The organism is Prochlorococcus sp. MIT 1323 (assembly GCF_047304905.1).
GTDB classification, from domain to species: domain Bacteria; phylum Cyanobacteriota; class Cyanobacteriia; order PCC-6307; family Cyanobiaceae; genus Prochlorococcus; species Prochlorococcus marinus_D.
Map to the genome: position 1 here is coordinate 749441 of NZ_CP138973.1, position 56114 is coordinate 805554.

63 protein-coding genes, 1 tRNA gene and 3 pseudogenes are annotated in these 56114 nt (G+C 46.9%); 37 read left to right on the forward strand and 30 right to left on the reverse strand.

The window, feature by feature from the left end; translation table 11 throughout:
* Positions 1-81: 81 nt before the first annotated feature.
* Together SIB68_RS03505 and SIB68_RS03510 are read left to right on the forward strand one after the other, a co-directional pair.
* Positions 82-1128 (forward strand): SDR family NAD(P)-dependent oxidoreductase, encoded by a 1047-nt coding sequence (locus SIB68_RS03505; protein ID WP_063400602.1) that lies wholly within the window; start codon positions 82-84, stop codon positions 1126-1128.
* A 164-nt stretch (positions 1129-1292) separates the two neighbouring features.
* A complete protein-coding gene (locus SIB68_RS03510) occupies positions 1293-2108 on the forward strand; it encodes a CDP-alcohol phosphatidyltransferase family protein (RefSeq protein ID WP_063400603.1) in 816 nt (271 codons plus the stop codon).
* Positions 2109-2414: 306 nt separating this feature from the next.
* On the opposite strand, the gene SIB68_RS03515 is transcribed toward SIB68_RS03510, so the two are convergent.
* Positions 2415-3482: a lytic transglycosylase domain-containing protein gene (locus tag SIB68_RS03515; RefSeq protein ID WP_063400604.1), complete on the reverse strand. Its 1068-nt coding sequence runs from the start codon at positions 3480-3482 to the stop codon at positions 2415-2417.
* Between the two features lie 16 nt (positions 3483-3498).
* Between SIB68_RS03515 and SIB68_RS03520 the strand changes: the two genes are divergently transcribed.
* From SIB68_RS03520 to SIB68_RS03530, 3 genes are read left to right on the forward strand one after another with little or no spacing between them, the layout of a single operon-like run.
* Positions 3499-4194: a hypothetical protein gene (locus SIB68_RS03520; RefSeq protein ID WP_063400605.1), complete on the forward strand. Its 696-nt coding sequence runs from the start codon at positions 3499-3501 to the stop codon at positions 4192-4194.
* Positions 4195-4237: 43 nt separating this feature from the next.
* Positions 4238-5566, forward strand: a complete 1329-nt coding sequence (locus SIB68_RS03525; protein ID WP_063400606.1) for an O-acetylhomoserine aminocarboxypropyltransferase/cysteine synthase family protein — start codon at positions 4238-4240, stop codon at positions 5564-5566.
* A 14-nt stretch (positions 5567-5580) separates the two neighbouring features.
* Positions 5581-6474 (forward strand): homoserine O-succinyltransferase, encoded by an 894-nt coding sequence (locus SIB68_RS03530; protein WP_063400607.1) that lies wholly within the window; start codon positions 5581-5583, stop codon positions 6472-6474.
* Between the two features lie 500 nt (positions 6475-6974).
* On the opposite strand, the gene SIB68_RS03535 is transcribed toward SIB68_RS03530, so the two are convergent.
* Complete coding sequence (locus SIB68_RS03535; protein ID WP_236069009.1) at positions 6975-8645, reverse strand: bifunctional aminoglycoside phosphotransferase/ATP-binding protein; 1671 nt, start codon at positions 8643-8645, stop codon at positions 6975-6977.
* A gap of 103 nt (positions 8646-8748) precedes the next feature.
* Here SIB68_RS03535 and SIB68_RS03540 point away from each other — a divergent pair, with 103 nt between their 5' ends.
* Complete coding sequence (locus tag SIB68_RS03540; RefSeq protein ID WP_063400608.1) at positions 8749-9354, forward strand: alpha-ketoglutarate-dependent dioxygenase AlkB family protein; 606 nt, start codon at positions 8749-8751, stop codon at positions 9352-9354.
* Positions 9355-10667: 1313 nt separating this feature from the next.
* On the opposite strand, the gene SIB68_RS03545 is transcribed toward SIB68_RS03540, so the two are convergent.
* Positions 10668-11003, reverse strand: a complete 336-nt coding sequence (locus tag SIB68_RS03545) for a GRAM domain-containing protein (protein ID WP_236069011.1) — start codon at positions 11001-11003, stop codon at positions 10668-10670.
* Positions 11004-11139: 136 nt separating this feature from the next.
* Here SIB68_RS03545 and SIB68_RS03550 point away from each other — a divergent pair, with 136 nt between their 5' ends.
* Together SIB68_RS03550 and SIB68_RS03555 are read left to right on the forward strand one after the other, a co-directional pair.
* Positions 11140-11445: a hypothetical protein gene (locus SIB68_RS03550; protein WP_236069013.1), complete on the forward strand. Its 306-nt coding sequence runs from the start codon at positions 11140-11142 to the stop codon at positions 11443-11445.
* A 66-nt stretch (positions 11446-11511) separates the two neighbouring features.
* Positions 11512-11844: a DUF3303 domain-containing protein gene (locus tag SIB68_RS03555; protein ID WP_196757132.1), complete on the forward strand. Its 333-nt coding sequence runs from the start codon at positions 11512-11514 to the stop codon at positions 11842-11844.
* A 205-nt stretch (positions 11845-12049) separates the two neighbouring features.
* On the opposite strand, the gene SIB68_RS03560 is transcribed toward SIB68_RS03555, so the two are convergent.
* The 5 genes from SIB68_RS03560 to SIB68_RS03580 all read right to left on the reverse strand — a co-directional run bounded on the left by SIB68_RS03560 (position 12050) and on the right by SIB68_RS03580 (position 13716).
* Complete coding sequence (locus SIB68_RS03560) at positions 12050-12295, reverse strand: tetratricopeptide repeat protein (protein WP_236069047.1); 246 nt, start codon at positions 12293-12295, stop codon at positions 12050-12052.
* Between the two features lie 15 nt (positions 12296-12310).
* Positions 12311-12460 carry a hypothetical protein gene (locus SIB68_RS03565; protein ID WP_236069015.1) on the reverse strand — a complete coding sequence of 50 codons (150 nt, stop codon included), beginning with the start codon at positions 12458-12460 and terminating at the stop codon, positions 12311-12313.
* A 621-nt stretch (positions 12461-13081) separates the two neighbouring features.
* Positions 13082-13366, reverse strand: a complete 285-nt coding sequence (locus SIB68_RS03570; RefSeq protein ID WP_063400727.1) for a DUF3764 family protein — start codon at positions 13364-13366, stop codon at positions 13082-13084.
* Between the two features lie 23 nt (positions 13367-13389).
* Positions 13390-13470, reverse strand: coding sequence for a helix-turn-helix domain-containing protein (locus tag SIB68_RS03575; protein WP_074160295.1), 81 nt, complete (start codon positions 13468-13470; stop codon positions 13390-13392).
* A 69-nt stretch (positions 13471-13539) separates the two neighbouring features.
* Positions 13540-13716 carry a hypothetical protein gene (locus tag SIB68_RS03580; protein ID WP_155724955.1) on the reverse strand — a complete coding sequence of 59 codons (177 nt, stop codon included), beginning with the start codon at positions 13714-13716 and terminating at the stop codon, positions 13540-13542.
* A 529-nt stretch (positions 13717-14245) separates the two neighbouring features.
* Between SIB68_RS03580 and SIB68_RS03585 the strand changes: the two are divergent.
* Positions 14246-14776 (forward strand): annotated as a pseudogene (locus tag SIB68_RS03585) (transposase); the annotation flags it as partial.
* Between the two features lie 374 nt (positions 14777-15150).
* On the opposite strand, the gene SIB68_RS03590 reads toward SIB68_RS03585, so the two are convergent.
* From SIB68_RS03590 to SIB68_RS03600, 3 genes are all read right to left on the reverse strand, one after another.
* Positions 15151-15483, reverse strand: a complete 333-nt coding sequence (locus tag SIB68_RS03590) for a DUF3303 domain-containing protein (RefSeq protein WP_063400611.1) — start codon at positions 15481-15483, stop codon at positions 15151-15153.
* A gap of 835 nt (positions 15484-16318) precedes the next feature.
* Positions 16319-16669 carry a guanylate-binding protein gene (locus tag SIB68_RS03595; RefSeq protein ID WP_236069019.1) on the reverse strand — a complete coding sequence of 117 codons (351 nt, stop codon included), beginning with the start codon at positions 16667-16669 and terminating at the stop codon, positions 16319-16321.
* Between the two features lie 86 nt (positions 16670-16755).
* Entirely contained in the window at positions 16756-17352 is a 597-nt protein-coding gene (locus SIB68_RS03600; RefSeq protein WP_063400613.1) for a hypothetical protein, read from the reverse strand.
* Positions 17353-17816: 464 nt separating this feature from the next.
* On the opposite strand from SIB68_RS03600, the gene SIB68_RS03605 reads away from it, so the two are divergent.
* Together SIB68_RS03605 and SIB68_RS03610 are read left to right on the forward strand one after the other, a co-directional pair.
* Positions 17817-18119 (forward strand): hypothetical protein, encoded by a 303-nt coding sequence (locus tag SIB68_RS03605; protein ID WP_063400614.1) that lies wholly within the window; start codon positions 17817-17819, stop codon positions 18117-18119.
* Between the two features lie 313 nt (positions 18120-18432).
* Positions 18433-18738, forward strand: coding sequence for a hypothetical protein (locus SIB68_RS03610; RefSeq protein WP_063400728.1), 306 nt, complete (start codon positions 18433-18435; stop codon positions 18736-18738).
* Positions 18739-19432: 694 nt separating this feature from the next.
* Here the strand turns inward: SIB68_RS03610 and SIB68_RS03615 are convergent.
* The gene (locus SIB68_RS03615) at positions 19433-19687 is read right to left on the reverse strand and encodes a hypothetical protein (RefSeq protein ID WP_063400615.1); all 255 of its coding nucleotides are present in this window, start codon (positions 19685-19687) and stop codon (positions 19433-19435) included.
* 212 nt (positions 19688-19899) lie between these two features.
* Here SIB68_RS03615 and SIB68_RS03620 point away from each other — a divergent pair, with 212 nt between their 5' ends.
* On the forward strand, positions 19900-20286 hold the full coding sequence (locus SIB68_RS03620) for a hypothetical protein (protein ID WP_063400616.1): 387 nt from the start codon (positions 19900-19902) through the stop codon (positions 20284-20286).
* On the opposite strand, the gene SIB68_RS03625 is transcribed toward SIB68_RS03620, so the two are convergent.
* The gene (locus SIB68_RS03625) at positions 20272-20487 is read right to left on the reverse strand and encodes a DUF1651 domain-containing protein (RefSeq protein ID WP_236069049.1); all 216 of its coding nucleotides are present in this window, start codon (positions 20485-20487) and stop codon (positions 20272-20274) included. The two genes, SIB68_RS03620 and SIB68_RS03625, sit on opposite strands and share 15 nt — an antisense overlap.
* Positions 20488-20517: 30 nt before the next feature.
* Between SIB68_RS03625 and SIB68_RS03630 the strand changes: the two genes are divergently transcribed.
* A complete protein-coding gene (locus SIB68_RS03630) occupies positions 20518-20646 on the forward strand; it encodes a hypothetical protein (RefSeq protein WP_268874311.1) in 129 nt (42 codons plus the stop codon).
* 68 nt (positions 20647-20714) lie between these two features.
* On the forward strand, positions 20715-20924 hold the full coding sequence (locus SIB68_RS03635) for a hypothetical protein (RefSeq protein ID WP_155724956.1): 210 nt from the start codon (positions 20715-20717) through the stop codon (positions 20922-20924).
* 60 nt (positions 20925-20984) lie between these two features.
* On the opposite strand, the gene SIB68_RS03640 is transcribed toward SIB68_RS03635, so the two are convergent.
* The 4 genes from SIB68_RS03640 to SIB68_RS03655 form a co-directional block, all read right to left on the reverse strand.
* Entirely contained in the window at positions 20985-21152 is a 168-nt protein-coding gene (locus SIB68_RS03640; protein ID WP_155724957.1) for a hypothetical protein, read from the reverse strand.
* 576 nt (positions 21153-21728) lie between these two features.
* Entirely contained in the window at positions 21729-21971 is a 243-nt protein-coding gene (locus SIB68_RS03645; RefSeq protein WP_063400730.1) for a hypothetical protein, read from the reverse strand.
* Positions 21972-22363: 392 nt separating this feature from the next.
* On the reverse strand, positions 22364-22609 hold the full coding sequence (locus SIB68_RS03650) for a hypothetical protein (protein ID WP_231905994.1): 246 nt from the start codon (positions 22607-22609) through the stop codon (positions 22364-22366).
* 44 nt (positions 22610-22653) lie between these two features.
* Positions 22654-22818, reverse strand: a complete 165-nt coding sequence (locus SIB68_RS03655; RefSeq protein WP_155724958.1) for a hypothetical protein — start codon at positions 22816-22818, stop codon at positions 22654-22656.
* A gap of 519 nt (positions 22819-23337) precedes the next feature.
* Here SIB68_RS03655 and SIB68_RS03660 point away from each other — a divergent pair.
* Complete coding sequence (locus tag SIB68_RS03660; RefSeq protein WP_155724960.1) at positions 23338-23598, forward strand: hypothetical protein; 261 nt, start codon at positions 23338-23340, stop codon at positions 23596-23598.
* 41 nt (positions 23599-23639) lie between these two features.
* On the opposite strand, the gene SIB68_RS03665 is transcribed toward SIB68_RS03660, so the two are convergent.
* Entirely contained in the window at positions 23640-23990 is a 351-nt protein-coding gene (locus tag SIB68_RS03665; RefSeq protein WP_063400620.1) for a hypothetical protein, read from the reverse strand.
* Positions 23991-24311: 321 nt separating this feature from the next.
* Between SIB68_RS03665 and SIB68_RS03670 the strand changes: the two genes are divergently transcribed.
* Positions 24312-26798 carry a S8 family peptidase gene (locus SIB68_RS03670; protein ID WP_155724961.1) on the forward strand — a complete coding sequence of 829 codons (2487 nt, stop codon included), beginning with the start codon at positions 24312-24314 and terminating at the stop codon, positions 26796-26798.
* 124 nt (positions 26799-26922) lie between these two features.
* Here SIB68_RS03670 and SIB68_RS03675 read toward each other — a convergent pair.
* Positions 26923-27225, reverse strand: a pseudogene (locus tag SIB68_RS03675) (carbamoyl-phosphate synthase); the annotation flags it as partial.
* 961 nt (positions 27226-28186) lie between these two features.
* On the opposite strand from SIB68_RS03675, the gene SIB68_RS03680 reads away from it, so the two are divergent.
* The 3 genes from SIB68_RS03680 to SIB68_RS03690 all read left to right on the forward strand — a co-directional run bounded on the left by SIB68_RS03680 (position 28187) and on the right by SIB68_RS03690 (position 32601).
* Positions 28187-30652: a S8 family serine peptidase gene (locus SIB68_RS03680; RefSeq protein ID WP_063400623.1), complete on the forward strand. Its 2466-nt coding sequence runs from the start codon at positions 28187-28189 to the stop codon at positions 30650-30652.
* A gap of 326 nt (positions 30653-30978) precedes the next feature.
* The gene (locus SIB68_RS03685) at positions 30979-31491 is read left to right on the forward strand and encodes a hypothetical protein (RefSeq protein WP_155724963.1); all 513 of its coding nucleotides are present in this window, start codon (positions 30979-30981) and stop codon (positions 31489-31491) included.
* A gap of 567 nt (positions 31492-32058) precedes the next feature.
* Positions 32059-32601: a hypothetical protein gene (locus SIB68_RS03690; protein ID WP_063400625.1), complete on the forward strand. Its 543-nt coding sequence runs from the start codon at positions 32059-32061 to the stop codon at positions 32599-32601.
* 1128 nt (positions 32602-33729) lie between these two features.
* Here SIB68_RS03690 and SIB68_RS03695 read toward each other — a convergent pair.
* Positions 33730-34605 (reverse strand): annotated as a pseudogene (locus SIB68_RS03695) (carbamoyl-phosphate synthase); the annotation flags it as partial.
* Between the two features lie 127 nt (positions 34606-34732).
* Positions 34733-36337 carry a DUF4114 domain-containing protein gene (locus SIB68_RS03700; RefSeq protein ID WP_236069021.1) on the reverse strand — a complete coding sequence of 535 codons (1605 nt, stop codon included), beginning with the start codon at positions 36335-36337 and terminating at the stop codon, positions 34733-34735.
* Positions 36338-36939: 602 nt separating this feature from the next.
* Between SIB68_RS03700 and SIB68_RS03705 the strand changes: the two genes are divergently transcribed.
* On the forward strand, positions 36940-38037 hold the full coding sequence (locus SIB68_RS03705) for a DUF1254 domain-containing protein (protein ID WP_063400627.1): 1098 nt from the start codon (positions 36940-36942) through the stop codon (positions 38035-38037).
* 243 nt (positions 38038-38280) lie between these two features.
* Here the strand turns inward: SIB68_RS03705 and SIB68_RS03710 are convergent, their stop codons facing one another.
* From SIB68_RS03710 to SIB68_RS03720, 3 genes are all read right to left on the reverse strand, one after another.
* Positions 38281-38679 (reverse strand): hypothetical protein, encoded by a 399-nt coding sequence (locus tag SIB68_RS03710; RefSeq protein ID WP_063400628.1) that lies wholly within the window; start codon positions 38677-38679, stop codon positions 38281-38283.
* Positions 38679-39449: a hypothetical protein gene (locus SIB68_RS03715; protein WP_063400629.1), complete on the reverse strand. Its 771-nt coding sequence runs from the start codon at positions 39447-39449 to the stop codon at positions 38679-38681. Before SIB68_RS03715 ends, SIB68_RS03710 begins: the two co-directional genes overlap by 1 nt.
* Before the next feature lie 170 nt (positions 39450-39619).
* The gene (locus SIB68_RS03720; RefSeq protein WP_063400630.1) at positions 39620-39814 is read right to left on the reverse strand and encodes a hypothetical protein; all 195 of its coding nucleotides are present in this window, start codon (positions 39812-39814) and stop codon (positions 39620-39622) included.
* A 466-nt stretch (positions 39815-40280) separates the two neighbouring features.
* Between SIB68_RS03720 and SIB68_RS03725 the strand changes: the two genes are divergently transcribed.
* The 3 genes from SIB68_RS03725 to SIB68_RS03735 all read left to right on the forward strand — a co-directional run bounded on the left by SIB68_RS03725 (position 40281) and on the right by SIB68_RS03735 (position 43362).
* Positions 40281-41459 carry a tyrosine-type recombinase/integrase gene (locus SIB68_RS03725; protein ID WP_063400631.1) on the forward strand — a complete coding sequence of 393 codons (1179 nt, stop codon included), beginning with the start codon at positions 40281-40283 and terminating at the stop codon, positions 41457-41459.
* A gap of 254 nt (positions 41460-41713) precedes the next feature.
* Positions 41714-42211, forward strand: a complete 498-nt coding sequence (locus tag SIB68_RS03730; protein ID WP_155724965.1) for a hypothetical protein — start codon at positions 41714-41716, stop codon at positions 42209-42211.
* 641 nt (positions 42212-42852) lie between these two features.
* On the forward strand, positions 42853-43362 hold the full coding sequence (locus tag SIB68_RS03735) for a hypothetical protein (protein ID WP_155724966.1): 510 nt from the start codon (positions 42853-42855) through the stop codon (positions 43360-43362).
* A 28-nt stretch (positions 43363-43390) separates the two neighbouring features.
* On the opposite strand, the gene SIB68_RS03740 is transcribed toward SIB68_RS03735, so the two are convergent.
* Complete coding sequence (locus tag SIB68_RS03740) at positions 43391-43606, reverse strand: hypothetical protein (protein ID WP_063400635.1); 216 nt, start codon at positions 43604-43606, stop codon at positions 43391-43393.
* Positions 43603-44169, reverse strand: coding sequence for a thermonuclease family protein (locus SIB68_RS03745; protein WP_236069023.1), 567 nt, complete (start codon positions 44167-44169; stop codon positions 43603-43605). Before SIB68_RS03745 ends, SIB68_RS03740 begins: the two co-directional genes overlap by 4 nt.
* Positions 44170-44431: 262 nt before the next feature.
* On the opposite strand from SIB68_RS03745, the gene SIB68_RS03750 reads away from it, so the two are divergent.
* The 6 genes from SIB68_RS03750 to SIB68_RS03775 all read left to right on the forward strand — a co-directional run bounded on the left by SIB68_RS03750 (position 44432) and on the right by SIB68_RS03775 (position 48200).
* Positions 44432-45484, forward strand: a complete 1053-nt coding sequence (locus tag SIB68_RS03750) for a tyrosine-type recombinase/integrase (RefSeq protein WP_236069025.1) — start codon at positions 44432-44434, stop codon at positions 45482-45484.
* Positions 45485-45736: 252 nt separating this feature from the next.
* Complete coding sequence (locus SIB68_RS03755; RefSeq protein WP_063400637.1) at positions 45737-46726, forward strand: hypothetical protein; 990 nt, start codon at positions 45737-45739, stop codon at positions 46724-46726.
* Between the two features lie 380 nt (positions 46727-47106).
* Positions 47107-47280 carry a hypothetical protein gene (locus SIB68_RS03760; protein WP_155724968.1) on the forward strand — a complete coding sequence of 58 codons (174 nt, stop codon included), beginning with the start codon at positions 47107-47109 and terminating at the stop codon, positions 47278-47280.
* Between the two features lie 156 nt (positions 47281-47436).
* On the forward strand, positions 47437-47637 hold the full coding sequence (locus tag SIB68_RS03765) for a hypothetical protein (protein WP_063400638.1): 201 nt from the start codon (positions 47437-47439) through the stop codon (positions 47635-47637).
* A 25-nt stretch (positions 47638-47662) separates the two neighbouring features.
* Positions 47663-47974 carry a Nif11-like leader peptide family RiPP precursor gene (locus SIB68_RS03770; protein ID WP_063400639.1) on the forward strand — a complete coding sequence of 104 codons (312 nt, stop codon included), beginning with the start codon at positions 47663-47665 and terminating at the stop codon, positions 47972-47974.
* Positions 47975-47993: 19 nt separating this feature from the next.
* Positions 47994-48200, forward strand: a complete 207-nt coding sequence (locus tag SIB68_RS03775; RefSeq protein ID WP_413681930.1) for a hypothetical protein — start codon at positions 47994-47996, stop codon at positions 48198-48200.
* 158 nt (positions 48201-48358) lie between these two features.
* Here SIB68_RS03775 and SIB68_RS03780 read toward each other — a convergent pair.
* Positions 48359-48432, reverse strand: a tRNA-Pro gene (locus SIB68_RS03780).
* A gap of 92 nt (positions 48433-48524) precedes the next feature.
* Here SIB68_RS03780 and SIB68_RS03785 point away from each other — a divergent pair.
* From SIB68_RS03785 to SIB68_RS03795, 3 genes are read left to right on the forward strand one after another with little or no spacing between them, the layout of a single operon-like run.
* On the forward strand, positions 48525-48821 hold the full coding sequence (locus tag SIB68_RS03785) for a hypothetical protein (protein WP_063400640.1): 297 nt from the start codon (positions 48525-48527) through the stop codon (positions 48819-48821).
* The gene (locus tag SIB68_RS03790; RefSeq protein WP_155724970.1) at positions 48821-48991 is read left to right on the forward strand and encodes a hypothetical protein; all 171 of its coding nucleotides are present in this window, start codon (positions 48821-48823) and stop codon (positions 48989-48991) included. The genes SIB68_RS03785 and SIB68_RS03790 overlap by 1 nt, the downstream gene beginning before the upstream one ends.
* Positions 48992-49039: 48 nt before the next feature.
* Positions 49040-49921 (forward strand): DMT family transporter, encoded by an 882-nt coding sequence (locus tag SIB68_RS03795; protein WP_063400641.1) that lies wholly within the window; start codon positions 49040-49042, stop codon positions 49919-49921.
* Between the two features lie 555 nt (positions 49922-50476).
* Here the strand turns inward: SIB68_RS03795 and SIB68_RS03800 are convergent.
* Positions 50477-50668, reverse strand: a complete 192-nt coding sequence (locus SIB68_RS03800; RefSeq protein WP_063400732.1) for a hypothetical protein — start codon at positions 50666-50668, stop codon at positions 50477-50479.
* 785 nt (positions 50669-51453) lie between these two features.
* Here SIB68_RS03800 and SIB68_RS03805 point away from each other — a divergent pair.
* The 3 genes from SIB68_RS03805 to SIB68_RS03815 all read left to right on the forward strand — a co-directional run bounded on the left by SIB68_RS03805 (position 51454) and on the right by SIB68_RS03815 (position 53672).
* Entirely contained in the window at positions 51454-51768 is a 315-nt protein-coding gene (locus tag SIB68_RS03805) for a SemiSWEET family sugar transporter (RefSeq protein ID WP_081215529.1), read from the forward strand.
* Positions 51769-52427: 659 nt separating this feature from the next.
* Positions 52428-53024 carry a hypothetical protein gene (locus tag SIB68_RS03810; protein WP_063400643.1) on the forward strand — a complete coding sequence of 199 codons (597 nt, stop codon included), beginning with the start codon at positions 52428-52430 and terminating at the stop codon, positions 53022-53024.
* A gap of 3 nt (positions 53025-53027) precedes the next feature.
* On the forward strand, positions 53028-53672 hold the full coding sequence (locus tag SIB68_RS03815; protein ID WP_081215530.1) for an OmpA family protein: 645 nt from the start codon (positions 53028-53030) through the stop codon (positions 53670-53672).
* Positions 53673-53845: 173 nt separating this feature from the next.
* Here SIB68_RS03815 and SIB68_RS03820 read toward each other — a convergent pair whose 3' ends face one another.
* The gene (locus SIB68_RS03820; protein ID WP_236069029.1) at positions 53846-54229 is read right to left on the reverse strand and encodes a hypothetical protein; all 384 of its coding nucleotides are present in this window, start codon (positions 54227-54229) and stop codon (positions 53846-53848) included.
* 219 nt (positions 54230-54448) lie between these two features.
* On the opposite strand from SIB68_RS03820, the gene SIB68_RS03825 reads away from it, so the two are divergent.
* Complete coding sequence (locus SIB68_RS03825; protein ID WP_063400645.1) at positions 54449-54790, forward strand: TIGR02450 family Trp-rich protein; 342 nt, start codon at positions 54449-54451, stop codon at positions 54788-54790.
* Positions 54791-55240: 450 nt separating this feature from the next.
* Here the strand turns inward: SIB68_RS03825 and SIB68_RS03830 are convergent, their stop codons facing one another.
* Positions 55241-55426 carry a hypothetical protein gene (locus SIB68_RS03830; protein ID WP_063400647.1) on the reverse strand — a complete coding sequence of 62 codons (186 nt, stop codon included), beginning with the start codon at positions 55424-55426 and terminating at the stop codon, positions 55241-55243.
* 162 nt (positions 55427-55588) lie between these two features.
* Between SIB68_RS03830 and SIB68_RS03835 the strand changes: the two genes are divergently transcribed.
* Complete coding sequence (locus SIB68_RS03835; protein ID WP_011825888.1) at positions 55589-55762, forward strand: hypothetical protein; 174 nt, start codon at positions 55589-55591, stop codon at positions 55760-55762.
* Positions 55763-56114 lie beyond the last annotated feature (352 nt).

The following is a 56114-nucleotide window of genomic DNA, read 5'->3' on the forward strand; positions in this document are numbered from 1 at the left end:
TTCAATTCAGCGCGTAGAAGCGTTGAAGGTCATCCCCTAGAGCGAGGCAACAAGCACCATCTTCTGCATAGGGTGCAAACCATGACCAAAGCCCCCTCGTCAAAAGTCCACAGCCGTCGAATCCTGCTCACAGGAGCAAGTTCTGGAATCGGCTATCAAGCTGCAGTTCGGATGCATCGTGCTGGGCATCAGCTAATTCTGCCTTGTCGAGATCGTTCTACAGCCACGGCAACGCTTAAAAAGCTCTCAGAAGAGACAGTTCAACATCAGCAAGAGAGAAGCCCAGTTTCAGCTCCAGTCATGGACTTAGCTGATTTGGAAAGCATCAAACATTGTGCTGAGGAGCTATTGAGCATCGGCAAGCCAATCGATACCTTGATCCTCAATGCTGGCCTTCAATACACTGGTGCAGCAAAAGCGCAGCTCTCATCTCAGGGCTACGAACTCACCATCGCGGTTAATCATCTTGGTCATCAAGCCTTGAGCATCCGCCTATTACCGCTGTTAGATGCAGGGATGAGCCCACGTGTAGTGGTAACAGCTTCCGAGGTGCATGACTCCAATTCTCCTGGCGGACGCTTTGGCAAGCCTGCTGGCTTAGGTGATTTGACGGGTCTCAAAACCGGAGCCGGCTTTGAGATGATTGATGGCAGTTCAAGCTTTAATGCAGACAAGGCCTACAAAGACAGCAAGCTTTGCAACGTACTGTTCGCTCGGGAATTGGCAAGACGACTGAGTTTGCGTTCCATACAGATACCAGTGCTGGCATGGGCACCAGGGTTAGTGATACCTCGCAGCTCAGGAGGCTTCTTTCGCTACAGTCGGCGCTACAACGAATGGGGTCAGCGGGTCTTTTCACTAGTGGTGCGAGATCTGTTGCGCATTAGCGAATCAGCAGAGAATGCGGGGTCTCTACTCTCGAGACTTGCGACAGATCAATCGTTAAACACATCTCCATTTAGCTATCGAAGCAATCGGCTTGACGGTCCAGGGCAGCACCATTTTGAAGAAGCAAATGTAAGCAAGGAAGCACAGGACAACAATCTGGCCAAGTCGCTGTGGGAAGTGAGCGCCGAGCTGATAGGACTACCTACTGAGCTACCACCTGCCTCAGTATCACAATGCTAAGCTTTGTTCAAGAGGAGCTAATTAAGTGTATATATAGGCCCTGAATTATCAAAAAGCAGAAGCGACAACATGCAGCATGTATCTCAAATCCACAATCAAAGATTGACAAGTCTTGATCGTAAAACCATTGCGATTTCTGCTAAGCCAACAATAATACTACTGTAATGCCAAAACTCCCCCCTGAACATAAGTTTTGGGACCTGTCAGATTATGCACGCCCAGGGGCAATATGGCTGGTAAAACGACTGCTGCCTACATCGATAGGCGCTATCACATTAACATGGCTATTTACCGCAGTAGGCCTAGTTAGTGTACTGCTAATTTTTAATCGTTATGCACTTACACTTGCAGGCTCACTGCTGATATTAAAAAGCTTGCTTGATGCGGCAGATGGTGAAATGGCTCGCGCAAGAAATCGACCATCACACACTGGTAGATACTTGGACTCAATAAATGATTTAATTCTGAACGGGCTTGTGTTGTTTGCGATTGGCATCCCGCTGATGATACCTGTTTGGAAAATTGCGCTGACCTGGATCTCATTTCAACTGCAAGGAACAATATTTAATTATTTTTATGTGATTAAAAGGCATCAGGCATCCGGCGATAAAACAAGCCGTATATCCGAAGTGACTTCTCCAGTTCCTTACCCTCAAGAAAACCCAAGAGTGTTATTTATTCTTCATAAGGTATATCTAATTTTCTACGGGTGGCAGGACTGGATTATCGACACAACGTTCAAGGGCAATCAAATAACCAACTCAAGATCTCGCCCAATCCCAAACTGGATTATGAGCTTAATCTCAATCTTTGGATTGGGATTCCAACTACTGATTATAGCCATACTTCTCTGCACCAATACCCTAGAGCTAACCTTTCCTATCTTTTTGATCGTCTACAACATCATCGCGGCACTGGTTGTCTTTAGTGTTTTAATATTAGGGTCAAAAAAATTACAAAAAAGGGCCGCAAGGCTATAGCTTCTACTTTATAGCCAATCTTTATTGAAGGAGAGATATTAACCACAATCCACTAGTTCCAGATCAACCCAATAACATTTACTGCAAAGAGCAAGTTTCCTAAATTGATTGATCTACAGAGTTCAAGAACTACCTACAAAAGACATCTCATCGTCAACAAGTGGTCAAACCAAATAACTTTAGATCTCTAGAGGTTATAGCGTTACTCCATGTGCGGGGATTAAAAGCTATTGAGTATTCAAGGCCTAATTCATACTATGTTAGCCATTGATCATCCTCCTGACAATTATGAATTGATCAAAGTGGTTATCTTGGGCTACTTGCTGGAAACTTCCTTAAATAAGTAGACACAGGAATTGGCTTGTTTTGATTATAACCAACAGGCAGCCATAAATCCCCAGCATCAATGTCAAAGTGAATTTCCCAATGATAAAGGCCAGTGAATGCGCGCGGATCTTCCTTCAATAATGCTGTGTATTCGAGCACGGCCCTTCCGTAATGGTCGCTATTGTTATATCCCCACAACCCTTTACGGATATCTTGCAGCCCGCCGCGGCGTACTAGATAGCGCGCGGCTGCCTGAATCGCGTCATGGGGGTCACGGATGTCCCCTTCTCCAATACCATTCTCTTGCCAAGTTGTTGGCAAAAACTGCATCGGTCCTTGAGCATTAGCTACAGAGACACCATCGATGCGGCCCATTCCTGTCTCAACAAGGTTCACTGCCGCCAAAACTTCCCAATCGATACCAGTTGAACTTTCTGCTTTGCGGTAATAGCTCAATAACTTCTCTGCAGGCTCGGGCGGAATGATTCTCCAGGCCGGCATTAAGCGAGGTCTAAAGGATCTCCTGTGCATCGCAAGAAACTCACGCCTTGCGACTAAATGCCGTTCAGCCACATGACGCCAACGGCTCGGCAAGTGAGCCAGCACCTGATTAGAAGTGGGTAGATCCTTAGACAACACCCGGTAGATGAGCTGTTGTTGATGGCCAAGGCTTGGGAGATCTTCTTTAGGTGTTGATGGTTGAAGCAGCGCTTCTTCTACCTCTTGAAGAAGATCCGCAAGCTTGATCGGATCATCTGGAACGATGGGGTAATGACGCCCATCAGCCATACGTGGCCGATCGGCATCGCTTGGCAGAATCGGACTTTTTGATGCGGATTGGCGTTCCGCCACAAAAACATTCGTGGTACTTAGTGACTTCAAAGCCAAGCTACCCATGAGGCTTAGAACCCCAGCGCTGAAAAGCATTAGAGCCAGGTGGCGTTTCCCCATGACAACCAACTCAAAGGCAAAGATGACGCTACCGGAACTAACCAACAAAGGCTCGATGGCACTGATCAGCCCGCCGCCGCTTACGCTGCCGTCCATTACATGAAACCCTCGCGTGGCCAAGGAATCCACTCACCGAGCTGATGAGCTCAAAGAACTTGGCTGGTCCAGCGAGGACGTAGCCCGCTATACGGAGCTATGGGACTACCGGCAGCGTTGGGGTGCAATGAACTTGGAGCGAGAGGACCGCCAGTTCCTAAGAAAGGCTGAAGCCGCTCTGCCAGCAATCATCACTGGCAAGGCTGCAGCCAAAAAAGCCACTGAGGACAAGTCTTATTACCGCAGGCTCCGCTTCTATCTCCAGGCCATGAATGAAGCAGAGTTAGCTCTCGCACTTGAAGAGAACGCTCGTGGCGCATGGCCGATCCTGCTGGAAGAAGAATTGCGAGCTCTCGACTATTACGAACCTGTTCTCGGCCTGCCAGACACCCTCAAGGCCAAGAAGTTCGATGCTGTACGTGAATCGATTGCTAACCGTGCATCAAAGCTTGCTGATGAGCAGGGCCTTGTGGTGAGTTTTGATTTCCAGGCCCCCCTCAACACTCTCAAAGCTCAAGAGCCGACAAAATGGCGCCAATTAAGAGAAGAAGACACTGCTGCTGATCAGAGCTATCCAATACTCAATGCCTCTGTGGTCGAAGGATTCCGCCAGGAAGTGAGGGCCGAATTGGTTCCCTTGATTCGCGAGACACTGCCATCCTTAGCAAAGACAGATAAAGCTGATCTACCTGACGACTGGAACCGCGCCTGAGACTAAGTTGCTAGAAAGAAGGGACCTTCCTGTTTACGTGTAGTTGACTTCACATCGCTTCGAAACCCTCCAGCTTCATGCCGGCCAGGTAGCTGATCCTGTCACGAACTCACGGGCTGTACCCATTTATCAAACCAGTTCGTATGTCTTTAATGACGCTGAACATGGTGCCAACCTGTTTGGTCTTAAAGAATTCGGCAACATTTACACCCGTCTAATGAACCCCACGACGGATGTGTTTGAAAAGCGTGTTGCGGCTCTTGAGGGAGGGATTGCTGCTGTAGCGACAGCTTCCGGACAATCTGCACAGTTCCTGGCAATTACAAACTGCATGCAGGCTGGTGACAATCTTGTCTCAACATCCTTCTTGTATGGAGGAACCTACAATCAATTCAAGGTGCAGTTTCCCCGCCTTGGCATTGATGTGAAGTTTGCAGATGGTGATGATGTTGATAGCTTTGCCACACAAATCGATGCCAACACAAAAGCAATTTATGTGGAGTCGATGGGGAACCCTCGCTTCAACATCCCAGACTTTAAAGGCCTTTCAGGCTTAGCAAAAGACATGGGAATCCCCTTAATTGTTGACAACACCCTTGGAGCAGCTGGTGCTTTGCTTCGGCCCATAGAGCATGGCGCTGATGTGGTAGTGGAAAGTGCCACCAAATGGATTGGAGGCCATGGCACCAGCCTTGGTGGAGTGCTTGTGGATGCTGGCACCTTTAACTGGGGCAATGGCAAGTTCCCACTGATGAGTGAGCCAAGCGCGGCATATCACGGTCTGGTGCACTGGGATGCTTTCGGGTTCGGCAGCGACATCTGCTCCATGCTCGGCGTTCCAAGCAATCGCAATGTGGCCTTTGCACTGCGAGCTCGAGTTGAGGGACTGCGCGACTGGGGAGCAGCTCTTAGTCCATTCAATTCATTCCTACTTTTGCAAGGGCTCGAAACACTAAGTTTGCGAGTGGAGCGCCATGCATCCAATGCCATGGATCTTGCTACATGGCTGCAGGATCATCCCAAGGTTGCCAGTGTCAACTATCCCGGCCTGAAAAATGACCCATACCACGCACAAGCCAAAACATACCTAACGAATCGAGGCATGGGATGCATGCTGATGTTCTCCCTTAAAGGAGGCTTTGATGATGCCGTGAGCTTCATCAATGGTCTTGAATTAGCTAGCCATCTCGCCAATGTTGGTGATGCCAAGACCTTGGTGATTCATCCTGCATCCACCACGCATCAACAACTTTCTGCCCAAGAGCAGGAATCTGCAGGAGTCACTCCCACAATGGTTAGGGTATCTGTTGGCCTTGAACACATCGAAGACATCAAGGCTGATTTTGAACAGGCCCTAGCGGCCATCAGCTGAGACGGGAGGCATCGATGGCGCTGATCCTGCCACGCAGTTATCACAAGATCGCCGCGGTGGAGAAGAACCGGATCTCATGGATAGAGCCGGAACTTGCAGAACGTCAGGACATCCGGCCATTAAGAATCGGAATCCTCAACATCATGCCCCTGGGCAAACAGTATGAATTCAATCTGCTGCATCCCCTAGGGCTTTCACCTCTACAGATCGAACCGATCTGGATAAGGCTACGTAGCCATAGCTATAAAACATGGGACCTTGCTCATCTCGATAATCTCTATGTGAGCTGGGAGCAAGCTATGGAGCCTAATCCTCTTGATGGTTTGATCATCACTGGAGCACCAGTTGAACATCTGCCATTTGAGCAGGTGAACTACTGGCCAGAGCTAGTAAAAATCATCGAAGAGGCACGGCAGAACTGTGCAAACACGCTTGGCTTGTGCTGGGCTGGTTTTGCCATGGCCTATCTCGAAGGTGTCGATAAAAAGTCATTTAGCAAAAAGTTATTCGGGGTGTTCCCAATGCGCAGCTTGGTCCCCGGCCATGCCCTGATGGGCACTCAAGACGATCGATTTGTGTGTCCGCAGAGTCGCCATGCTGGGTTGCCTGATAGCGCAATGGAAGCGGCACAACGGCAGGGACGTCTACGTTTACTGGCCCATGGTGAGAAGGTTGGCTACACAATCTTTGAATCCACCGATCAACGCCAACTGGTTCATCTTGGCCATCCGGAGTACAACGCGGGGCGCCTGTTAACAGAGATGGAACGTGATCAAGCGCGAGGTGATGTTCAGCCCCCTGAAAACTTTGATCCAGACAACCCTCTAACTCTATGGCGATCACATCGAAATCTACTGTTTCAGCACTGGCTATGGTTCTGCTATCAAAGAGTAAGCTTGCTTGGCTGAAATGTTGTCAGGGTGACGACATATAGAAAAAACAATAACCAAAAGAGTCAAGAATTCTCTCTCAATGGACCGTCAAAAGCACGAAATCTAGGGGATCTTCCTCATGCCTCGCTCACTTTCTACGACTTGTAAATATAATCAAGGTAAATCCATTTGGCGCAATCAAGAAACTGGCAGACATGAAACAAAATGTCGTTATCATGAACGATATGCGAAACACCTTAAACCATCATTTATACAAAAATAGAACAACAGAGAAGATCTACAGAAAAGAGAAAAGGTTTTGTTGATTATGAAACCTAGAACCTGAGAAGATTGCTGACTCTGAATGGTCAATGAGCTAAAAGATAAGATCAGCAAATCATATTGTAGTTAAATTTCCTGTCTTGGTCCTAGAGTAATACAAAAGCAGAAATCTAAAGCCAAAGATTCTTCACCGTTTGTCCCCACAAGACAACCAAAGTCATACTCTATGGCAAAAGCCAAGTGTATCGGATGCACTAACGATTCAGCAAAACACGCAAACGTTCTAGGCCAATGCTGATCGGAGTTTTTTCCGTAAACCTAACCGTCAAGTCTTGCTCATAGGTTGTTAGAGGTTCAATCCACGCTTTCTGCAGTTCACGCACGCTTAAATCTGCCTCAGAGGGGTCAGTTCCATCCCCCATCCTTGTAGCGATACGCTGCTGAGCTGTTAAATCACTACATTCACAGGCCACGATAGCAATCGGGCATCCTTGTTGACGCGCCAATACAAACATTCTCTGTCGTTCTCGTTCGCGTAAGAAGGTGGCATCGACAATTGTGGTGTAACCACTGCTCAAGCAACTTTGAGTCAATGCCGGTAGGCATTGATCAAACAACCACTGGGTAACCTCAGGTCGATAAGGGTCTCCTTGAAAAAGTGGTGTAATGCCACCACTTGTCATCGATCCTTTCTCAAAGCCAAGCAGCTTTTGAAGTGGTCGGCGACCGAAAGCACGCTGACGTTCGACATCTGAACGCAAGCGTACTGCTGGCAACTGCTGATAGAGCTGCTCACTCAAAAAGGATTTACCACTGCCGCTGAGTCCATGCATCAGCACAATACCGGCTGATTTTGTTTGCTGGACCTCTCTTGCCCGCTGAATGTAGAGGTTGAGATCCTTAAGCAGCCGTTGAAGATGTTGCTGATCAACAGAGTGATACTGACTCTGGGAGCAGAGTTGCTGCCATTGCAGGCCACTCACCTTGGCGCGCACAAGCGCTCGGTAAGCCGAATACCAAGGCCAAAGATCAAGAGCCTTGTAATCGCCGGTGTGCTCAAGCCATTCGTTGAGTATCACCATGGCATCACCCTGATGATCGTGTACCTCAAAATCCATCACTAGAAAGGCCATTTCACTAATCGGATCGATCCAACGAAGACTTGGATTAAAATCAATGGCATCAAAGACTTCTAAACGTTCATCGTTATTTAAGTGTATATTGCCGACATGAAGATCGCCATGGCATTCGCGTATGGCTCCTGCGTTGAGTCGTTCTTTAAAACGAAAAGCCAGTTCTGGCTGAATCCTCTTAATCCAAGCTCGATGCTGCTCAAGCCAAAGCTCTAATGGCTCAGGAAGTGTTAACTGATCCAACACACGCAAATTGGCATGAACAGGATTGATTACCGCATCAAATCCACCAAAATCTCCATCTGCAACGGCCGTTTTGACACTGAGATGAAACTCTGCAAGATCGAAAGAAAGTCTTTTTAGGGATTCAGTCTTCAAAACCCCATCACTCAGATATACACTGAGAAGACGAGAGGCAGGGAACTGACGCATCTTCACAGCAACCTCAACCACACCATTGATGGATGGATCATTCGATTCAAAGTTTTCATCGAGAACTTTGGCGCCATCAACTGATTCGAGAATCCTGGTCACACCTAGATAAAGGTCTGGAGCCAAGCGACGATTTAATCGCAGTTCCTCTTGGCAAAAATGCAGGCGTTGCTTCAACGTGGTGGCGTCTACAAAGTCAAAATGCACAGCTTTTTTGAGCTTGTAGGCATAGGAACCGGTCAGAAGCACCCAGGAAATGTGGGTCTCGACAAGCTCCACAACCTTCACCGGATGTGGATAAGCCCCTGGCTTCATTAATGCCTGAATCAAAGCGGGTTGGTTTTGCTTGGTCGTGGTCACCCGCGGAGTGTTTCAGCTATGACTCAACACTGGCATCTGTGACTACTCTCCGCCATCTATAAAGCCAACATGGTTCTGTTCAATGATGTTGGCTAGGAGCTCAATGGCACAGCCATCACAAAGACACGGTTGGGCAGAAGTTCGCCCTTGGACGTGGATGGCCAATTGGTTGAACTGCGCTGATGCTCGATCCTGGCTGCATCGACTACAAGACGGTGTGGCCTGGGAGCAACCGGTTGTTCGAGTCTACGGACGTGATCATGTTGTCCCACGACTGACGGCCTTCATGGCAGCTGAGGGGGTCAACTATCACTACAGCGGTGTAAGCCATCGCGGCGAAGGATTGCCTGATTGGCTCTATCCCTTGCTCAGACGAGTGAATGCGGCATGCAAGGAAAACTTCAACGGTTGTTTACTGAATCTCTATCGCAATGGCAACGACCGCATGGGTTGGCATGCGGATGATGAAGCTGAGATTGAACCAAACACACAGATCGCTTCCTTGTCACTGGGAGCAACAAGGGATTTCTGTTTAAAGCATCGCCATCAACCGTTGCGGGAAGTGCTTAATTTGCAAGGCGGCGATCTGTTGATTATGCACCCTCAATGTCAAAAAGAATGGCTACATGCGTTGCCGAGACGAAAGAGAGTGCTTCAACCAAGAATCAACCTTACCTTCCGTTGCTTTATCAAAAGCCAAGGCCTATAGCTCATCAGAATACTTATGGGAGATTAATTGCATTTTTCAACCAAATCGGATGCAAATAAATAATATCGATTGCCATGGGATTGAACGCTTAAAAGGGCTCTCATTATCTGGTTGGTTGCCGGTTGCCGGTTGCAGCTATCAGGCCACATCAACTGCAGCAAAAGAAAACTGAGAATGTTTTACGACTGAACATCAAAAAGCCCCGCCATGCTGCGGGGCTTTTGTTTATTTGATTTCTCCTCCTGGGGCGGTGGCGACTTTTTGTTTTCATCCTTCACCGCTATCGATAGGTTCTCTCAACCTCTTGCAAAACGCAGTGTCCTGTCTCAATGCCACTGGTGAGCCTGAACACAGGCTGTGGATGTGATGAGTTCTATCTAATGGCGGCGCCAAAATCTGCCCACGAAGAAGGGCACCCGCGTTGGATGCCCTCAAGTCCAGGACAGGTTTTCAGGGTCTCAACGTCCTCGGACTCCTGATCTAGGTCTAAGCAAGCAACAACAAGGCGTCAGTAGGAAGAATTGCCCCTTTCCGCTTTTCCCACACGGTGGCTAGCAATGTCCTCTTCCAGTGGACATCGGCATCAGTGAACTTTTTGATGCTTTGCGGGCTTCAGTTCCTTAAGAAGCTCTCGCAGCCCGACTAGTGCAAGCAAAAAGCTGATCCCCATGACAACCACAGCAGGTGTGTCCATGCCCTGAAAAGCGAAGCATTTCTCTAATAGCTACCTCTTGGCTTGGTTGGGATGAGAGCTTTTACTCATTATTTATTCTGGGTTGTACTGACCGAGGAGTAGAACAGAACGGCGGCACTCCTCACACAGTTTGTCGTTGGGCGCTACTCGATGAGGGCGCCCTTTTCTTATGCGCCTGTGATCAATGCTTGAAACAAGGGCAAAGAAGTAGCGGGGGCCCTGCTAATTATCTGCGTCGATCCATCAGGCAAGTTGCACTTCCATGACTGGGTTTTGGTATCTGAAGGCTTGGCTCAGCCTGTTACGCTATTGGTTGGAAGTGGAGAGGATTTCAGCGAGAAACTGGTAGGTCCATCGCCGTCCTAGTTGTTAGTGGCGGCGTATTTGGCTATCTCCGCTCCGCACCTCTCAAAGGACTGTTGAACAGGGATATGCCTTGATCCGTGAGGACATCGATAAGGCAAATATCCAAAGAACAGATCTTGTTGCTCAAGCCATTCATCTAATGATGGAGAGCGCAAGGGTTGCTTTAAAGCAGAACAACCCCGGTGCTGTTGTTAGCGCTGTAGCCCAATTCGACAAGTTATGTGGGTTAGGAGTGAGGAAATAGTTAGGGGCCTTAGTTCTGTCCCTCTTTTAATTTATTGATTTCATTGATCCAAGGAGTTCTTCTAAGCAGAATGAATTTATCTTCATGGCCTGAACTAGAAGTCACGGCTAGCGTGTTGGGAAAGATAGGAATAAAGCCTAAGAATTTTGTCCACTCCTTTCTTAGCCTATTGATTTCAGAAATTGAGAAGATGGTTACTCCTGTTTGAATGTTGAGCGCATGTGACTCAAAAATCAATCTTGCTGTGGTCAGGTAAAGCATCCCTCCAACGGTCTCAATACCTCTTTGATGGTTTGCCTGCGATTTCTTGACAAGCTTCTCTCCAGCCTCAAGAACAGTCTTCACGCAAGGAGCCATACTAATTTAAAATCACACTAGCTTCAATTAAAGAAACTTCAAGCCCTCTTTAGTTAAGTCCTAAGAAGTTGTTGCCTTACCGATCCACCCAAAAGATCACCGGCGAATGTTGAATACGCATAGGTTGAATACGCATAGATATATCCATGCCAATCCCAAAGCGGCTGGGGTAAGGAAAGGCTTTGATGACCCCTATCCCAATTATGGCCACTACAGCAGATTGAAGGCAGACGACATAAGTAAATGGAGCGCTGCCTTTTTAAAGCTCTCGCCCACTCTGAATGTTTATGCCAGGGGCTATGAGCGTTTCTGCCAGCGTTATCGCCATCACAGCAAAGCTGCTCCCAAAAGCCATTGGGCCAGTCGCATGCTCAAACGACTGGTGAGCAGTGCCAGCCCCGCTGGTAATCAGATCACTCCTCCTGGCTGAAATCTCCGATTTTCAGGGCATCGGGACTATCCCAAAACACACAAGTGGTCCGTTGCTAAACAGAAGATGCTTTGCCTCAACGCAGTGCAGCATTACCTGATTGTCTGGACTTTCCCCACTGTTGAGGGGGCCTGGGAGTCGTGCCCTGGATTTGCGGACTACATCAACGCAGGAGGACCTGGCGACAAATTCGAGGGCTTTGAGCTGAAATATCGCGTCTGCGAACCCGTGAGTGGAAGTGGGGTTGCCATCGCAGTAGCTAGCGATATCGGAAAGGTTTGGGCCCACCTCGGCCCTTGGATTAAAGGCTATGGCATCCAATTCGAGGTCACGGCTGTGGTTTCAGATGCAGAGTTCGCAGCAATGTGGCCTGGCGTGGAGGCTGCTGCTGTCGAATAAAGACCCACATGCAGCAGACCGGCTGGCTGCTGATGGACGCCAGCAAGAGACAGCTCAACCCGTGTCAGGAGCAATGGTTGAGCTAATGGCAGCAGCGATAGGGAAACAGCAAGTGCCGTTCTTCTGCGTGGCATCTGCTGGGTGCTGCTGCTATAAGTTTGAGTGGTGCCATTGATTCGGTCTGGTGGGGATATTTCTTGTCCCCTCATCGCATATTGCGGCACCAGGCACCATCTTCTCTGTTTAACCATTGTGCTGTTGATTGACTTCCAAGAGATGCTGCTTTCTTGAAGTCATTACAAGCACTTTGATAATCTTTTAATTTCCACGTGGCATAACCACGATTGTTGTAAGCGAAGACATCCTGCGGATCAATCCTTATTGCCTCGCTGTAATCAGTAATTGCCCCTTGATTATCTCCTAAATTGTACTTGGCAAGACCACGGTTGATGTAGGCATCGGCATATTACAGATCAATCTCAATTGCCTTGTTGAAATCAGCAATTGCTCCTTGATAATCTCCTAATATAACCTTTGCATTACCGCTCTTTTTGTAGAGAACAGCACTTTGAGCATTTGCTGCCTGGGTTGAAAGCAGAACCACACCAGTTGCCAAAGCAGCATTAGATCCCAGTAGCAGCGGTTGACCCAGCTGCAGCAATGACAGGGCAGCAGCAAGTGCAGTTCTTTTCCGTGACATCGGGTATGTGCTGCTGACTTGAGGGTAGGTCGGTGGGCTGTCGGGATCAGAAGTGGGCTGTCAAGTCTTAAGCCTTTTTCTCTTCACTTTTTGCTCCTTTGCATTCGAGCCATTCACCGCAACAAAAGCATCAGCCAGATCGCAAGTCATAAACCTGACAAAGGTACACATATGAACTTCCAAGCTACGTCCAATCTCATCTGCCATTTGTTTTGGGTGTAAACCTCTGGCATGTTTCTGGTTTCAGCCACTAGGTCAGATCAACTGCATGAATGGATAAAGAATGAGATGTTTCTCCTTTAAAAGCTCTGCCTAACGCAGCTGGAGTAATAGAACTGTCTGGTTAGTGCCAATAACTTTCAAAGCTGTTAGATCTAGATCTAAAGAAAGCCACTACAAACCCCTTGGGCTCGAGGGGGCATGGCCGGGATTGCCCGGATGAGGTGGCTTAGGGTCCCTACTTTCTCGGGCCCCGCAAACGATTGAGAATCAATAAAGCACTAGCCAACCTCCTAGTGGTGTTGGTTGAGCCGTTGCCTAATTATCGATCCATTGAGTAATTGCTGTTTCGTCATAGATATGACCACTTGATTCAATCATGACTTTTGCCTCAGGGTCATTCCACATGCCCATCGCAACTCCCTCCTCTGCTTGGAATATCACAATCGCTCTTGATGAATCTTCTTTGTGTAAGCCTCTGTACAGAGATGTGATTCCACCTGCTTTCAACATTGCTTTGTTGTCTTCACTGTCGTAAACAGCTCTCCACTCGTCAAAGGTTTTACTGATTTTGAAGTCAAACACGGTGGTTTCGATTGCCATTACCAATGAAAAGTTTCGACCAATTAGACCATGCTTACCCACCTCCTAGCTGTACGCGCTGAACATTGATAGCGCTCTGCGATCTGTTGCCAGCTGGCGCCCATGCATCGATAGCACTCCCTCAACGCTTAGTGAGGGTTGAAAATGCATCCCCGAAAAACTGGAATCCAATTTCAGTTCACCTGTGCAGTTCCTGCATTCAACTGTGCATAAAGATCTGCTGTTGCATCTGGCGTGAAGCGGGCATAGCTACTTAGGTGCACCTCAATGGTGTGACCCATGGCTTGGGCAATGTTCGCTGTCGGTAGACCTGCAGCATGCGACGCCTTGGCGTAGCGATGGCGAACCAAAGATTCATTTGATGACAACCATTATAAAATGGATTCCCGCAAAGAAGATACTGGAATGAGTGCTATTCGCTCAGAAAGAACAGACTCGATAATGAAATGCATATAGAAAACCTTCCTGAGACTGACTAAAGAGTTCTGATCGGAGATAGGAGTACATTCTATTGCAGAATTAACGGCACACATTGCCTTGAAGTTAGTGGTTCGGTCCATCGTGAAAGCTCCGTATCGATGTCTATAGCCTCACCGCAAGAAGTCCTCAAAGCCCTGAGTTAGATCATCTCGCGCTGTGAGATTGGTCACTGCTCTAGTGGCGCGCTAGCAATGACTTCAGTGAATCCATACCCTTCTGGTTCTGCTGATCAGCAATTGGTTATTGCCTTAGATCACTCGCTCTGCCCCATTTATTTGAACCTTTACGGAATGACCACTTTTTGACGTCATGAGAAATAAGACGCCTTATAGAGAAAAAGATAACATGTTAACAGCGCAATATTTGGCGATAAGTGGAATAACAGCGCTGAGGCTGTAGATGTTCGAGCAAGTGAGGGCAAAGGCGGGAACAAAACGCTTACTGCTATCTGGGTGCAGTTTTCATATCACGCTGCGTTGCAATAGCAGACAGTTCTTGATTGCTAAAGGGCTTAGGCGTGATGTGTTGTTGGCGGTACTTAAAAAGGCCAAACAGAAGTTTGCCGTGAAGGTTTATGGGCTGTGCCTGATGGCTAATCATCTTCACTTGCTCATCAAGCCAACCGATGCCAAGGATTTGCCGAGGCTAATGCACTGGTTCGCGTGGTATTCCGCCATGGCCTTGAACCGCTTGAGTGGACGTTATGGGCACTTCTGGGAGGCAAGGTATTTCTCAACGCCGATCCACCCCAAAGACCACAGAAGAGAGTTGAACACCTTGAGGTATATCCATGCCAACCCAAAAGCGGCTGGGGTAAGGAAAGGCTTTTATGACCCCTATTCCAACTATGGCAACTACAGCAGGTTGCAAGCAGATGGCATCAGCGAATGGAGCCCTGCCTTTTTAAAGCTATCGACAACGCTGGATGGATCAAGAGTATTTCATAAGGATTAGATGGAAAGATTATATATATAGTCACTGCTAACTCAGACAAGAGAAAGGGACCTGCAGGTCCCTTTGAACGTGATGTTGTATCCCAGCAAACGACAGCAGATGGGTCCCACTCCATCTGCCGCTAGCGATCACTCCTCAGCACCCTCTAACTTTTTGGCTGGCTCAGCTTCTGGGAGTGCAGCATGGAGTTCGCCGATCTGAAGGAAGACTGCTTAGGGGTACCAGTCTCCTTCAAGTCTTCCAGTCATTTCTAGATGCTGAATGCGATAACAAATTGTCTTCTCTTGAACAGAACAGCTATTAAATGAACCCCGCATTTAGCGGGGTCATGACTTGTTTGTTTGATGCTATTAAACAGCACTGCGGGGTGGAAGCTTAGCAAACAGATCTTTGTGCGCATCAACTACATCTTGACAGCTCATAACAGGGGTAAATTCCATCACAATTCCGAATTGAGCGCGCCAGGGAGCAAAATGTGTGAACAGCTGTTTGTCGCTCTCTGCCCTGCACAGGATGACGACACGCCCTTCGCCTGGCGCATGAACACGGAAAAGGAGTTCAAAACCTTCAAATTTATCTTCCTTTGCCATGGCTCCACTTTCCCATAGCTCAATGAACTGGGCATAGGCGGCTTTCTGAAGCTCAATATCTTCGAACTGGGCATCACATAGAAAGAGTTGCATTGTCTGTGAGTCGAACAACTTTACTTTCTACATGAGCAAAAAGATGTTTTAACAGTTCGTTAGGATATTAAGACTCAGCTCTTTACCAGACAGAACTTGCCGATGCGAATTTAAGTCTTCTTTTGCAATCGCAAACCCAGTAGCTTGGGAAATAGCTAGAACATCGGCATCTTCTGCGTTTAGCTGTTCATGTAGTGAGCTATGTGCTTAAACTTTGGCTATGAATACCTTGAGTCGTTCTCCTGATATCGATTCTTAATCTCTGAATATGTCAGAGCAGAGAATCAACAAAAAGCCCCGCCATGATGCGGGGCTTTTCCTTATTTATTTTCTCCCCTTGGGGCGGTGGCGACTTTTTGTTTTCATCCTTCACCGCTATCAATAGATTCGCTCAACCTCTTTAAAAACGCAGTGACTTGATTCAATGCCAGCGGTGAGCTTGATCACAAGCATCAAGAACATATCCATTTTCTCTGCAATTAGCACAAATAACTGACATGAAGAAGGGCACCCGCGTTGGATGCCTTCAAGTCCAGGACAGGTTTTTAGAGTTTCTACGTCCTCGGACTCCTGATCTAGGTCTAAGCAAGCAGAAACAAGGCGTCAGTAGGAAGAATTGCTGCTTTCGATCAAGCGTGTCTAAATACCCCAGCACTACCCTTTCGCACCACTCAGGCGCTGGATCGCACAAGCATTTTTATGCTGCTAAAAACACAAAAAAGGACCCCGAATCAAGATGGGGGGGGGAGGTAGGCGTTTCGTTTGAAAGCGGGTTTTCCCAGCCCGCTGTATCCCTAGAGACCAATCCGAATCCCGCATCACCCGGCGCTAGCGGTCACTCTTTGTTGGCAGCTAACTCTTTGTCTGGCTTGGCCTCTGGCAGGGCAGGCTGCAATTCGCCGATTTGCTTTTCAAGCTCTTCAACAACTGAGAGTTGGTCGAGCTTGCGTGCTTCAAGACGGGCAACGTGCTCAGCATTTTGACACTCCTGTGCAGCTTTGTACTCCGAGTCAGAGATCACAACAACGCGATCACGAGGGATGCTGTAGCCGAATGGAACGTCAAAGACGGAATCGAATAGTGAATACAAGAATGCTCTCCTCAAGACCCCTACAGTTTGATACAGCTGGATGATGCGGCCGAACCAAAAAGGTCGTGAGAACCATGGCCGGTCGGCGTTAGACATCTCCTCCTCAACGGCTCGTGTACTGTTTTCGCGAATATCAGCTTGAGTGCTACAAATAAGCCGTTAGAGACCTTTCTATTACCTGGTCATACTGGTCGTCTGCCATCAACTTGAACCAACAAACTTTCATCTTCAAAAAGTACACTAAATGTTCCATCAGCCTGTTCGTAAACTTCACCAGCAAGTATGTCAACACAACAGCCATTAATCTGGAACGTTACTGCTGCAATATTGACCGAGTCGAATTTCTTGACAGTGACTGATTGAACCTTGCCAAGCGGGAGTTCAGCAACCTCACGCGCTCTAAAAATACTTGGCACCTCAATACCATCCATAACTACATAGTTTTCTTGCTTCCAGAGAGGGCCTTCGACTGACTTGGTTACCCCAATCCCCCATGCCTGGTCATTTTGAAAAGTTCGAATGGAATGCCACTTTGCATCAGCGCAAAAATGCAGAAACAGACCAAACTGTAGAAAAGGTACTGAATCGTGATACCAAATCAAAGCCTTATCTCCGCTCCCCAAACTTGGTTCATTCAAGGCCATTTCGGCGCCATACCACTTCGAAACAACACAACCCTCGAAATTCTTGAACCTGGCATGGTGGCTGTAGCTCCACCAAATGCTCCTCACGTCAGCAATCAAACGAGAGGGCTTAAGTGAGTTAATCCAACCAGACATTCAATAAGCATAGATCATTAAGGTTATTGTCGCTGAGATGATTCACATGATGAAGGCCTTCATGAAAGAAGGCTTTCGCACAGGTCAGCTCAACTCAGTCATTGGAGCCGCGAATACGTTTTCGCGTGTGGCCAAGCTCTAAGAACGATCAGACGGACTAGATCAAGCAAAAGGCTGATCTACAATATGAATTCAATTAGCTGCCCCAAGTGAAGATGCGTCCTTTTGCGATAAGTGGAATAAACCAGTAGACCCAGCTGTCAACCTAACTGCAACATAGCCGTAGCCAAAGGCGCAAGCTGAAGACTCTGTAAAGGCATCACCTTGCTTCATTATTAAGCGGTGTGATCAAGCTCACAGAAGTGATTGACTGAGATCATCGCATCTGTTGCTGATTTGGGAGATGGTGTGTTTGTCGGCGGAAGAAATTCCAACGAATTTAAACACACCACTCATTTTTAATCATGACTACATTTACAAACCAGACCAGCCAAGCTGAATTTGAAGCACTCGTTATGAGTGAGCTTGAAGACATGGAGCTTACTCCTGAACAACTGGCATTCATAACCGGTGGAGGCCTCTGGAGTTGGATCAAAAAAACAGCTAAAAAAGTAGGTGACAAGATCGAAAAAACTTTTGGAGACGGAGACGGTAAGCATGAATGGAGCGATTATGCCGATGAGGCTTTATGGGTCATCACAACGATTGCCGGGGCTAATGGTGTTGTGGCAGACGAAAACGGCAAGCCCTGCACCGGTAGACTTTAATCAACATCTTAATTTCTTAGCCCCGCCATGAGCGGGGTTTTTTTATTGCTTACCCGTACAGCTACTACTGCTGTTGAGTGTATTTGATGCCGTTGGCTTTACACATGGCCTTTAAATAGCCTTCATCGCCGGGTCTTAGCCCTTCATACGCGTAGACCAGCTTCGTCTAGACGTATAAGCCAAGTAGACCAATGATCATCGAGAAGGATCTTTAAGCCTGAGGGGCTAAGCCCAGGCGTGGCCTGGATAGGACCTGCTGCTCATCTTCAACAAGCATTAATGTTGGTTGTGCTTGTATTCATCGATACTCAAGATAGAACGAGCTGTTTTGACAACGGTGGTTTTTTCGCAAGCGATCCAAACCAAACCTCTCACTTATACGTCGCCTGCGGCACGTGAACGTGAAATTTACTTCTCATCTGCAAGGAATTTGGCCAACGCTCAGTTTCAACTGGCTGATGCTGAGCTGACGCAGAGGTTATGGCAGGACGTGAGCGATCGCGATCTTGATGTGGATCGGGTGCTCAACCTGATGTATGGCTGCTGGTTCCACGACGATGCGGAAGCGATGATCGATGCAGACGAGGCTTATCTCCAGAGCGGACGTGCGGAAGCTTGAGGACACATCAACTGCAGCACTCATCTATTTAAGGGTTTGTGCCTACACAGATCAAAAAGCCCCGCCATGCTGCGGGGCTTTTGTTTATTTGATTTCTCCCCCCTGGGGCGGTGGCGACTTTTTGTTTTCATCCTTCACCACTATCCATAGATTCACTCAACCTCTTGAAAAACGCAGTGACCTGGCTCAATGCCAGCAGTGAGTTTGAGCACAAGCAACAAGAACATGTCCATTTTCTCTGCAATTAGCACAAATAACTGACATGAAGAAGGGCACCCGCGTTGGATGCCCTCAAGTCCAGGACAGGTTTTCAGGGTGTCTACGTCCTTGGACTCCTGATCTAGGTCTAAGCATGCAGAAACAAGGCGTCAGTAGGCAGAATTGCTCCTTTTGAGCAAGCGTCTCTAAATGCCCCCGCACTACCCTTTCGCACCACTCAGGGGCTGGATCGCACAAGCATTTTTTGCTACTAAAAACATAAAAAGAACTGCCCGAATCTGGATGGGGGATTCAGGTAGGCCTTGTCTTGTTAACGACGATCTCAATAGCCGGTTCTATCACTTGAAGCCTTTACCTTGCTTATCAGCAACTGGCCGACTCAGACAAGAAAAAGGGGCCCGCAGGCCCCCTAGAACGTACCGTTGTATCCCAGCAAACGACGGCAGATGGGTCCCACTCCAGCTGCCGCTAGCGGTCACTCTTTTGTGGCCGCTAACTCTTTGTCTGACTCAGCTGCTGGTAGTGCAGCTTGGAGTTCGCCGATCTGCTCATTGAGGCGCTCAATCACCTGAGAGTGATGCTCTTTGCGAGCTTCAAGTTTGGCAACTTGGCGCTCATTTTCTTGCGCACGTAGCTTGTTGTACTGCGAATCAGGGATCACAACAACGCGATCACGAGGGATGCTGTAGCCGAATGGAACGTCAAAGACGGAATCGAATAGTGAATACATGATTGATCTCCTCAAGACCCCTACAGTTTGACTCCACCAGAATGTTCAACCGAACCAAAAGGGTCGTAAAAACCAGGGCCGGTCGGTGATAGACATCCCGTTTTAAACGTCTCTGGTACGGTTTTCGCGACTAAAAATCGATCGTCTCCTCAAGCGCTAACAACAGCGTCTTCGCTTAACCAAGATTCAACGCTTGACTCTTCGACTAGCTGTTGTTCTCCTCCTCAGCAAGAGGAGCTTCGAGCCGTTTCTTTGCTCTTTGTGCTGTTCGCTTCCTGTTCGTGCCTCTTGTGGCCATGCTGAATACAGCAAACGTTTGTCAGTTCTCCGGTATGGAATTGAACGGTGGATATGTAGGCCTTGCGATCATTTGCCTCTATTTCGCTATCTGGCCGTTTTTTGGGATCGCCAAAGAACTGGGGTGGTTCAGAGCAACAAAGGAGATCAGACTTTCACAGGAAATCAGCCTAGACACTGAATCAGGACGCGATCACAGCCCAATCAGTCGGGATGATTCATTCAAAAGGGATCTGGAGAAGACCTTCGCTCATAGCCCTTCACAGGTCTCAGATGATTGGAGGCCATTACCAGGAGGGTGATACGACCCTTACTACTAGTGGGATGCCGTGGCCATCCAGCCCTCTTCTTGCTGTCTTTTTCGATAGCTCCCTGACCTCATCCACTTGAAGGAAGATCCTCTTGGTTTTTAGGAGGGCCGGCTCGCCTTTCATCGGCCGGCCTTTGATCACTTCAATCTGGAGATCTAAAGAGCTACAGCCGAGAACATCTTTAAAACGCAGATACCAATACCCCTTTGGGTCAGATCAACAGTGCGTCTTGCCATTCCTGACCGCCCTCAGCGTCGAGACCTACGTTTCAATACTTATGCACTACTGAAGCCCAGCGCTAAAGATGCTCTGCGCTTCTACGGCCCTGACGTTTCTCAACAAGGGAGCTAAGACAAGAAGAGACTGGTCAGAACCTATGGAGGACAACCTTGTTCAGAAAGAATTGCTTTATCTATTCGGTGGGATCGTTGCTATTGGTGCTGCTGGCCTCCTGGCCTGGTTCCGTTCGGGCAGGAGAGGCGACGGCTGATGGTGAATCTGAGCAGATGGCACAGGCGCAGGCGCAGCGAAAAGTCCCTCAAGGTAAAACTGTCACTGACATGTCTTGCACAACAATTGCTGTCGCCATGAGCACGCGCTATCGCTGCACGGCCACTTGGGCTGATTGAACGTCCAAATGAAAACCCCTAGCACTTGGTGTGATCTCATCACTTGTTTTGGGCAGTCAATCACTGAAACCCTTTCGTGTTCTTGGGAACAAATTGTTTTTGCTTCGGTTTCTTGTCGGCTTTCTTGTCCCTTTGAAGCCAGACAGCTAGACCACCACCACTAATAACACCGAGTGCAACCAGCAGATAGGGCAAATTGTCGCCTGCTTGAACAGCGGTGTCTTCCATAGTTTTCGAGGTGTCTCCTGTTGTCCTAGCTCTTTTAGGGGCGGGGAAGCACTTAGAACACTTACCCAGTTACATCAAACCCATGAGGCCGAGCAAGTCTTTTGAGCTGAACACTATGAGTTTGGGCCGTCAATCAGCCGTCCTCACCGTTCCCTCCAAAACGCCAGGCAAAGAAGGCAGCAGCACCAATAGCAACGATCCCAATCTCAAATCGATAGAGCCTCAATAGTTCTGGTGGCAAAGGGTTTTAGGCGGATTGTCTTGTCCTAACTCCTTTGTTGAGAAACGTCAGGGGGCGTTGAAGAGGGTCACCCCTTGGCAATGGGGCTTAGGCACTAACGAAAGGCTCCTGATGGTGAGGGGTGCGCATGGCCAACTTTTTACAGATGAACCAAAGCCGAATTGGGAACGCCAAGTTCACCTGCAATGCGTTCAGCTGTAACTGCTGCGGACTGCTAACAGAAGGGAGGGCGACTCCTGGTGTGGAGTTCCCTTCGATAAGCGGCGAGTTGCGGCAATACTTAGCTCCTCGTCTGATGTCTAAGAAGCTACGGCAGGTTATTCGGCCTCTCTATCTCAGCAAACTGATCTGGATCGGCTGGTCTCCAGAACATTCAGATAAAGCTGCTCGTCAATTTCTCGGATGTCGTACTCCGTTGGCTTTACTCCGTGAGCATGCTCATGAACCACCATCCAGCAGCTGCGCTCCAACTCCCCGCCTGCACTTGCCGAAAGCTCTAAAGCCTTAGTGACAAGAGCGTCTAAAACTGCCGGGTCTGGTTCTGTCAATTCCAGCTCTCGATTAGCACACATCATCATGCTGAGCAGGCAGAAATACACCAAGGCTTAGCGACTGCGAGAAGACTTGCTGGCATGCAAAAAAGCCCCACCCTCAGGGCCTTGATCCAGCAACTCCCTGATGTTGACACGTCTAAGAACAGCTTTGATCAAATCCCGATATGTCATAAAAACCAGGCCGGCTGATTTTGATGGGCTGCCTCGAAGGCCCATAGCGGATCACAAGCACGCAAGCAAAGGACGGCCCCAGCAAGTACCGCCCATCCACGCTGTGTGAGGAGTGTCGTAGCTCTATTCTACTTCTCCAAAAAACCTTCCTTAGAAGAAGAACAGGTACAAGCACTCATCCCTTAATAGTGATGGATGTTGCTAGAGCGTGTGTCGAAAGGACAGGGCCTCCTCCGGGGGGCTTTTTATTGGCCTTTTTTGGACAGGGCCATGTAGTTGGTCATGTTGGTGAGCTTGTCTTCCAGCCTTTGCTTGAGCGTGTCGTGAGCTGAAATGACATTCTTGAGTAGAACTCGCATCTCCTCAATGTCATCTAGTGAATCGACCTGAGAGCGTGCGCTCTCGATCGTGCCGTGTGAGGCCTTCTCAAGCCCCACCCAATTCCTCAACACTGCGTCACCCCTGGATGTATCAAATGTAGCTCTGAACACAAGGGGCAAGGTGTGACACCTCGACCCGCAATGGCTGAAACCGCTCACCCTTTGGTGTCTGGCTTCGCACAAGAGGGCAGATCTCGACCCTCCCATGACACTCCAGGAACTTCAGGATCAGTCCTTAGCCTTTGCTCAGGACGAGAAATTAACCAGAACCCAAGCCATCCATCAGCCTCACCATTGCGGTGATGGTCCATAAGGTTCATGCCGACAAGTCAGCCTTTGGTTTGTTCACGGTGAAAACGCCTTCAAGGTTATGGCTGGCGAGATTAATGACGACAAGCGGCTCCGATTTCTGGTTTGACTAGTTTTAAAAAAGCGAAGATCTGCAGGCCCCACGCCTGGGCCTTTTTTATGGGGTTCCTAAAGAATCAACTGCAAAATCGGTGACAGATCCAAGGCACGTCGAGTTGCTGACTCAATAAGACAAAAAAAGTGTCCGGGATTGACAACAAAAAACGGGAAAGTCCTCGATGGTTGCAGAAGTCGCCACGGAAACGATGTCCAGAAGCGCTTGGCTCAAGCCCCCAACTCGCTGCTCGGCAGCCTCGACCTGGCGGTCCTTTTACCAACCGTCAAAACAGACGTCGCCCTCACAGTCCGTGATTACTTCAAAGGATTCTTCGTCTATTCCCGAGGACAACTCGACGTCTCCAAAGTAATCCCGTTCATATAGCCCCCACCCCAGTGGGAATCGATCCCCTATTGAACCCACTTCAAAAACGGTGACAGACTTAGCGTCGCCCGATAGGCCAGGACATTACATGCGCTTCCTACTGATCGCAGCTGCAACGTTGATCTTGACGGTGGGTCCTGGTATCAGGGCTTGGTCTTCTTCTGAAGAAGATCCCTGGATGCAGGGAACTGTTGAGTGGAGCAAGCCAATAAACCCCCCCCGCACTTGGCGGGGCGTTGATGTTTTTGTCGGGGGATTGATCGCGCACAACACTTCGCGCCCTGCTTTGCCCATCGAGGGTGTTGTATAGCTTTCAGCCAAAGCTTCAGGCTCCCCGACGATGATTTCAAATCAGACCAAAGTTATCTGATCAGCAGAGGCAATGCCTGCCAAGAGCATGAGCTGATCGCCATCAGTGCTGGTGAACATCTGTCCGTTGCCGAACTGACTCCAACTACCAGTCATACCAAGCTGAACCATGTCTTCGCCTGGGATGTAGTCCTCGACGGTGACGAAGCCATCGCCACCAACACCGCGAAAGGTGTCGGCACCTTTATCGCCCCAGGCATTGCCCTGGCTGACGGCAAGAATGTCATTATCAGCTGCGCCCCTATATGTAACTCCAGCAGCATTACCCGTCAACACTTCATTGCCGTTGTTGCCATTGACCAAGGTGCCGATAATCGCGTCAAAGACCTCCATCGTGTCGCTATCGGCGCCGCCCAGATAGCGATTATTGATCAGCAGTCACAACAACTGCAGCGACAACTACAAGCACAGGTTACAGAGGCTGTCATTGGCTGAAAAAGCAAGCGGTAACAAAATAGAACGATGAAAAGCAAGGCTATTGATAGGATTAGTCTCAAGACTGATCTAGAAAAATCAGATTCACCATTCACATCACTTCTAATCGATCGATGTGCACAAATAAAGGTGTGACCTACGTCACGATTGAATGAGAGCAAGTTCGCGGCTCAAAAAGTTCTAGATCACATCTAAAGTCATGACATTGATCGAGATTGATTGAGTCATTCAAAAGGCATAGCCTTTTCTCCGGTCATGAAAAGACTCTTCAGAAGTATCCGCTCAAATAACAAGCAATCAGAGCGCAGAGACTTCATCAGTGAATCACTCAATTTAGCAAAACCAACAGACAGTCAGAACACTCATCTTGGCGCGGGGCATTCAAGCCATTATTACTCCAATAGTGGCGAGGTGACTGAACAAGAGCAGCCCTTTGACCTCGAAGCCAAGGGAGCCTCAAATGCAAACAACACAACCAAAGATTATTCTCGCGACAGTAGACTATCTTTTGAGAGGCAAGAAACATTCAATGTTCATCATTCCACAAGACTGGAAGATCCGATTACAGGCAATCAACATGGCCAAAATACATTTGGCCGACGCCTAAGACAGCCATTCCGTTCATTCAATCAGCAAGGTTTCTCTTCCAGGGCGAATCAGAACGATCGCGATGAATCAACTGATGAATTCAACCATCAAGGCCAATTCGAACGAAAGTCAAATAGGTTTTCCTTCGGAAAGCTAAACTGGATGGCAGGAAAAGCCCAACAGGGGTTACCAGAAGATCGTACAAGTGGTGAACATGAAGCTGGCGAAGAAGGTGGTTCACGCAACCCATTTAGCAAAGGTTTTGATCGACACTCATTCAGACATAACCCACGACCATACGATGTCGATCTAAGCATCAGCATCAAGCCATGGGACTTTAGTGTAGGGAGTCTATTTGATTATGGTTATACCCGTATTTATGATGCATCACACGACGGCACGAAAAAAGAAGTCTTTGAAGATGGTGCTATCAGAATTAATTATGATGGTGATTTCTTAAATGATAATAGGTTGGATTTCTCAGATGTTTTTGGCTGGAGTTGGGGCCCATGGGCAACAATGAAGCTTGGCAATGTTGAAGCTCAAGTAAATGCAACCCACACCACTACAGGAGAAAGTGTTGATCTTGGATCATACACACTAGACCTATCAGAAGATCGATTCCTTGTCGATCTTAACGGCAAGATCGATGCTGCGGAAAGCTTCCTCGATAGACGCAGTAACTGGGACTTTGATGTGGATATTGATGCTGTATTCGGTGGCTGGAGAGAGAATATAGAAGACTTTGATGAAACATTAACAATGATTGATGCTCTTGACTGGAGTACATTTGATGGTGACATTGAAGCCAACACTTTTACTTATCATGATCTAGATGCATTATCATGGGTAGGTTCACAATTTGATTCAGGTAGAATTTACAAAGCTCGTGGTGGAACCGACGAACTAATACTCAATGGTATTGATAGTGCAGACATCAAGAGCTTCAATGGCGAAACCTTCAGCGGTTTGACTGATTACACAACGATCGGCGAACAGGCCATTTATCAAGGCACAGCTTTCGACATCTTGAGCCTCAAAAATGGAGATGAGATTTATCTACAAGGTTTTGAGAGGATTACCACCGAAGACGATAGCTACCGGATTAGAGAAGGAATGAGCGACAGTACAAAAGAACAATGGAATCTACAAGCCATGGATGCAGGAGGTGCTTGGCGATTCAACAAAGGTTCAGAAGATGTTGTTCTCGTATCTCTGGATACTGGTCTTAATGATGTTGCAGGAAGTGCAACTGATGCTCATGATGAAATTGATCATGTTGTCAACCAAACCGGCAAGTCAAATAACTCCCATGGACATCGAGCCATGAGTGTGATGGCTGCCAAACATGATAGTCAAAACTTGGCAGGTATTGCTCCTGGAAGTGAACTTTGGGCCTACAATGTTTATGGTGGAGGTGATTCACTCTACGATTCAATTGAAGATGCCAAAGATCAACGCAATTGTAGTCAAAGACTAGTCTTTCAAGGTGGTATTCAAGGTGAAGGTTGGTGGACCCATGGCGCAACCAAGGCAGAAATGCAAACTGCTCTAGATGAAACAGCAGATTATGGCTTCTTTGCCATCGCAGCCGGCAACGGTGGCCCAGGTGGCAACCTCGATGACGACGACTATCTAACTAGTGTTTCAGGTCTAGCCAAAGCACAAACTACAAATGACAATATTGCTAGTGTCGGTGCTCTGAAGTTCACAGGCACAGAAGAAATCGATGCTATTACTGGTGGTTCACTTACTAATGTGACAGGAACTGAACTTGCTGGTTATTCCAATAGAGGCGATAACCTTACATTAGTAGCACCAACTGATAGCAAATCAATTGATGTAAATGGCACAGTTCGTAGCTTCGGCGGAACCTCGTGTGCAAACCCCAATGTAGCTGGAGTTGCTGCTCTTGTTTGGAGTGAAAATTTATCTCTAACTGGCGGAGAGGTTAGAGATATCCTGACAACAAGTGCCATGGATTTAGGAGCTACAGGGCGTGACGACACCTACGGTGCAGGCACAATCAATGCTGAATCTGCAGTTCGTCGCTCTCATGCTCTCTCAGTCGATAATGAATTAGCGAGTCTGTACAGCAATACGGATTTTCTAGCTTGATTAATAACACGATCTAAGCGCTTCTCCTTTCATCGCCCTGGGCATATGTCCAGGGCTTTTTTTGGTAATAATGAGCCTCAACGCACTTCCAGCGTATCAACAACAACAAGAATACCGTTGCCTAGCTTGAGTAATTACCGCGGTCAGCGAAGTTGGCATTGGCTAAAGCATCATTGAACCAAACGCTGTTCTCACCAACGGCAATGGGAAGGAAAGCGCCAATGCCTGCTTGATTGGGTGTGCCTGCTCCTTGCAGCGCACCTTGAAAACCCCAGTTGAACTGAACAGCATCTTTGAGGTTGATCTCCATCACCCCAAGATCTGCTGCACTGCCGTCCTCTTGAGCAGCGACTGGCTGGAGCGGAGCGCTCGCTAAGGCAAGAGCAGCAGCAGTAAGCGATAAGGAGAGGCGGAGGGAACGCTGCACGGGGATTGAACGTTTAAAAAGTCACTCATTATCTGGGATGTTTTTGACTGCAGCCATCTGGCCACATCAACTGCAGCAAAAGGAGATGGAAGAACTTTGATGACTAACCATCAAAAAGCCCCGCCATGCTGCGGGGCTTTTTGTTATTTATTTCATCCCCCCTAAAGCGGTGGTGACTTGTTGTTTTCATCCTTCACCGCTATCAATAGATTCACTCAACCTCTTTAAAAACGCAGTGACCTGGCTCAATGCCAACAGTGAGTTTGAGCACAAGCATCCAGAACATATCCATTTTCTCTGCAATTAGCACAAATAACTGACATAAAGAAGGGCACCCGCGTTGGATGCCCTCAAGTCCAGGACAGGTTTTCAGGGTTTCAGGGTTTCTATGTCCTCGGACTCCTGAACTAGGTCTAAGCAAGCAACAACAAGGCGTCAGTAGGCAGAATTGCTCCTTTTGATCAATCGTCTCTAAGCCCCTCGCAATACCCTTTCGCACCAATCAGGGGCTGGGCTGCAGGTCTTTTTGTAGCTGCTAAGAACATAAAAAAGAACCGTCCGAATCGGGATAGAGGGTTCAAGTAGGCGTTTCTTTTTTAAGCGGTTCTCCCAGACATGCTGTATCCCTCGCAATCACGCCAGTTGGGTCCCAATCCACCTAGCGACAGCCATTATCGATCAGCAGTCACAACAACTGCAGCGACAACTACAAGCACAGGTTACAGAGACTGTCATTGACTTAAAAAGTAAGCGGCAACAAAATAGAAAGATGAAAAGCAAGGCTCTTGACAGGTTCAGTATTAAGACAAATCTAGAACAATAAAATTCACTAGCCACATCTCATCTAATCAATCGCTGTGCACAAATAAAGGTGTGACCTACGTCACGATTGAATGTGAGCAAGTTCGCGGCTCAAAAAGTTCTGGATCACATCTAAAGTCATGACATTGAGCGAAATTGATTGAGTCATTCAAAAGGCATTGCCTTTTCTCCAATCATGAAACGACTCTTCAGAAGTATCCGCTCAAATAACAAGCAATCAGAGCGCAGAGACTTCATTGGTGAATCACTAAATTTAGCAAAACCAACAAACGGTCAGAACACTCATCTTGGCGCGGGGCATTCAAGCCACTATTACTCCAATAGTGGCGAGATGACTGAACAAGAGCAGCCATTTGAGCTCGAAGCTAAGGGAGCCTCAAATGGAAACAACACAACCAAAGATTATCCTCGCCGCAGTAGACTATCTTTTGAGAGGCAAGAAACATTCAATGTTCATCATTCCACAAGCCTGGAAGATCCGATTACAGGCAATCAACATGGGCCAAATACATTTGGCCGAGGCGTAAAACAGCCATTTCGTTCATTCAAACAGCAAGGTTTCTCTTCCAGGGCGAATCAGAACGATCCCAATGAATCACCTAATGAATTCAATAATCAAGGCCAATTCGAACGAAAATCAAATAGGTTTTCCTTCGGAAAACTAAACTGGATAGCAAGAAAAGGCCAACAGGGGTTACCAGAAGATCGTACAAATGGTGAACATGAAGCTGGCGAAGAGGGTGGTTCACATAACCCATTTGGCAAGGAGTTTCATCGGCAAGCTTTCAACAGACTCCCACTAGCGCGTGATGTTGATCTAAGCATCAGCATCGAGCCATGGGACTTTAGTGTAGGGGGTCTATTTGATTATGGTTATACCCGTATTTATGATGCATCACACGACGGCACAAAAAAAGAAGTGTTTGAAGATGGTGCTATCAGAATCAATTATGATGGTGATTTCTTAAATGATAATAGGTTGGATTTCTCAGATATTTTTGGCTGGAGTTGGGGACCATTTTCAACAATGAAGCTTGGCAATGTTGAAGCTCAAGTCAATGCAACTCACACCACGACAGGAGAAAGTGTTGATCTTGGATCATACACACTAGACCTCTCAGAAGATCGATTCCTTGTCGATCTGAACGGCAAGATCGATGCTGCGGAAAGCTTCCTCGATAGACGCAGTAACTGGGAATTTGATGTGGATATTGATGCTGTATTCGGTGGCCTGAGAGAAAACATAGAAGACTTTGATGAAACATTAACAATGATTGATGCTCTTGACTGGAGTACATTTGATGGTGACATTGAAGCCAACACTTTTACTTATTATGATATGGATGCATATTCATGGGTAGGCTCACAATATGATTCAGGCAGAATTTACAAAGCTCGTGGTGGAACCGACGAACTAATACTCAATGGTATTGATAGTGCAGACATCAAGAGCTTCAATGGCGAAACTTTCAGTTGTCTGACTGATTACACAACGATCGGCGAACAAGCCATTTATCAAGGCACAGCTTTCGACATCTTGAGCCTCAAAAATGGAGATGAGATTTATCTGCAAGGTTTTGAGAAGATTACAACTGAAGACGATAGCTACCGCATTAGAGAAGCAATGAGCGACAGCACAAAAGAACAATGGAATCTACAAGCCATGGATGCAGGAGGTGCATGGAGATTCAACAAAGGTTCTCAAGATGTTGTTCTCGTGTCTCTTGACAGTGGGATTGCTGACACAACAGGAGCACACGATGAGATTTCTCATGTCCAAATGCAAACAGGTTTAAACGACTCTGGTTCTCAGCATGGTCATAATGCGATGAGCATTATGTCAGCAAAGCATAATTCAGCTAACATTGCTGGAATCACTAAAGACAATCCACTTTGGGGATACACAATAGGAACATGGCGAAATGGAGTAGATATTTATGATGCAATTGAGGATGCTAAAAGCAAACGGGAATGTGGACAAAGACTTGTTTTTCAGAATGGTTCTGGCAGTGGATGGGGCAATTGGGGTGCCACTGAAGCAGAAATGCGAGAGTCGATTGAAGAAACAGCTAACTATGGTTTTTTCTCAGCATCTGCTGGTAACGACAACGCCACAGATGGGGTTGCTGGTGCAGGTGGAATAGCACCATTCCAAACAGATTTTGATAACGTTGCCAGTGTCGGTGCTCTGCAATTTACAGGTACAGAAGAAATAGATGCCATTGTGGGCGGATCAATTACTAATGTAACTGGTACACAAATAGCCTGGTATTCGAACGAAGGGGATGATCTAACCATGGTCGCGCCAACTGACAGTAACGCGATCAATGGAAGCGGAAGTATAAATACTTTCACTGGTACATCCTGCGCTAACCCAAACCTTGCTGGTGCAGCAGCTTTAGTTTGGAGTGAAAATCTATCTCTCTCTGGCGGCGAAGTTAGAGAAATTCTGACAACAAGTGCCATGGATCTGGGAGATCCAGGCCGTGATAATACCTTTGGCGCTGGTACGGTCAATGTTGAATCTGCAGTTCGTCGCTCTCATGCTCTCTCAGTCGATAATGAATTAGCGAGTTTGTACAGCAATACGGATTTCCTAGCTTGATTAATAACACGATCTAAGCGCTTCTCCTTTCATCGCCCTGGGCATATGTCCAGGGCTTTTTTAGGTATGAATGAGCCTCAACGCACTTCCAGCGGATCAACAACAACAAGAATACCGCTGCCAAGCAACATTCAGCTCATCAGCCAACCACTCAAACTTCAAAATTCCACCAGGCTTCCCTTAATCCCCAGGGAAACCTTATCCTAACCATCAACCAAACCAAAAAAAACCTTGCTAGTGATGAATGCTATTCCAAGTAAAAAAACGCCAGGTTGAGGTTTTGTCCTAGCCTTTTGGATGCGCTGGTGGTAGTGGAAGTGTGTTGAATGACATCTAAGTCTATTGCGGCAGCATTGAAGAACAACTATAATTTGCAAATGAAGATTACCTACAAAGGAAACACCTATCAAGAACTCCTTGATTTAACCGGTGACAAAGGTAAGACATCTTTTGAAGTTCCAGCAAGTGAAACTGAGTTAATCGAGTTTATCTATCAATCAGGTTACGTGGATGAGGATGACTGTGATTGGCATGAAGATAAGTTATCCTTTGACATCCCTTCTTGGTGTAAGCTCTCACCCAACTCTTGGGAGATTGATGAAGATGGTTGGGGTGAAGGTGAGGATAAAGATTATTGGGATTGGAAAAAAACAGTTGAAACTCTCTACCCTCACAAACCTGAGCATTATGAAACTCTTATCTATTTAACTGCCTGTCAATGGGTAGAGGGTGACTGGGACGATGAAGAGATTAATTCTAAGAGGTGTAAAGAAGAGATTGAACCAATCCTTCCACTTGTAAAACAGCTATACAAATACAACAACGGCATATATGGCTAAACCTATCATTCCTTGCGGCAGGTTTATTGTTATTTTCTTTATTTCTATTTGTAATAAATGATGTTCCTGCATTATTCATCCCGTGATTACTTTTACACGTTTTTCAAACCAGTGAAAGCAACAGTTTTGAAGACACATTCCAAACTCATTTGGCTTGGTTGATTTCTACTAAATCCCTCCCATTATTTTAACTTTCCTCTAACCCTGGTTTCACCCTAAAACCCCTAGGGCTGTTATCTTGCTCACAGCCCCCTCAGGTCGTCGGCCACAAAGGTCGCAAGCTCCGAGAATCCATCGCCCTTGTCGATTTGAGTGATCGTCCATGTAAGGCGTTTTTCCTTCTCTTGCTTAATGACTTATCTTTCTGTGATGGCTACCTAGGGAGCAGTGACTGACCGTGATGCTTGTAACACTGTGCTTTTTCGTTTTGTTCCCGTGCTCCATCTTTTGCGGCTTCGTTGCCGAGGAAAAGGGTCACAATAGAATCGCTCGGATTTGGGTTGATCTGATATTTTCCCAAATTTCGTTGATCACTTTTGTTGCACTTGGAGATTGAAAACCGTGGCGATGAGACATTGGTCAGCTGGCGAGCTGTTGGGATGGCTGGCTCTGGTTTGGGTTGGGGGCTCGTGCACCACTGCCGCCCAGGCCCAGTGGGCCGATGTACCGCGCATGGATGTCAATGGAGACTTTCAGACTACAAAGGTGCAAGGAAACAGGGGCTACTACCAACAGATGCTCTGGTTGGTTGTCGACCGTGATCCCGAGGGTCTCAACTGCCGACCTTTTGATGGCGGTGAGCCTTTAGTGAAACTCGACTACGGCGGCATCTTGATGACCCAAATCGAATCCGCAGAAACCAATGCCATCACTTTGAGGGATGGGCAGCCCTGGCTGAATGTGACCTTAGAAACCAATGCCATCACTTTGAGGGATGGGCAGCCCTGGCTGAATGTGACCTTGACCCGCCTGTCATCACCGAAGCTGGATCTAAGGCAGGGCGCTGAGCGACGCGGTCCGTATCACTGCCAGGTGAGAGCCAGTGCCGATCTGATTGCACCGATCAACCTCTCAGCCATCGACGAACTGCGTCGCAGTGGCTTCGACTAAATAAGTGAATGATGTTGGCGATGAAGCTGGTTTGCATTGATGCCTAAGAGCGAGCAACTGCCTTAAAGGCAGCCGGTCATCAAGGTCCGCAGAGACAGAGATCAGAAGACAAATATTTTAATAAATATAAGCATATAATCTTAAAAAACCTAGATGGTTGGCAAAAGAAGAAGTGTCCGACAGACTCAACAAATTGCTCAAATACTTGAGAATTTATGGCAGAGGATATTAATAGAAGCAAGCGGTCTGACCAGTAAACATAACAATAGTAAAGTATCCTCAGGAGTAAAGAGTGTGGTCATAAGTAATCACAAGGTTTGCAGCTCATTCACAGGATTTCTGTGAGCCTATATACCTGCTGTGAGCAAGATCACAGTTGCGAGTGACTGCAATCACGACAAATGTGGTATCTGTTGAAGAAGCTCGGTAGACAGAGGATATCCTCCTCACTCAAAAAAACTGAACATGACTTCATCGATCAAGAAAATTTGTGGGCTTTCCGCATTCTGCATGAGTTTCTATATAGCTGCTCCGGTTGTGGCTCACCCATGCCCAGGTAGTATCTCGGTGGAACCCACAACGCATCCAATTTCAACTAGAGTTACAAAATCACCTAGTTATCTGCGAAATTGCGGAGCCTTGAATCCTGCCAATGTGGGAAGCATTAACAGCGGATGCTCAATTATACCGAGGTCCCTTGTTGGTAGCCGTAGTACAGTTCAGATCATCTCCACGGTAAATCGTACTTCTTCTGGGCAGAGTGGGATCTGGTATCGGATAAGGGTTGTAAGTAATTCAACCTCAAACCAAGTAGCCTCAGTCAATGCTGGAGTAGGTGTCATTGGCTGGCTTAGAGCTAATAAACTTTAATGCCAACATTAATTGAAGACATCAAGGCAACTTTTTGCAAGACAATGTGCCAGGTATCGGACGCTTGTTAGAGATGATTCGGGAATGATTGAAGAAATAAAAAGCCCCCGCGATTGCAGGGGCTTTTAGAGGGTATCATCACTCACACAATGGTCATCGGATTCATTTTTTTCGGATTCATTTTCATTTCCGATTTCACAATTCAGGTTCAATCACCGCCAATAGCTTTTTCATTTTTAACACAGCATACCACAATTGTCAGTGACAGTAACACACAAACCTGAGCAACACACAGCTTTCCACGCAATTGTCGTGCACCCTTACATCTCGATTCGCTGGTGTTGTAGATAACGCTTGAATTGCAGGCATCACTGCTGGTTGTTTCTTGCTTGGTGCTCCATAGCCATTGCTTCCAAAGCGATATTTAATGTCTGCTGTAAAGCGTGTATCAAAAGCCTCGTCATATGAGAGGTTTGCACCAAGTGTTAAACCATTGCTGATGTTGTAAGCCAACCTTCCTTTAACACCAGAACCATCAGCATCATCGAGATCACCTTGTTGGTAGTAATAACCAACAGAGGCATTGAGAGCAGGTGTGATGCTGTAGCCAACATCCAAGCCGTAGGTATCAAGAGCACCACCTTTGTAGTGGCTATTCAGGCGTTTCTCGACATCACCAATAGGAACCAGTGCATAGGCATTGAAGTTCCATGTGTCTGAGACTGCTTCTAACCCTGCAGCAACTTGAGAGAAGAAGACATCACGCTTGTCTGTGACATTGACGCTGGTATCAGCATCCCCTGTATTCATTGGCCGGCTGTCATAGCCAGCATTGATGCCATACATCCAAGAGCGATCACCATTGAGCCAGCGATAGCCAAGCCTTGTTGAAGTGCTGATCGTGTTACCCGCAACCTCTGTGTTGATGATGCTGCTGTAGCCATCAAAATCAGAGAAGTTGGCATTGGCTAAGGCATCGATAAACCAAACGCTGTTCTCGCCAACGGCAATGGGAAGAAAGGCACCAATGCCGGCTTGATTGGGTGTGCCTGCTCCTTGCAGTGCTCCTTGGAACCTCCAGTTGAACTGCACAGCGTCTTTAAGGTTGATCTCCATCACCCCAAGATCTGCTGCTCTTGCCTTAGCGAGTTCTCCGATCCAACCAGTCGCTGCTCAGGAGGACGGCAGTGCAGCAGATCTTTATGTATGAGTGAACGTTTAATGGAAGAACTACAACAAAGCGTGCCTTAACTGTTGAGATTCAGACTGTGATCGTATATCGCACGATCATATCGGCAAAATCCTTATCTCCACCACCAACTCGATCCTCTACACCGAAGCCATTGGGACCAAGAGCAGTGAAATGCGCTGACTTGTCAGAGTTAGCGCCAGTGAAGGCAAAATACTGTTCACCAGTTACTTCGTTGATCAGCAATGGTGCATAAATCTTTCCGGCCTCGGCATTGAACTGAAATTTATTGATTCCCTTATTTTCGATTTTCAATGAACTGTTTTTGCTGGTAAGCAGATTGTTCCTCGCCACATAGTTGTAGCCCCTTTCATCGGGCATCAGCGTTCTGCCAGTAACAGGGTCAACTACACCACCATCGGTTCCTGCTACCTCATAAAACTGCAATGTTGAGCTGTGAGATGCTGAGCGACTAAATGACCCGGAAATAATGACGCTGGAGTCGGTCGCAAAACCTGTTGTGTCGATCAGGTCAATCAGCTTCGGCGTCAAGAGGTTGCTAGGAAGTAACGAGGCTACGTCTTTGGAGGCTTCGAAACTGGTGTAGAAACGACGTCCATAGGGATCTTCGTAAGCGTAAATTTGCTGGCCGCTGATCGTGTCTTCAACTGCTACCCCCAGCAGCTTTCCAACCGGCAAGTTAGTTAATGGATTTGTCAGTACGGCTCCTTCTATTTCGACATAGGTGGCAGTCATCGCACCATTAAGGTCGTTGATGATTGCAATGGTGTGATCGACGCTCGGCACAGTAAACGGACCTGGTGCTGCAGCCTGTGCATCCGGATTATTACCGGGTCCACCAGGGTTATAGACGGCTTGGTAATTACCACTTGATGGCATGCGAATACTTCTTAGTCTCGTAATTGCACTGAAATCACCTTCAAGGATGATGTCGAAGTAATTATCATGATCTTCGATATAAGCGGCATTTTCTATTGTTCCTGCTGGTGCTAAATCTGCTATTCCTACAACTTTGATGGAACCATACTTGCCAATAGTGTAATCCTGATTTGATTTAGTAAGTGAAATTGTTTCGCTGTTATCGCCTTTCGCTTCAATAACAAAGTATTTGTTGAACTCGCTGGGTTGCAGGCTTGCAATACCATCTGGTGAGAATCCTGCACTGGTATAAAGCCGTAGGCGATATTGAGCTTGATCCCCATAAAGATCGCTACCGCTGTTGCTAGCCGAAGTGGCGCCAACGCCGATAGGCCCGCCTTCTCCGAGCGGACTGAAGGTATTGAGTTTGGCCGCAACAAGTTTCGGGCCATTCCCTTCTACATAGGAGTTGCTGCTATCGATGGACAGTTCTGTAGCAAAGACAGGCCCTTTTGCTGAGAGCATCTGCAGGGGTGTGCCGTCATTGACGATTCGAACCGATACCGGATAGCGGGCTCCTTCACTTTCGGGAGTGAGGCGATTGCCGAAATCACCTGCCACCACAATCGTTTGGCGTTCATTGTATTCGAGGTTTGGCAAGAACCCTGCAAGGGCAGGCGATACGATCGAACCATCGTTCAGGGTGATCTCAAAATCGCTTCCATCACCATCTAAGGTTGTTGGTAAGACTGGATAACTGAACACCAATGGCATGGTGTCTTGCAACAAAAGACTCATGCCATAAACAGCTTTAGATCCAACAACGCTCGCTGCACTTGTTAGCGCACGGAGCGTTGGACTCAGATCTGGATCAACACTTTCCCAGGCAACATTGTGATGCGCAGCTGCCTGCTGCCCCCCTGGCCCGAGCAAGCCTGGTACTCCAATATATCCGTCAAATCCATAGTTACCAGTGAAAAATTTTGCCTTGTTAGCAAATAGATCTGCGTTGTAGTTGATTGGGGTCAGTAAGCTTGATGCTCTACCCGATGAATTTTCTTGATCTTTGTCTATGTAGGCTTTCAGAGGATCGGCTAGAAAGCTATACCTGATGGCCATAACTAATCTTTTTAGCTAGTAAACATAGTTTAGACCTTTAAAAAATATATTGTAACAAGGGCTGATGCCATTATCTATTTCTTAGCAGCAAAAAAAGAACGGCCCGAATCTGGATGGGGGGGGGATTCAGGCAGACGTTTCGTTTTTAAGCGGTTCTCCCAGGCATGCTGTATCCCTTGAAGACAGGCCATCTGATCCCCACCACCAGGCCCTGAGGCTGAACCGTGAAGGGCATTTTTGTTTGAGCTCAGCTCTAGGGTGAATGAAAGATTCTTTTATCTGTGTTCAAATTTCACCCGGCTCTGTTTGGCGGTTTCTTCGCATCAAGCCTGCTTTTTGGCATGTCCATAGACAGCACAGCGCTAAAGGCCGCAGAAACGAAATGTGCTCAGTCACCGCCTGCTGCCATTCACTGGTCTACCAAAGCCATAACCCAGGTGAATGAAGACAATTATGCGCTTGCAGAAACTCAGGTCATCTTTGCTGACTACGTGAAAAAGATTGCCAAGAACACTTGCTCTGATGGAGTCGGTGTGTTCTGGCACATGAAGGGAGCCATGGATCCCAACGACCGAACGATCCTTCGCCCGAACTTTGACACGCTCTACTCCGCATTAGTTCTCGACCTCTCAAGACCAGCCACAATCTCAATGCCAGGAACGAAAGGGCGTTACCAAAGTGCACTTGTGGTCTCTGAAGAGCACTACATGCCGATGACAATCACCTCGCCAGGAGCATTCACACTGACCAAAGAAAACGTTGGTACGCCATATGCGCTGGTAATTTTCAGAACAGGCGTGAACATGCGCGATCCTGCCGATATGGCAAAAGCCTCAGCTCTGCAGGATCAATTGGGTGTCTACCAGACCAAGCGCGGATCGTATACCCCCACAAACAATTGGGACATGGATCAGATTCTTGCCATGCGTAAGAAAGTTCAGGAGGTTTTCGATCGTGAAGGATTTAAATCAGAAGATATTTTTGGGAAGAAAGGCGAGCTCACAGCAGATCAGCATCGAGCTGGCGTCGCAATTGGCTGGGGTGGTCTACCCAAAGAGCAGGCTGTTTACCCCTTCTATACCCCAACATTTGAAGGACACAATGTTCTCACCCTGAAGGATGTTCCTGTCGATGGTTTTTGGTCAATCACCGTTTACGACAAAGACGGGTTCGTTCAAGGTGATGCCTACAACATCAACAGTGCTTTCGCGAAAGCGAATGCTGATGGGGCTTATGTGATCCACTTTGGTGGCGAGCATTCTCAGAGCAATTACCTGGGAATTTATCCAGGCTGGAATTTTGTACTGAGAATGTATCAGCCTCAGAAAGCTTATTTTGATGGTAGTTGGCAGCTGCCAGAACTTGTACCAGTTAGATAGAAAACCCCTAAAACCAGCTGATATCTAGTTAGCTTCCTGCCCCTTGGCCTCTTGTTACTTGGCTAGATCTATACCTTCAACAACTTCAAGGGCCTGTCGTTTCAGGATCGACTAAGTATTGCGCTCTTTTTCTAGGCCTTGCTCAACCTGAATGGCAGCGATGCGGTTTACAGGAAGCACGACGCGATCAGTGCACTGAGGTTGTTCAACGAGCCCCTTGCATGAGCGTCAGAACCACTTTGATTATGGAGCTAAAAATCCCCTCAAAGACTCAAGGGGAAAATTGTTCTGGCTTTTGAACCACCAAGCTCTTGATGGAGCTCCGTAGTGTTCTCTCAAGTAGATGATTGCTTTGTTGCTTGACGTAAAAACGACTCCGTCGATGCTGGCTGCTGCGATACTTCCAAGCGCCCGCTCAGTAGCATCTTTTGCCTTGGCGTCGTTAGCGGCCTCCTTCCAGCTGCCTTCATAGCTAGGAGTGAATCTTGCTGCTTTTTGGCACGCAGATCTACCAGGCAACTGTCCTGATTCGATTTCCCTGATGTGATCGCAATGATCAGCGAAGCCTTTTGCGTGAATCAGTATCTCCTTCACATGATTGGCTACTTCATCTGAGTCGTTCGATAATTGACTCGCAACCATTAGCGCTGATAGGCAAAGGTGTTGTGTCTGGTTGCTGCCAGTCCATCCACGAGCAAGTAGGTCATGGGCATCTTGCAAGCTTGTTGGCTCACCACTTTGCTTAGCAATGCTCTCAAGGGGCTGCTCACCTTTATCCGCGTAGACCAGTTGATACAGGTGACTTCATTATCTTCATCAACAAGGTTGTAGGGACCGGAACCTAACTCTCTTTTTCTAAGCCTTATGGATTGAACCAGAACATTGTTTTTTGCTGCGACGTTCCATCTATCAGGCAATAGAGACGGTTCCTCTACTAAGCCGAATCCGTCTAGCAAAAGACCGTTACCTTGACCTGTGAACGGTAACCGGATTGAGATGTAGTCACTATCTACTTGCTTGACGTTAGGGAAGACCTCCAACAGGCCTGAAGATATTTTCAGTTGTTGATCAGTAGTGAAGTCGATGCTCTCGCCCAGCTCGCTTGCATCTATTGCGCCTGCCTCGAGGCATAGTTTCACAGTGAGAGCTACATCAAAGGCTTTAACCGGTTTGGCTAATGGATACCAGAGGTGAATACCTCCACTGTGACTTGAGCGAAATACAAGGGGATCTCTCAAGCCCATCAGTGCACATCTCTCCAACAGGATGTTGATTGCGTCATCTCCACGATCAGGGTGGTATGGAGAACGTGCCTGATCAATGTCAAATGCAATCCATTGGGTAGTCCTAGAAGGGCGAATTGCAAGGTAAGAAGGTTCTTCCCTGGACAATCCCAGGTGATGAGAAAGCATCTTTGCTGAAGGATGACCTGAACGAAATGCCTTGACTCCATTCACCTAAATCACATAGCCCCAGCCAGGCGTAAAGGCCTTTATGAACCACTCAGCTAGTGGGAAAGACTTCGAGGAGGAAGTTTTGCTCATGGAGTCTTGAGATCGGAAGTGGTTAAGAACGAATTGGCTCAATCCTTGCCAGAGCAGTAGGTCTCGATTCGCGAGGCATTGATCTCTGATGTGGCTTCCAGTTGACATGTCTGATTGCGTTGCCACTCCTGCAAGGCCATCACATCCCACAGCAAGGTGCCGTGGATGTTTCCAGTGGAATAGATGTAGTGGGTACCGGGTTTGAAAATCTTTTTGGCCTTGCGCTGACGCAACCAGCTACCTGAAACGCGCAGCAGCTCTGCTGCTTGCTGCGTATTTAGGAATTGGTCGGTGTCATGAGGCCCTTTTGGCTGCGTTGGCGGTGGCTTTGAGCGGCTTGTGCAAGCAACTGCTCGATGGCCCCATTTACAAACTACGAGGGGTTGTCGCGCTCAAAATTGAGCCTTGCAATGGCATGGCAGCTGGGTATGGCCCGCCTAAACCAAAAGCTGTCAGGGCGCACACAGGGCGCAACTGCTTTTGCTATTCGCTGAGATTCAAGTCGGGGCGACAGGATTCGAACCTGCGACCTAGTGCTCCCAAATCACTCGGTCTATTCTTGTGTTCATGCGGCTTTCTTAGTCACTATCCCTTTTTTAGTAGTGGATTCTGTGCTGAGAGATGCTGACAGATTCCAGGAGGTATTGACGCCTAGCGCAAACTTAGCGCAAAATTGAGACAGCACTCGGTCAGCCTTATTTGCCTCGCCTAGTCCACACAGATTCATGGGTTAAGCCCTTTCGCAAGCTTGTTGCCAACAGTTGTGGTGATCAATGGCAGGTGAGACCATCGGGGAAACGAATGCGTTTGGAAGTTAAAGGTGTTGGCTCAGTCACCCTTCCTTTTGATTGGTCAGAAGATGGTGCTGCTCATGCTCTGCCCCGTATTCAGCAGATCTTTAAGCGCTTTTCTACTGGACTGTTCACCCTTGCAGAAGCAGCACGAAACACCAACACCGCTAGTAGTCAACAAAAGATTGACTTCAAGCAGCTATTTGCAGAATTCAGAAAATTCCGCCATACAGCATCAGATGACACCTGGAAAGCAAAATACATTCCAATCCTTAGAAACATTGACGCTGCATTTGTAGGCAAGCCACCAATCGATGGCGAAACGCTTTGCGATGTTGCATTGAAGCAATGGGAACACGGCTCTAGGCAGCGTCAGATCATGCGACAAAACCTCTATGCGTTTCTTACCTGGGCAGTACAGCGAGGACAGCTCAAATCGCTCTATCTGCCACCGGCGGATGCTGCAGAGACACGCAGGCCCAAGCGTGATGGCTACGCCTTGTCAGATGCGCAGATTCTGCAGTTGTTAGAAGCTCTACCAGAAGGAGACTCACATGATCGATGGCGCTTTGCGCTTCAACTATGCGCTGTCTATGGGCTTAGGCCAGAAGAGCTGCGATACCTACGGATTAAGGATGGTCCGATAGGGCCTGAGTTATGGACTATCTACCGCAAGAGTAAAGGCGGAAAAAAAGGCGAACGAACTGAACCTCGTCGACTCAATGCGCTGCTAGTCAAAGACTCAGATGGCACTCCTAGCGACTGGAACCTGCAAGGCCGTCTACAGATTGGCGAACAACTGCCGCCATTAGGACAACAAGGCAACGCTGGTGATGCACTTGGCACTTATCTCAAGCGCAAGGCGATATGGCAGCAACTACGACAAGACGCTGATCATGCTGGTGAGGTATTAAAGCCCTATACCTTTCGACATCGCTACGCCAAAGCGTCACATGCAGCAGGGCTACCGATAGCGAACATTGCCCAAGCCATGGGTCACACGATTGAGGTGCACTTAAGTAGCTATGCCCGCTTTACACCAGATGCAACAGCAGACCTCTATGCGCAGGTGAATGCAGTCAAATAAAAACCCCGTAATTAGCGGGGTCTTGAGAATGTTTTGTCGGGGGATGGATCAGCCACACCTCACGACCGCCTTGCTTTTCCAATTGTAGGTTTTGTATTGCTTACAACCCTATTTAGCCTCAGGCTTCACGGCAAGTTGTCAATACAAGCAGAAAGGATCTATGGACAATGATGAACAACCTAAGAAAAGATATTGACTTTTACATGGAATAGATTAATGGGCGAGTGAACATTGCATAATGCACTACTTCCCCCTTGTCAGTTCGCTTCGCTTGGACTAGGAAAGGCTTATTAGTACAGTTGTGCATGACCATAGATTTAGCCAATGATGGGACCCAAGTCCTCTATCCCAACAAAGTGACTTGGAGCGCGCTCTTTCTGGGCTGTGGTTTTGGTATTTGGACCTGCCTCACAAATGAGACAATTGAAATATTCTGGACAATAACGACAATTCTATGTTGCAGCACTGGTGCACTCGTATCTGTGATTCATATGTGGCCCGGAAGTTCCTGGCTAGAGATTGGAGCTGAAGGCATTCGCTGGCGCCACATGTTTCGCCAAAATGTCCACTACCGCTGGAGAGATATTAATTCGATTGGCATTATAAACATCAGAACTCAATACAACACACACAAGATTGTGGAACTTTATATCGGGCCTGAAAATATAGGGGTATGCTTGCCCGATCTCTATGGCAAAAAGGCCAGACATCTTGTTAAAATTATTGAGGCTTATCGATCGATTTACACCTGAGGTTCTCTATTGATGAGCCTTCACTAGAGCCATCAATAAATGATTCATAGATAACAGCAGTATTCTTTGCACGGGCTATAAATCAAGCATGTTGAGACAGTCAACATGTAGTACTTATCCCTACTGACACCTTATTACTGCTTGCTTAGATCTAGATCAGGAGTCCGAGGACGTAGAAACCCTGAAAACCTGTCCTGGACTTGAGGGCATCCAACGCGGGTGCCCTTCTTCATGTCAGTTGTTTGTGCTGCTTGCAGAGAAAATGCATCTGTTATTGATGCTTGTGAACAAACTCACTGTTGGCATTGAGCCAGGTCACTGCGTTTTTACAGAGGTTGAGTGAATCTATGGATAGCGGTGAAGGATGAAAACAAAAAGTCGCCACCGCCCCAGGAGGAGAAATCAAATAAACAAAAGCCCCGCAGAATGGCGGGGCTTTTTGATGTTCAGTCTTCGGGGTTGATCAAGGTCCTTTTACTGATGTTGATGTCGATGGTCATTGGTACGAGGCAACTGCTTAAAGCATTCCCCGCTGCAATAAAAACCCGCTTTTTCAGAATCCCTGATGTGCTCAAGCACTTCATAGAACCACTAGTCAGGATTCTGTTAGACTGTTATTAAAATCGAACGACTATTGTAGCGTGTCAAACAAATTACCTCAAAAACCACTTTCTGAACGAAGAGCTGGATACGCTCTGGCAATTTTAGGTGGAACTCTTGGCTTGCCTATTGGTTGGTTCATTTCTCCATTAGTTCTCTTTATTCTAAATAAAAAGCTCAAGGGTGAAGGGGATAACAAGCCAAATCGTTTCTTGGTTTGGTCTTTGATTGGAATAGCAGGTGCTCCTATTTGTTTGATAGCCTTTTCACCATTCACAAGTAATGATCTTTCAACTCGTCAGCAAATAGCATTTGATGAATGCAAAGCATGGAGAGACTCAGTAAACATTAACTATAATATTGACTATGGCGATAGAGGTTTAGAACAAGAGTGGTCTCATTCGGAGTGTCTGCTAATAGAAGACGAAGATCCCAATTATGCATTAGTTTTTTTTGATGAAGGGGGTTTAAAAGAAGGTAAAACTTATTCTCAGGAATGGCTGCAAAAAAATATTGTCAATAAAAAAAGAAAATTTATTGTCAAGGACTAATCAATTTTGCATGCGCGCAAGACTTCCCCTAGTCAGGTCTTTGAGCCCCAACTTCTTTACAGCGTGCATGCTTCTGAAACTTTCCTGAACCAGTAGACCTGCAGTAATACCTGATGGATCCACTCTTGGTTTCAACCTTCTGCCAGTAGTGACCACCTGAGACAGGACCTTCAGCAAGAACCTTTGCTGACACAGGCAGAGTCCCAAGCAGAGTCAATGCCAGAACAGGGAGGATGCGGATCATTTAGTGCGTCTAGAGCGTCGGTATTCCCAAGGCAGCTGGGTTTGATATGGACCCCAGACACCTTGCTTTTCTCTCTTAGCCATGGATTCAGCGTTTAGGTAGGCGTCACGATCACATTCCTTTAGATATTGCTTGTAAGCAAAGACCGCACCCTTTCGAACCATCTGAAGGTTGATATTGGTGGACCCAACAAAGATCTCAGCCACAGTGCGCCCATAACGGTCTTTGACCTGTGGCTTGATTGAGATGAATTTTTTGTGGATCATTCCCTTCAAAGTCTTGGTTGACCACTTACCACTTGATCCTTGACTGGTCTCAGGCGCATCAATACACGCAAGGCGGATGGTGACCTTTGCACCTGATTTGTCTTTTACTCGTAAGGTGTCTCCGTCACCAACGGAAACTAGCGTTACTGGTCCGTTTATAAGACCACTACTTTTTTGTGACGCTCTGGCTTCACTTCGATGGCAGTGATGATCTCCAGTTTTGCTGTTGTTGTGGCAGCCACTGGGATCAAGCCCACCACGGTGAGAGCGTGCAGGATGCCAATTAAAGGTTGCCATAGCAATAAATATCATTAATAATATTTTCACGCGTATATGAGAAGAAATTCCAAACCTGAGATTACATCATGTCTAAAAAAAATTGTGCTGACCGGTCAAGATGGCTTAACTGTGCCTACCAACGGAGGCGGCAAAACCCCTGTTTTTAAAGTTCACCGTTGAGTGAACACCTTTGGAGCCCTCCCCCCTTATAGGTTCTTCCTAAGTGCATTAATCGAGGCGGCCCCCGGCTCAGAAAATCGCTAGCGGTAGGCAATTGTTGGTGGTTCACCAGGCTGCCAAGACTAAAGCCGCTCAGTCTGCTGATACCGCAAGTAGTAAGCAAGAGATTGATTGGGGCGAATTGATTACAGAGTTCAGAGACGAACGACCCGCTGCTGGTGATGAGACATGGCGTAAAAAATATCTACCTGTTCTGAGCCGTGTAGTTGAGCTATTCACAACAGCAAAGAAACGACCCTCTGATGGGACTGCCTTATGCATAAAAGTCTTGAGGCAATGGGAGCAAGGCACCAGGCAGCGTCAGATCATGCGACAGAAGCTTTATGCCTTTCTTGAATGGGCAGTGGAAAGGGGGCATCTCAAAGCTTGTTATTCACCTCCCAAAAGTTTGTCTGAACCTCGCAAGGTAAAACGGGTTGGCTATGCGTTAAGCGATCCACAGATTCTGGAGTTATTGGAGGGAACGCCAGATGAACGCTGGCGCTTTGCGATTCAGCTTTGCGCTGTTTACGGCTTACGACCAGAGGAACTTCGATACCTAAGGATCAAGGGTGGAGCTAATGGAAATGAACTTTGGACCATCTACCGCAAGAGCAAAGGAGGCCGCAAAGGCGAGAAGACTGAACCCCGTCGAGTAAATGCATTACAGGTCACAGATATTGATGGCAACAAGTCAAAGTGGAACCTTGAAGAAAGATTCGCAGCAGGCGAGACGTTACCACCGTTAGGAAAGAATGGGCATGGTGCAGAGTCATTAACCACTTACCTAAAACGTCGCAAGGTATGGCAACTGTTAAGAGAAGAAGCCAAGCATCAAGGTGAAGTTTTGACGGCCTATGCCTTTCGTCATCGCTACGCCAAAGCATCACATGCAGCAGGACTACCGATAGCGAACATTGCTCAATCAATGGGGCACACCATTGAGGTGCATCTAAGTAGCTATGCCCGCTTCACCCCAGATGCAACAGCAGATCTTTATGCACAGGTGAATGCAGTTCAGGCGAATGTCGTTAAGGACTTCATCCAACAAGGTGAAAGTCAAGGCAGACTCAGTGCAGAAGATTGGAATCAATCACAGGCTGTAGATGTATGAGCTGCGTCACTGATGGGTATGCAAATACGCAGGTTTAGGTGTGCCAGTTAGGCCTGTTAATTAGGCGATCTCAGGATCTCATTAGCTGAGACTTGATGTGGTTCTGTGTCCAAGGTTGATGTAGGTCTTGTCCAAGGATTTGAGACTCAACGGTATGTGCCGGTTCAGATTGAGTGCTGCAGATGATGTGGGCTGATGGCAGCAACTAGAAACCTCCCAGATAATGAGTGACCTTTTAAGTGTTCAATCCCAGTGCTGCGTTCTGTTTGTCTCTCCTTATCGCTTGCTGGTGCTGCTGCTCTTGCCTTAGCGAGTGCTCCCATCCAACCAGTCGCAGCTCAAGAGGATGGCAGTGCAGCAGATCTGGGGGTGATGGAGATCAACCTCAAAGACGCTGTGCAGTTCAACTGGGGTTTTCAAGGTGCATTGCAAGGAGCAGGCACACCCAATCAAGCCGGTATTGGTGCCTTTCTTCCCATTGCCGTTGGTGAGAACAGCGTTTGGTTTATTGATGCTTTAGCCAATGCCAACTTCGCTGATCGCGATGGTGAAAGCAGCATCGTTAATACCGATGTCGCTGGTACCACCATCAGCACATCAACAAGGCTTGGCTATCGCTGGCTCAATGGTGATCGCTCTTGGATGTATGGAGTGAATGCTGGCTATGACAGTCGGCCGATGAATACAGGTGATGCTGATACCAGCGTCAATGTCACAGATAAGCGTGATGTTTTCTTCTCGCAGGTTGCAGCAGGCTTAGAAGCGGTTTCAGACACCTGGAACTTCAATGCCTATGCACTGGTTCCAATCGGTGATGTCGAACACAAACTGAACAGCCATTACGACGGTGGTGCTCTTGATACCTACGGCTTAGATGTTGGCTACAGCATCACACCAGATCTCAATGCCTCTGTTGGTTATTACTATCAGCAAGGTGATCTCGATGATGCTGATGGTTCTGGTGTTAAAGGAAGACTCGCCTACAACATCAGCAATGGTTTAACTCTTGGTGCAAACCTCTCATATGACGAGGCTTTTGATACACGCTTTACGGCAGATATTAAATATCGCTTTGGCTCTAATGGCTATGGATCACCAAGCAAGAAACAACCAGCAGTGATGCCCGCAATTCAAGCGTTATCTACAACACCAGCCAATCGAGATGTGAGGGTGCACGATTGGGAGGATTGTGTGCCTGGTACGACGGGATATTCGGCGATGGGGTGCTCAGGGCAGTATTAAGCGGCGAAGGATTATGGATGGCAGATGGCAAGGGATAAAGATGATGGAGGATACCCGCCAAAAGCCCCTGCATTAGCGGGGGCTTGCTGACTCTTCAACCACCTCACTATTGGCTTTAAACAACCATCGATACCTGCCACCATTGACATGGATAAGGTTGCCGTGATGTCTTCTTTAGCAGGCAAAAACCAGCAATAGTTTTTCGTATTCATCACAAATTTACCTTCAACTTCTTTTGCCCTAAAACTACTTATATCCCTACCTTAATCACCACAGACTGAGGTTCTCATTGCTATCTCTGATTCCATTTGTTTTTCTAAATCTTACCGCAACTTGATGCCAATCCTCAGGGATTTGGTTGAGGCGTACATCCCAAGCCCATGGCAGTCGTTGTTGACCTGGAGAAACCCTCTTTTCTTGCCCGGCGTCGGAGTACCAAGGCCTATAGCAGCGTGATCCGGAACACCTTGGTAAACCGATCGTCTGCCGAAGTGTTCTTTATTGAGCCTCTAGCAGTTCGGCTTACGAGCTGTTGGTTTAGCAGGGAACGGTGATTGAGGAAGATGGATTACCGCCATGGATAACCATGATGGTTTTGGAGGGGACACCATTTTGGGTGAAGTAGGTAATCCAGGTGCCGTTAGTGAAAGGCATTTAGGGAGGTGGTTAGTAAGACCAGGTTAAGTTGACTGACCAGACCTTGTAGACGTATGGGTTCTATTGCCGAATTACGGGAAGAGATGCTGGTGTTGGAGAAGTATTGTGAGCGAGGCGTTGAGCTTCATTCTGTTGGCGTATTGGATGGCGAGGAGTTTGGGGAATGGGGAGCTGTATGTATGAGCGCGATGGTGTCGATGGGAATTGGTGGTTTGGAGTTTGTGCGATCATTCACATCAGAGCTTAGAATTTAATATATCCTGACGAAAGGAAGAAATTATGAGCAAAGAAAATCTTGAACGGTTTATGGTTGAGGTTGCAGAGAGTCGATCACTACAGGTACTCATTAGTGACGAGATCAATGCAGAATCCTTGGTTGCCTTAGGTGCAAAACATGGCTTTGACTTCAGTGTTGAGGACATACAGCACTCATCTGAGTTGAGTGAGAATGAGTTGAGTCTTGTAGTGGGAGGAGTTAAATCCCGGGGAGGCCAAGGAAGTATGGCTATCGCGTATAACCCGAAATACGGACGAAGCATGTATCACTTCAAGTGCAATATCGGACTTGATCTGCCTCTGGGCATGCCTTAAATCATAGGAAATGCGCTGATTGAGCCAGAAATGGACGAGTCATGGCCATACCTCAAATAGGTGGTGGTGGCGATGTCTCCAACTCGATTCGCTTTTCAGGATGCCAGTCCTGCGCGCTCGACCGCCCTGGCGGGCTTTTGATGGAACGGAGGGCTTTACAGCTGGCCGTTCATTGGATACGGCAAGGTACATCGACTGCGAGGGGTTGCAACCACCGGTTTTTTGAATGCTTTGGAATGCTCACACGAGCAAGGGCTTCTCAGGAAGCTGTAGGTAATTACTCGCGGCGAAGAGCCTCAATGTCGGGGGTAAACCAGCCCAACATCCCTTTGTTTTACCCCCAGCCTTACCCCCAAGGCCTTAGGGCATTCGCTGAGATTCAAGTCGGGGCGACAGGATTCGAACCTGCGACCTAGTGCTCCCAAAGCACCCGCGCTACCAAGCTGCGCCACGCCCCGCCACGAAAGAATCCTAGTCTCTGGAGTGCTTATCAGTAAAACCCTTACCCGCAATAGGTTGGTCTCTTTGTAGAGAATCTCTCTGAGATCGTTTGTGGCGTTTGCGTCACTCAGCCGATCGTCCTGATTTGACCCTTGATGCCCTGACAATGGCGGCGACAATCCCAATGGCTTTGGAAGGCGCAGCCGTTTCAGCAAGAGTCGGCGGGGATCACCTATGCAGTTTTTTCGATGGCCAAGACTTCAAAACTCAACCGATCAGCAATGATCATGATCACCTGATGCTGCTAGAGCTATATCTAGCTGGGCTAAAACTTCAACAACTAATGATGGAGACTGGTCGAGCAGAGACACATTGGATGTTTTACCAGCACGATTCAGGAACATAATGATGCAATGTCCTCCACAAGAAGTGATTCGCCGCTTGGAGCGAGTGCTGACTCCAAAAGAAATGGAAGCCTGGCTAGAAGGCTGGCGACAATCCTTGGCAGCTGGGGCAGAACCACCACCAATTCCAACTTGGGGGTTGCCATCACCTAGTCCAAATAAGAATCTCTAGTCTCCAGAAAAGTTGTTTTTTTCTTCTCTATTCTGATTAAATCATTCAATGGTTGTTGGTGTTTTAGCAGCGCTGTCTGGATCTCTTGCTTGGACATTAAGTAGTAGTCTTTGGCGCTCAATAGATACGTCTTTAACTGCCTGGCAATTAAATGGTCTTAAGATCGTTATTGCCAGCTTAATTCTATGCCCAGTACTTCTATTCTTGCCATGGTCTGAGCAGACCAATGGCTTGATGTTGTTGATGGCTAGTGGCGCATTAGGTATTGCATTGGGAGATAGCTTCTACTTCGCTGCTCTGCGACGACTTGGAACACGAAGAACATTGACGATTGAAGCTCTAGGACCACTTTTGGCGAGCTTTTACGGAATGACATTTTTGGCTGAAATAATTAATTTGAAATCATGGTTTGGAGCAATCCTTGTTACTACATCAGTCGTAATTGCAGCCTTTCAGCAACCGCCGGAAAAGGGACTGGGTTTCAATCGACAGTTCTCGTCTCAACGATTGGGCCTACTCTTTGCTCTCTCTGGTGTTATTTGCGGCGTTAGTGGTGCCGCACTTTCACGACAGGTAATGCTTTTAGGACAGATCACACCTTTGCAAAGTGCCGCGATTCGCTTGCTAGGTGGATTATTGCTCATTATTCCTTGGCTACGCAAATGCATTCGACCAATTCCTTATCCACGCCCGTCGCAAATCCGTTGGCCCAGGATTCTGTTTGCAACATTGTTGGGAACCAACTTTGGGATTATTTTACAACAGCTAGCTCTGCAAAAGCTTCCCTTAGGGATTGGGGTGACATTACTGAGCAGCTCACCTGTAATGGCTTTGCTTCTTTGCCGTTATGAAGGCGATAGACTAAGAATTGGAGGAATAGCTGCATCTTTTATGGCAGTTTTTGGAATTTGGCTTGCAGTAACGAGCTAAAAAAAACTTGAGCTCTATTAAATAGAATCCTTTCATTTTGTCAACCAACTCAGGCTCGCCATGGCATTAACCATTACTTAAGAGGGCGTGGCTATCAAAGATCTCAGAGTTGACTTTGGTGTCTTAAAGATTACTAGGATCAAAGCAACAGGTTAGGCGTTAGAGGAGCAGATAAGTTGAAGAAGTTATTCTTCAAGTTATTAATGATACCTGGCGAAAGGCTGATGGCAGGAATTATGTCTTTATTTAAGACTCTGAGCCTCGTCTAATCACTAGGTAGCTAGCAATGTCTAGACTCTTGATTTCATAAATGAGCGCATCAGATGTTGAGAAGCCTTAATAAAGCAACGTGTCTCTTGTCGCTTGAAGACATCCAGAGAGTCTAAATAATCGGATTTTCATTCAATGCCCATACTGCCCTGCTAATAGATGCTCATTGTCCTTTCATGACGTTTAGCATCGGCCATAGCCAGGGCAAAAGCAACCTTCAGATGGAAGGTTGAGGTAATGAGCATTACTTTTATATTTACTCTATCGCTGTCGACAAAGAGCTACTCAGTTTTGGCTTAAGTTATGCCCCTTATGGGTCGCACTGACTTCAGAAGGCGCATCGTGACCACCAGCCATTTGCTTAAGGGACTGACTAGCGCAGATCGTGCTTAGGGCAATTACAACCAAGGATCCAGTACGCAGAACCTCCAGAACGATAGGGAGGTGAGCATTGATTCGGTCTCGAACAGTTGTCATCAGATCAATTGAGAACATCCAATTACAGCAAACAATCAACCAAGAAAAAACCCTTGGTGCAATTTTTGAAGGGAGATGTTGCTTGAATGTCTTGATTGAAATGGAAGACGCCAGCGAATTCTTCCTTAAGCCTTGAACTAGCTCAGCCATCTGACCTGACAATGATCTTGACCAGGCATACCCAATGCTGTTTTGCGCTAGAGGCCAGATGAAACAGAGCTCCCACAAGCATCAGTGTGTTCGTGAAGATCATTGGAAAAACTGTCTACCCTTGCAGTCGACCGAGCTTGGCCTGGTTGAGTTTTTGGAGCCCAGTGAAATGGGTTAAAGCTCTGTTCAGCAATAGGTTGGAGTTAGACGATGGTCAAGCACTGCCGAGAGAAGCAAGACCTTGCCTAGCCAGCCCTAAGAAGATCGCCAGGCAAATGCTTTCTATTTCTGGTTTGACTGCCAAATTGCATGACCTGGAAGGGCTTTGTTTGTCTCAGCCGATAGTGTTCATGAAATCAGGCAAACAGCGGAGCCGTTCTCATCACTTGTGGATCATCAACCCTGAGTCTGAGCAGGTTGGTTCTAGAAGCATTGCTGCTTAGAGCGGAGCAGAGCAGATCAACTCATATCAGAACAAGGAAACAACCAGGGCTTTGAAGCAACGCAAGACATTCACTCCCCGTGGCAGGCAAGGCAACGGCTATCCGAATGCTGTCCTCATTTGTTGTCTTGATGTAGCGATCACGTGAGGCCACTGCAATAGAGTCTGTAAGGCTTGGCCAAAAATTATCCTTATGGCTCAGGAGGCCCTGATGGACTCTCTCTCTTCTATGGATGTTTTGGGATTAATAGCTGGAACACTAACCACAATTGCTTTTGTTCCACAATTAGTCAAGGTTTGGCGTTCTAAATCAGCAAAAGATATCTCTTACGTGATGTTCATTCTTTTCATAGCCGGCATCATCCTATGGGAAATATATGGCTGGGGCATACATTCTATGCCAGTAATCCTGTTCAATGTGATCACCTTCATACTAGGACTTGCAATCCTAATTCTTAAGTTTGTCTTTGACAGGCCAGATAGCGAGGCAACGGAGATATCAAAATGATTTCGTGAATGACGAGTTCACTCATTAATTTATTTTACTGGGAAGACAAACCTAATAACAGTTCAATGGCTATAACATGCTCGTAAAAGTTTTTAGATTGAGCAGCCATACAACATTGACTAAACTCAACACTTGATGCAAAGTGTTTCAATTGCAACCACTTTAGAAGTTATTACCATTGCCTGGTTTTCCCTAATCAAAGTGAATCTCTTGCGATTAGGGTTCAAAGCCTTTGTGTCTACGAATATTTGTGTGAGCAGAATCACAGCATATCTTGTCTCTGATCACGACTGATCAGGCATTATTGGGAGAAACTATAAACATTGAGAGCTTTATGCTTTCTCACTTATTTCAGACCGATGAACACCGTTAGTGCAAAACAGCAAAAACAAGCACAGATTTTAAAACGCGTGAAATATCTAACGAAGCACGGACATCATCAGGAAGCCCAGTCATTGTTTTCTAAACATTTTAAATGAAGCAAGTCTTCGCAAAAATTGCTCCATCTTTTGATTGCTGAGAAATGAATGGATAACGAAAGGTTCATTTTCTTAACATTACCTTGCTATTTTTCATGGGCCAGTTATAAGGAAGTCAAGAATACTAATAAAATTCTAAATTAATTCCATTTTTCAAATGTCAAATCAAAATCTAACCTCATGAGCAACCGAAAATCAGCCCCGCTTGCCTTAACTATTTTATCCCTTGCCATGATCCTTTGTAGTGGATGCTTAGGGAGCAATGAGCCTCAGAAATCGGCTAGCGATCAGAGCATTCAGGAGAGAGTGGAGATAGAGGAGGATCAACAACAGGCAAAAGAAGAAAAGAAAAAGATTGCCAGAGAACCGATTCCAAGAAATGAGAAAGTTTTGGCTTTAGAAGAGCATGAAAATGGACTCGACGTAGCCCTTCTTAGCGTCAAGCGTGCAAGCGATAACACATTAAATGTTAAGTGGCGATATATCAATAGAACCGATGATGAGATAACACTATGCAATACATATTGTTATACAGCATCTGGTAGTAGTTGGCTTGCAAATGTCTATATTGTAGATAATGCTAATCAGAAGAAACATCTTGTCGTTAAAGCTGATGGTAATCCCATGACAACTAAAGTCAGGCATCCAACAAAGTTGAGTCCTGGTAACACTTATAAGGTATGGGCTAAATTCCCTGCGCCACCAGTGGAAGTTGAGAATGTATCAGTCTACATCCCTGGGACAGCACCAATAGAGGATGTTCGGATAGAGGGATAATCGATGTCTTTATCAATCGGAAATAAAAGGTTAATTCGTGTTACTGCATTTTCTGGTGCTCTGGCACTCATAATAGGTATTAACCCTATACAGGCTTGGGGGAATTATTACAATCAAACCTTCCCTATATTAGCAACTAGCAAGCTTGATAGCATTACTTATGCTAATAAGCATGAAGTATATAGTCTTTTGCTTAAAGCTCATGACTTAGTTTTTGACATACATGCTATTGAGTATCCTATAAATGATTTGAATATTGTTGTTGAAAAAGAAAAAGAGATCCTGATTGAACTTGCGGCGGATATTCTGTTCGACTTTGACAAATCCAATCTAAAACCTTCTGCGATCAAATCACTTCAGAGTGTCGCAAACCGCATTCGTGAATCTTCCCGGGGGGACGTTCGCATCGAGGGTCATACTGACTCGAAGGGTTCGAATGAATACAATCAAACGCTTTCTGAGAAGCGTGCAATTTCAGTTCGAGATTGGTTTGTCTCTGATGGTGGCCTAAGCAATGTTCAATTCGTCACCAAGGGCTTTGGGGAATTGAAGCCGGTGGTCTCTAACACAACCGAAGAAGGAGCCGATGATCCAATAGGGCGCCAACGCAATCGCCGTGTTGAGATTATCATTAAAACCGGAGACTAATTTCTACTAGCGAGAAATTCCAATCCGATAATCTTTCTTGTTATTTAATTTCTCCTTGCCAAGTTTAGTCACGAATCTGTATTCTGTTCGTTCTAACTACCTAGTTTGTTGATTCGCTGCCTTGCTGTGTTAGCCATCTTTAGAATGTTCTTTCAAAAAGCAGAAATCAAACTCTAATTTGTGCATGGCTCGAAGTTTTCATTCAATGCTGGGCCACCATCTGCGGGCTGGATACAGCTCGATTGTTGAGTCTGTGGCTCTTCTTTCTCAGTTCTATACTGTTGATCTTTGGTTCCATTAGAATTCATTTGCTCACTGATATCAGATAAGAGCATCTGGCCAACCAGCCCTAATTGGCTACCAATAAATAACGAGATGAAGAAGCTGATCAGCAACAAGGGCCAAGGTGCTGATTTGTCGGTCTTGAGTTTGGCCATGTCTAAATTTAGACGCTTAGGGTCTCTAATCAATTGATAGTCGTCATGTTTGACACCACTTAACGCAAACCATTGATTCCCTAGGCTTCCGTTCTCTGCAGAACCCTCGCAGCTAGCCATGGTTTAAAAGAGCGTGATTGCCGCGAGACTACCCAGCTGGGTAGATCATAATCCCACAACAATCCCATGGTTTTATTCAAGATAGCTCTAGGATTGTCATGGTTAAAAAAACAGAGTCTCCTGTCTTTGTTTCGTTACTAAAACTATAGATATTTTCCATCGACTCCGAATCCTTGGTAAAAATGTATTTTCCGATTCTTGCATAGCCTTAGTCTACCTATGAACTGGCCACCCAACAAAGCTTGGACAAGTACAACTTCTCGGCTTGGTTTTCGCCATTTTGTTGCCATCAACTACGGTGGCAAGGGGTCAGATCGATGGGTGAATCTCGTTTCTGTGCTTGATGGCCAAGCACGATTACGTGTGTCTTGGCAGGAAATGAAAGACTCCTCTATGTGGAACAGTGGCTGGAAACAGCTCCCTAAACTTGAAACAAAAACAACTGATGATCAGATAGTTAATCAACAAGTAGATCAAAATATGCAAGAGGCTTGTCTGCATCCTTCTGAAGATTTTGATGATCGGCCGTGGTTTGATCAAGAAAACAATTTAGCTGATTAGATGCCTGACTTTTCTTTTTCTATTGATAGATGATTGAATCAAAGACCATTTACCCCCCCCCTCTCTATTTGCTAACACCTACTTGTTCCTAGATTTGCCTCTTATCCACTCTTAACCGCTTACCACTTAGTTCTTGTATACTTTACAATTAGAGCTTTGCTATTAAATAAAAACCAGCTTAATGGAACCCAGCCGGCTTAAGTGTTATGTCTAGAAATCCCTCGAGCTCTGAGATCGGTAGGATCTGTTTAACTGCCTCCCCGATAGGGATGATTAAACCAGACGCTATCAGCAATGGCATGCAGTCAACTCTCATGCCCTTGCCTATCTTCTGAACGCAAAGTAGTTCTGTAACTCCGTCTGAGTTGTTGCGCTCATAGAGCTTGGCATTGTTGATTTGGGCAAGAGCAGATGGAACGAATCCATGTTTTGCTACAACATTTGTGAGTTTCATAGTCCTAGCCTCTCTTTGATGAATGGGTCGAGATCTTTCTTGAGGAAAGCGGCGTAGGCGAGAGCTAGGTTTAAATCACCTCGCTGCTCTGCATATTCGATTGCATCGAGCACTGCCAACTTGATCGTGTGGATGTTTGTCAGCCCACGCGTTGCTGAAGTTCTCTTGATTGTGTTGTTCATTTACTGATTGCGATGGAGTTGTTTTAATGCCGGAATTTGTCGGCATCCGAATCATCGAACCTTTGCGCTGCAAAGTGCAACCCCTTGTGTGTAGAGATATCCCTATGCTTCACTTTGGATCCCTTATGGCTATTGTGTGTTGGCTGATCCAGCTTCAGGGCAATGCCTGTCAATCTCACCATCACCAGGCGACTGGCTGTCAACCTTCCGCTTTCGCTTGCGGCAGAGGTGGAACGTTTGGCAAGAAATGAGCGTCGTTCTATTGCCTCATGGCTTCGGAACGCTATTGAGGATCAGGTCTTGCTCGAACTCAATCGCGAGCAGCACAGGTCTTGAATGGTCTCAAGCCGTTTTTAATCAAGCTGATCACGTAACGGCCAGACCTTATCCCTATCGTCTCTTCTACAAGGCCCTTCGAGCAGACTGGGTTGCTTACTGATTCAATGAAGGAAACTCTTGTCGATAACGATCATTTGCGTACGGCTTTTTAGCCCTCTTTTGAGAATTTGAATGCAAACTCTCTACATCAGTGAACAGTGCAAATCATCATGCTGTGAGGACCAGGAGAAAGGCCAACCCAGCTCGCATGAAGAACTGGGTTTTGGTTCTGTCGATCATCTGCTTGCCATTCTTAGATTATGCGGCCTTGCTGGAATGATGCAGATCAAGACGTTGCCAGCAACCGCTT

Coding starts and splice junctions, on each gene's coding strand:
- SIB68_RS03805 (WP_081215529.1), top strand. CDS start 51,454: ATGGCTCAGGAGGCCCTGATGGACTCTCTCTCTTCTATGGATGTTTTG.
- SIB68_RS03575 (WP_074160295.1), bottom strand. CDS start 13,470: ATGGGCGCCAGCTGGCAACAGATCGCAGAGCGCTATCAATGTTCAGCG.
- SIB68_RS03820 (WP_236069029.1), bottom strand. CDS start 54,229: ATGGCTAGCTGCGAGGGTTCTGCAGAGAACGGAAGCCTAGGGAATCAA.
- SIB68_RS03590 (WP_063400611.1), bottom strand. CDS start 15,483: ATGCAACTCTTTCTATGTGATGCCCAGTTCGAAGATATTGAGCTTCAG.
- SIB68_RS03795 (WP_063400641.1), top strand. CDS start 49,040: ATGGTTGTTGGTGTTTTAGCAGCGCTGTCTGGATCTCTTGCTTGGACA.
- SIB68_RS03615 (WP_063400615.1), bottom strand. CDS start 19,687: ATGTATTCACTATTCGATTCCGTCTTTGACGTTCCATTCGGCTACAGC.
- SIB68_RS03640 (WP_155724957.1), bottom strand. CDS start 21,152: ATGGAAGACACCGCTGTTCAAGCAGGCGACAATTTGCCCTATCTGCTG.
- SIB68_RS03810 (WP_063400643.1), top strand. CDS start 52,428: ATGAGCAACCGAAAATCAGCCCCGCTTGCCTTAACTATTTTATCCCTT.
- SIB68_RS03800 (WP_063400732.1), bottom strand. CDS start 50,668: ATGACAACTGTTCGAGACCGAATCAATGCTCACCTCCCTATCGTTCTG.
- SIB68_RS03690 (WP_063400625.1), top strand. CDS start 32,059: ATGAGACATTGGTCAGCTGGCGAGCTGTTGGGATGGCTGGCTCTGGTT.
- SIB68_RS03700 (WP_236069021.1), bottom strand. CDS start 36,337: ATGAGTCTTTTGTTGCAAGACACCATGCCATTGGTGTTCAGTTATCCA.
- SIB68_RS03570 (WP_063400727.1), bottom strand. CDS start 13,366: ATGGCAATCGAAACCACCGTGTTTGACTTCAAAATCAGTAAAACCTTT.
- SIB68_RS03505 (WP_063400602.1), top strand. CDS start 82: ATGACCAAAGCCCCCTCGTCAAAAGTCCACAGCCGTCGAATCCTGCTC.
- SIB68_RS03830 (WP_063400647.1), bottom strand. CDS start 55,426: ATGAACAACACAATCAAGAGAACTTCAGCAACGCGTGGGCTGACAAAC.
- SIB68_RS03745 (WP_236069023.1), bottom strand. CDS start 44,169: ATGGCAACCTTTAATTGGCATCCTGCACGCTCTCACCGTGGTGGGCTT.
- SIB68_RS03530 (WP_063400607.1), top strand. CDS start 5,581: ATGGCGCTGATCCTGCCACGCAGTTATCACAAGATCGCCGCGGTGGAG.
- SIB68_RS03770 (WP_063400639.1), top strand. CDS start 47,663: ATGAGCAAAGAAAATCTTGAACGGTTTATGGTTGAGGTTGCAGAGAGT.
- SIB68_RS03765 (WP_063400638.1), top strand. CDS start 47,437: ATGGGTTCTATTGCCGAATTACGGGAAGAGATGCTGGTGTTGGAGAAG.
- SIB68_RS03715 (WP_063400629.1), bottom strand. CDS start 39,449: ATGCTTTCTCATCACCTGGGATTGTCCAGGGAAGAACCTTCTTACCTT.
- SIB68_RS03645 (WP_063400730.1), bottom strand. CDS start 21,971: ATGATGATGTGTGCTAATCGAGAGCTGGAATTGACAGAACCAGACCCG.
- SIB68_RS03825 (WP_063400645.1), top strand. CDS start 54,449: ATGAACTGGCCACCCAACAAAGCTTGGACAAGTACAACTTCTCGGCTT.
- SIB68_RS03685 (WP_155724963.1), top strand. CDS start 30,979: ATGACATCTAAGTCTATTGCGGCAGCATTGAAGAACAACTATAATTTG.
- SIB68_RS03835 (WP_011825888.1), top strand. CDS start 55,589: ATGCCTGTCAATCTCACCATCACCAGGCGACTGGCTGTCAACCTTCCG.
- SIB68_RS03710 (WP_063400628.1), bottom strand. CDS start 38,679: ATGGTTGCGAGTCAATTATCGAACGACTCAGATGAAGTAGCCAATCAT.
- SIB68_RS03740 (WP_063400635.1), bottom strand. CDS start 43,606: ATGATCCGCATCCTCCCTGTTCTGGCATTGACTCTGCTTGGGACTCTG.
- SIB68_RS03595 (WP_236069019.1), bottom strand. CDS start 16,669: ATGTCTAACGCCGACCGGCCATGGTTCTCACGACCTTTTTGGTTCGGC.
- SIB68_RS03760 (WP_155724968.1), top strand. CDS start 47,107: ATGGCAGTCGTTGTTGACCTGGAGAAACCCTCTTTTCTTGCCCGGCGT.
- SIB68_RS03605 (WP_063400614.1), top strand. CDS start 17,817: ATGACTACATTTACAAACCAGACCAGCCAAGCTGAATTTGAAGCACTC.
- SIB68_RS03600 (WP_063400613.1), bottom strand. CDS start 17,352: ATGTCTGGTTGGATTAACTCACTTAAGCCCTCTCGTTTGATTGCTGAC.
- SIB68_RS03515 (WP_063400604.1), bottom strand. CDS start 3,482: ATGGACGGCAGCGTAAGCGGCGGCGGGCTGATCAGTGCCATCGAGCCT.
- SIB68_RS03655 (WP_155724958.1), bottom strand. CDS start 22,818: ATGAACCTTATGGACCATCACCGCAATGGTGAGGCTGATGGATGGCTT.
- SIB68_RS03790 (WP_155724970.1), top strand. CDS start 48,821: ATGATGCAATGTCCTCCACAAGAAGTGATTCGCCGCTTGGAGCGAGTG.
- SIB68_RS03540 (WP_063400608.1), top strand. CDS start 8,749: ATGGCACAGCCATCACAAAGACACGGTTGGGCAGAAGTTCGCCCTTGG.
- SIB68_RS03665 (WP_063400620.1), bottom strand. CDS start 23,990: ATGGAGGTCTTTGACGCGATTATCGGCACCTTGGTCAATGGCAACAAC.
- SIB68_RS03510 (WP_063400603.1), top strand. CDS start 1,293: ATGCCAAAACTCCCCCCTGAACATAAGTTTTGGGACCTGTCAGATTAT.
- SIB68_RS03555 (WP_196757132.1), top strand. CDS start 11,512: ATGCTTTGCCTCAACGCAGTGCAGCATTACCTGATTGTCTGGACTTTC.
- SIB68_RS03815 (WP_081215530.1), top strand. CDS start 53,028: ATGTCTTTATCAATCGGAAATAAAAGGTTAATTCGTGTTACTGCATTT.